We start from the raw sequence: 46,319 nt of genomic DNA, 5'->3' as shown, positions 1-46,319 counted from the left end.
AGCCTTCCTTTGAATGGGAGAATCCTCAAAAGGCTATGAAAGGGAATTTAAATGTGCTTTTGAGCCTTATTCTTACTACTATTTTGATAGGGTGCATTGCTGGAATTGTGCTGTTATTAAAAAAATTATATGTTTCTGAAATAATAATAACTTTAATAATAGGGATTTTGCTCATTTTATTAAACTTATGTGTTTATTTATTGGCAAAAAGTGCTGTAAAAAAGCTGTACAAAGGAGAATGAGGGAGGAAGAAAAAATGAGTAAAAAAGCGTTAATAGGATTAATTGTTATAGTCTTGATAATTAGTACCGTTATTGCATCCATTTTTCTTACAATGTCTCAAGAGAATAATAGTGTGCCATCGGCTTCAAACACAATAGGTGTTATAACAATTGAAGGAGTTATAGGGGAGACTACAAACATATTGGGGATTCCACAAGTTACAGGGGATCCAGTCGAGCAGATAAGAAAAGCTCAAGAGGATAACAGTGTAAAGGCAGTCGTTGTCAAGATAAACAGCCCTGGTGGTTCTGCAGCAAAATCTGTAGAAATATACACAGAGCTTAAAAGGTTAAAAGAAACAGGGAAAAAAGTGATAATTTCAATGGGGGATGCGGCTGCGTCAGGAGGATACATGGCAGCTTGTGGCGGAGACATAATAGTTGCAAATCCAGCTACAATAACTGGAAGCATTGGGGTTATAATGCAGTATACAAATTATGAAGGGCTTTACGACAAATTGGGATTAAAAGAGATAACAATAAAGAGCGGACCTTACAAAGACATGGGTTCGCCTACGAGAGATCTGACTCCAGAAGAGAAAAAGATCTTGCAGGGGATTATAGACGATACCTATGAACAGTTTGTAGAAATTGTATCTGAAGGGAGAAAAATGCCAGTAGAAAAAGTAAAAGAATTAGCAGATGGCAGGATATTTACAGGAAGACAGGCAGTTAAAGCTGGTCTTGTGGATAAATTAGGGGATTTCTATTATGCTGTAGATATCGCTGCAAAAGAGGCTGGGATTAAAGGAAAACCTGTTTTGAAGTACTACACAGCCCCCAGCCCGTGGAGTATACTTTTTGGAAGTACAGCACATAGTACTTTGCAAGAGAGAGGACTTGAAATATTAAGAGTTTTATTTATTAACAAGTGGCTTTTAAATTCAAAGTAGCTCACAAAGGAACCGGACAAAGGGACAAAGGGGACGGTTCCTTTTGTCTGATTCAAAAAGAATGCATTTCTATCCAAGAGGTAACCCTTCTATTTACTTCCTCCCATTTTATATTATTCATAAAGGCCTCTATATAACTTTTTTTATCAGTGCCGTAATCTATAAAATAGGCGTGTTCGTAGGTATCAAGGACCAGAAGGGGAATCGTCCTTGATACTGTGCCATGGTTGTGGAAGTCCTGAAGGTAGTGGTGAAGCTTTAAATCTATAGGGTCAAAGCAAAGGACAGTCCACCCTCGTGAAGCCATTCCACAGGCTATGAAGTCCTGTCGCCAGCTTTCAAAAGAGCCAAAATCAAGAGCAATCATTGAGGCTATTATGCCGTCAGGTATGCCACCTGCTCCACCTAAGTTTTCAAAATATAATTCGTGAAGTTTTACTCCATCTAAATTGTAAGTCTCTTCTAGTTTAAGTTCTCTATATTCGCTATAGCTGGCATTTGCCTTTGAACGGTCAACTGTTTTTAATTTTTCGCGTATTTCGTTTGTCTTTTCTACATATCCATTGTATAACTTGTAGTGTTCTTCAAGAGTTCTTTGGGATATTCCTCTTAAAACTAGATTATATTTTTTTGCTACAAGTTTATCCATATTATGCCTCCTTTTGAATATCTAATTTTAGCATATGAAAAGATGTATAATTAGTGCATAAAAAAATTTATATAGTGATCTATTTTAAAATGCTATTTTAATTTATCGAGTAACTTTTGGTACAATCGGACAAAAGGAACCGTCCCCAATGTCCTTTGAAATATGGTATAATGATAGTAAAGGGTAGTTCAGGAGGGATAGAAATGAATTTAAAAGAGATTTCAAAGCAGGCAGAGGAAGTCATAGAGGAGTTACTTGACATAGCGAATTTAAAGCCGGGGAGTCTTTTTGTCTTGGGTGGAAGTACAAGTGAAATATTGGGTAAGAAAGTGGGAACTGCAGGAAGTCTTGATGTGGCAAAAGCAGTAATGGACCCGATTCTGGAGGCGATACATAAAAGATGGCTTTACCTTGCGGTACAGGGTTGTGAGCACATAAACAGGGCGCTTTTGGTGGAGGAAGAAGCGCAAGAAAAGTACGGACTTGAAGTGGTAAATGTCATTCCTCATGAGCATGCTGGCGGTTCTTTGCAAACTTATGCTTACGAGCAGTATAAAAGCCCTGTAATGGTTGAAAATTTAAAAGGATTGGGTCATGCAGGGCTTGACATTGGGCTTGTGCTGATTGGCATGCATTTAAGGCCTGTTGTAGTTCCTGTGAGGTTAAGCCGAAATAAAATAGGGGAAGCACCAATTGTTGCTGCAAGGACTAGGCCTAAGATGGTAGGAGGAGAAAGGGCAAGGTATAAGAAATTGTAAAGGCACGGTAGACCGTGCCTTAAGTTATTTATTCAATTGAAGGTATCTTACTATTACAGCAGCAGCCTGGGCTCTTGTTAAAGGCTGTTGTGGTTCAAAGTATCCATCTGAACCATTCATTATTTTAAGACCTGATATTATAGCTATATATCCTATCATGTCTTGAGGTATTTTATCTTTGTCTTTAAAGTTTATTGTAAATATATCTGGAATATTAGCTATATAACCTACACCTAAACTTTTTACAAGCATCTTTGCTGCTTGCTGTCTTGTGACCATAGAATCAGGGCTTTTCTCTTTTTCTGTTATGATGTTTTTATTTATTGCTATGGCATAGTAAGTGTCATAATCATCTGAGGATTTTGGCATCGGGTCATAATAGGGAGGCTGTATTGCTCTAATGAGCATTTTTACAAAATCTTTTTGGAGTATGTCTTTATCTGGATAGAATTTGTCTTCTTTTACATCAATTATTCCGTATTGCACTAAGAGTTTTATATCCTTTTCTGCCCAGTTGCCTTCTATGTCTGTAAAAACAACCTCTGATTTTTTAACTACAAGTTTTCCACTGTAATCTACAATTTGGCCAGTTTTCGCATTTATATAGTTGTAGAAGTTTGATTGATACGCAAGTCGTATTGTTGGTGGTTTATCTGGAGATTTATAGTCATAGTCTGGAATGTACGTTAATGTAAATTCAGAGTTGTCAAACATTATCTTGTAAGCTTCCTCAAGGCCTATTATATTTTCCGGAGAAGGCAATTTTACAGAAGTCCAATGTATGGAATATGAGACTATTTCCCCTGTATAGGGACTTACATTGACGTTTATATTGTTGAAAGGACACAAAATTCCATTTGCTACTTCTACATATCTGAATGGATATGCTGGCATTTCAATCATTTTGGAGCTTTCGGGAATATTTGTTTCTTGATATGCTGTTTTGCTGAACTTTTCAGGTACTATTTTTTTAAGGTAATCTTCAGCGATTTTTCTCATCTGTTCTTTAGTGTAGGAAAGTTCTTTTCCTTGCACATTGTCTATGTCGGGACCTCCTCTGGTAAAGGAAGTTAGTTCACCTGTAACTGCATCAACAGAAGCGGTTACATAGTAGTATTTATTGTCTTTAGTTAAAGTCCAATTAAGATACCATATAGGATTTGATTTTGCAGGAGGATAATCATAGCCGCTATATAAGTTTGCGCTGCTTAGCTTGTAATCGCTTATTGAAAAAGGAAGGCTCTTTTTAATTACTTCAATTGCTTTGTCTTTTGATATGTATTTTTCTGAGGCTTCGACTGCTTTTTGCTCTTCTGGAGAGAGTTTTTGTAGAGATTCTCTTTTTATTTCACTGTCTCCAGCACCACCACCATACATTGGCACATAATAGTTTTCATTTGTTTTTATTTCTCCTGTAATAGCATCAATTGGCGCATTTTGGTATATGCCATAGACTAATATTGCTTGAGGTTCATTGCCGTATACTTGGTTGTAGACCAAGTTGTATTGAAGTTTTAAACCTATTTTTTCTTTAAAGATTTTTATTGCCTCTTCCTTAGATATTGCAGCTTTTGGGTCGGGGAAGGAATAATCTTCCCAATTTAATGAGTAAGAGGTTACTTTTAAAGTATTTTTATTTACTGTGACGTATAAAGCGTTATACGGGAAAGGTATACCATTTACTATTCTTTCAAAGGTGAAATTATAGTCATTAGAATAGTATTCATTGTAACCATAGTTATTATTGTTAATTTGTTCTTTTGTTTCTTTGAATTTTTCAGGAGCTACTTTTTGTAAGAATTCAATTGCCACTTTTTTTGCTTCATCCTGCGTGTATTTTGGGATTCTTGGCTGTTCTTGTGCAATGGGGCTCCAACTGTAATAGTTTGTAATTTCACCTGTATCGGCATCTATTGTGACGCTTATGTTGCCTTTTGAAGAAGAATTCCAATTGAGATTCCATGACTTTTTATTACCGTATTCATAGTAGTTAGAGTTAAAGTCGTAGCCGCTATCACTTATGCCTAATTTTGATTTTGCTATTTCAATGGCCTGTTTTAAACTTATCTTTGTATCAGCTTGTGCCTGTGCCATGTTTGATGGTATCATAAGTGTAAACAGGAAGGCAAGGGCAATTGCGATGGAAATAAATTTTTTCATAAAAGAAACCTCCTCCTTTAGTTTTTTCATTTTATTAGACGTAAAAAAGATAAATAAGTTCCCAGAAAAATAGAAAAATCATCTTTCTCTTAAAATATTCCATATCTTAGGGTCTTCTTGACCTAATCTCCATATAGCTATGCCGGATAGTTTATAGCTGTCTACTAGAGATAATTTTGCAGAAAAACTTTTTGAATCTTCAAACCACACTGTATGAACTTTGCCATTCAATACATAGGTATAAGTAGATTCCTGGGCAGTTTGGTCGTATATTACAGATACTCCTAAATTCTTTGCTAAGTCCACAGCTTGTTGGTATGTTAAGGTTCTTGGGTAATTTACGCCCTGTGTCCAATCATACCCATAAACTGCCATTCCAAGCCATATCTTTTGAGGTGGTATTACTGTTGTAGCGTAATTTAAGACATTTGTGACGAAGCCTATTGAAGAAATCGGACCAGGCTGTGAAAAGTGTTCGTCGTAGGCTAGGATGTATACTTCATCGGCGTATTGAGCGATAAAGGAATATTGGAAAGCTCCAGAAAATGGATGTCTAGGGTTGTCAGTTAGCTCTGCTGGAACAGAAATTGTAACAATTTTTCCTATGGCTTTTAAAGAAATGTATAAGTCTCTTATAAAAATGTTTAGATTTTCTCTGTCTTCTGGCGGAACAAATTCAAAGTCTATATTGACTCCTGGATAATTATTTGTCTCAGCTATATTTCGTATGTTTGAAATTAAATTATTTCTGAGAGCTGGTATTGAAAGTAAATCGTGTATTAGTTGAGACTTTTTAGGGTCTGAGTAGTTATGAATTATAGGATAAATAGGTAAATTGTTATCAGAGGCAATTTTTTTGACCTCACTGGAAGACATGTCAACCAAAGTTCCATCTTCTTTTACCCCGTACCAAAAAGGGATGAGGGTTGTTATATCTTTTGCATGGGCTTTCAAGTCACCAATAGTACCGGGAGCTATATCAAAATACCATTTGTTATCCATTATTACACCTCCAAAGTTATTTTTTATAAAAATTTTTTTATTTTGACTTTATACTTTCATAATATGTATAATGTTTTATAGAGTGAAATAAAGGAGGCAACGGTAAAAATGAAAAGAAGAACGGGAATTTTAGCTAGTGCACTTTCTCTTATATTTGTGGGGATTTTGTTACTTTTGCCGAACTTTAATGTGTATGTGCCTTATTTTGTTTATAAAATGGTATGGCCTACTTTTTTTATTTTGCTAGGGTTGGAGTTAATATTTAGCAATAAACTCTATGGAGAAGAAAATAGTAGCATTAATTTAGGGTTCATATTATTGGCAATTTTGATTTTAATTTTTACAAGCAAACTTTTTTATTTAGATCCTTTAAGTATCATCAATTTTTGACAGGTAAAGTAGTAAGAAAGAAAAAACTTATCTGCAAAGCTATAGAGATAGTATATTTAATAAATTAGATTGGAGGTTAAAATATGGGTAGAAAACTGTACAGGTCCAGGGAACAAAAAATGTTAGGAGGAGTTTGTGGAGGAATAGCGGAGTATTTTGACGTTGATGTGACTTTAGTAAGGCTTATTTGCCTTTTGGCGATATTTAGCGGTTTTGGATTGATTCCATATATAATTGCATGGATAATAATACCAGAAAATCCTTATCAATTAAAGGGAAAAATTATAGATGAAGAGCCTAAAACCGGAGAAACCGGAGAGCAACTAGATAACGCAGTAGAAACAGAAGATAAAACTAGCAAAACAAATGAAGTTTTAGGTTGGGTGTTAGTGATTTTGGGAGTATTGCTTTTATTAAATAGATTATTACCTTGGTTGAGTTTTAAAATTATTTGGCCGGTTTTGCTGATTATAATTGGCTTATGGATTTTATTTAAAAAAACATAGGGAGCATGTGCTCCCTAATTTGCTTTCGTTATGCCATTTTGTTGGTCTTTTTGCTGATCGTGGTTGCTATTTGCTATATTATTTTTTTCATAATTTAAAAGCTCTGATACAGTTACAAAACTATAACCTTCAGATTTGAGTTTTTTTATTATTAAAGGAAGTGCAGCTAAAGTATTAATTTTTCCTTCATGCATGAGAATTACTGAACCGTTTTTTGTGTGACTTATCACCCGATTGACTACACTTTCTACTGCTGGGTTTCGCCAGTCATCTGGATCTACATTCCATAAAACAACATGAAGTCCCAATGCATCTGATATTTCTAAAAGAGTTTTGTTAAAAGCTCCATAAGGAGGTCTAAAGAGTGTAGGTTTTATTCCTGTAGATTCAACGACAATTTTTTGTGTTTTGTAAAGTTCCTCTACCATTTGCTCTGGCTTCATTTTCGACATATTAAAGTGGCTGTAGGAATGTAGTCCAATTTCATTGCCATTTTCAAAAATATATTTTAGAAGGTCAGGATGTTTTTGAGCATTTTTGCCAATGACAAAAAATGTAGCTTTTACTTCCATGCTTTTTAATATATCAACATATTTCTCTGTATATTCTGGTATCGGTCCGTCATCAAAGGTAAGAGCGACTACTTTACCTGCACTTTTGTTGTAACCAAAAACCCTTTTATTAAAAGGGATAGGAGGCCCAAAGAGTTTTTCTATCTCAGATTTATTGAGCAATTTGAATATGAAAGTACTTATGCCATAATCTTTATCTAAATTATCAATTTGAGGAGAGATATTTTCCTCATGTGACCCATTTGTAGTATCACTTACTTTAGTGTCTTTTGTAGTATTAGGGTCTAAAAGATTTTGGTTTAAAGAAGTTTGTTTAAAATTATTTTCTTCCTGATTTTTGGTAGTATTAGGTTGTTGTTGCGGTGGGGAGGAACTTTTTTCTTTGTCAGATGGTGTGTTCCAAATTTTTGTGGTAGAATTTACTTGTACATATCTATCTTCAAATATATATTTATAGGCAAAAGCTACTGAACCAATGAGGACTAACATTAAAAACACTATTATAAGTGTATAAATTATACTTCTATTTTTTTGGCGGAGTCTTCTTGGGGCCATATAATCATCTCCTTGTTGCTTCAATTATACTATTTAAACTGTTATCAGTTATTAATAATTAATTAATTTTATGTTACAAATTTGTAACATTTAGAGGAATTAATTTTACTTTTGAGGTTTATTTTAATTATTTTTGATTTCTATTATTATATAGACGTAACAGGAATGGCAAAGTTTCAAAAAACATGACAAATTATTAGTACTTTTACCATACGTCAAAAAGATTAAGTTTTTTAATTATATAATATAAAAAGAAGATTATTAGGAGTATTATAATTCCTCCGACAAATCCAAAAGATTGTTTTGGTATTAACAATGTGGAAGACAATACTATCCCTATCAGCATTATTGTAAACCATTCTTTTTTTGAAGATGAGGTATTTCCCATGACAGGTTTGTATTTTATAAATGTGTAGAGTATTATTATCCAGTTGAAAAATTGTACAAACCCTGTAGCGCTTGTTATATATTCGTAGACGTCCTTTGGTAGTATGTAAGAAAGAATAACTGCTATGAAAAGCCCAAAACTACTTAAGGCAAGAGCATATATGGGTACATCTCTTTTTGTTTTTTTTGTTAAAAAAGTTGGAGCAAACCTGCTTTGTCCTAAAGAGTAGAGGACTTGTGTTACGGCATACATTGCGCCATTCATTGTAGTTAAAGCTGCCGTAAGTATTACAAAATTCATTATTGAAGCTATAAAGGGAATTTTGGTAAAGGACAAAAGTTTTATAAAAGGGCTTTCGTTAATGGAGATGGTGTCCCATGGTATTATCATTAGTAATAGGGTTATTGAGGAAATGTATAATATTGTAAGAAATAAGACTATATATTTACGAGCTATTGGAGTATATTTTTGAGGATTTTTCGTTTTTACAGACGACATTGCTACAACTTCTACACCGCCAAAGGGGATTAGTGACATGAGCATTGCACCTAAAAATCCTTTTATACCGTGAGGTGCAAATCCCCCATGAACATAGAGATTTTTAATTCCCATAGTAGGAGTCTTTGTAAAAAAGCCCATTATTGTAAGGATCCCTACTATGACTATAATAAATAAAGCCACTATTTTTATAGTAGAAAACCAGGATTCAATTTCTCCAAAGTTTTTCGTTCCCGTTAAATTGATAGTTATAACTAAAGCGGAATATATAAGAGAAAAAATCCATAAGGGTACTTTAGGAAACCAATATTTTGTAAATATAGCTGATGCAGTTACTTCACTGGACATGATGAAAACTCCTGCTGTCCAGTACACCCAGCCGCTCAAAAAACCTCCAATATCTCCCAAAGCTTCTTCTGCGTATACTCTAAAAGTTCCTTCTACCGGTTTATAAGTAATCATTTGTGACAGTGCATAAAAAACTTGTGACATGATAAAAGCTGATACAACGTAATTAAGTATAATAATAGGGCCGGCAGTATGAATTGCAATGCCACTGGCTAAGAAAAATCCTGCTCCCAAAATTCCTCCAACGCCAATAAGAACTAATTCGTTGACAGATAGTTCACCTTTTCCCATATTTACACCTCCGCAAATTGTTAGTATTATTATTGGCAAATTAGTGTTAGCTTATTATTGCAAATTTAATTATTCTATAGTAAAATTCGATATTATAAGTTGAAGGAGGTGCGAGATGAAATACAGGACTTTTATAAAAAAAGAAAGAGCATTTTTATATTTTTTGATATTATTGATTTGCACAGTGCTTTTAGTGAGTTTTTTTGATGTTTTTATTGATATAAACGAAAAAAGGATTCATATACTTGATACTTTGGTTGAGTGGTTTTTATATGTTTTTTTAGTAATGGTATTTTCGGGTTTTTTGCTATCTTTGGCTAATTCTTTTCACGAGTTAAATGAAGACCGGTTGATATTGAGATTTGGAATTTTAGGATTTATGCATATAAGATATAGCGATATATCTGCGATTTCAGAGTATAACGAAAAAGACATTCCTTTAGGGGGAATGCGTATTTTGAAAAATACTTGTTATATGGCTTTTGCTAAAAGAAGTCTTGTTAAGATAGAATTGAAAAAGAAAGTTCGAGTATATTATTTATTCTTTTTAAAAAGATGGGTGGACACTGCTATTTTTTCTGTAGAAAAAAGAGAGGAATTTATAAAAGAGTTAAATAAGAAAGCAGGGAAAATGCCTCAATAAGGCAATTTCCCTGCTTTAAATTACTTTCCATCCATTGATTGCAATATATTTTATGCCTAAAATACTTTTAAGTTCAATTGTTAGATTTTCTAATTCCCTTTCATATATTATTTTGTCTACGTATACATTAATTTTGTCAACACCTACAATATAGTATTTTTCTTGATTTTTTGGAATACCAATAAATACTTCTGGGGTGAGGTTAGGCTCTATACAGCAATTTTGGATATCATGATATTTAATGTATATATTGCCACCTTTTTTGAGTATATATTCTTTTGCAGCTTTAGTGATTTTCAAATAAAACACTCCATTTCGAAAGCTACTTTAATTAAATACACTTGCTTCAATTGCCTCTTTTGTGAGTTCTCCTTTTTTAAGCCATCTATACCATTTTATAGCTGAATCTATTATAATAATTATGGTAAGTAATATTATTGCAATTGAAAGTACGACAAGTAATGTGTTACCCTTTGGAAGATAGTTGGTAACTATATTTAAGTATGCAGCGTACAATGTAGTTGCAGCCACAAATATGAAAGGAATTAATGTTATCCACATATATTGTGGCTTTCCTTTTTTAATGATGACAGTAGTTCCTAAAGCTAAAGCTATTGCTCCAAGTAGCTGGTTGGAAGTTCCAAACAAAGGCCATATTGTTGAAATATTTCCGCCATATACTAAATATCCCCATGCGAAAGACATTAAAAAGCTAGTTAAGATTATTCCTGGCCACCAATTTCTATCTTTTAAAGGCCTGTATATTAATCCACCGGCTTCTTGCAATAAATACCTACCTATACGGGTACCTGCGTCTATTGTAGTAAGTATAAACAATGCTTCAAACAGTATTACAAAGTGGTAAAGATATGCGCCAAGGTGTTCTAAAAATGGAATTTTTGAAAAGATAAAGGTCATCCCTACACCAAGTGTCACTGCACCTCCTGGCCTTCCCGCTACATTTTCTCCGACTAACTGCGATAAAACTGGAAGATCTACAACTTTCATGCCCAACTTTTGGAAGACTTCAGGAGTTACGTTTATGGCAAAGTAGTCAGCAGGAATTAAGCTTGTCGCAGCGATTAAAGCCATCATTGCGACAAAACCTTCTGCCAGCATTGCTCCATAAGCTATAGGCAGTATGTCTTTTTCGTTTTTTATCATTTTAGGAGTTGTCCCTGAGGACACAAGTGAGTGGAAACCGGATAAAGCACCGCAGGCAATTGTGATAAACACATAGGGCCATACTTTTCCAGAGATTATAGGACCGCCGCCTGCGACAAATTCTGTTATAGCAGGCATTCTTATCGTAGGATTTACGATTATAACGCCTATTGCGAGAAGAAGCATTACTCCCAATTTCATATAAGTGCTTAAATAATCTCTGGGCACTAACAAAAGCCATACAGGTAAAACTGCTGCGAAAAAGCCATAGGTAGCCAATATTATCGTCATTTCTTTTTGGTTAAATGTTAAATAATGAGCTAAAGCGGTGTGTTCAATGTAAGGACCTGCAACAACGGACAATATCAAAAGGGTTACACCTATTATTGTTGCTCCTTTTACATCGTCAGGTCTAATCCATTTCATGTATATTCCCATAAAGATTGCTATAGGAATAGTGGCAGCAACTGTGAATGTTCCCCATGGGCTGTTGTATAAGGCATTTACTACAACAAGTGCAAGACCTGCCATTGCTATTACAAGTATGAAAATAACAGCTATTGCAGTTGCTACTCCTGATACTTTACCTACTTCTTTTCTGGTAATGTCTATTATTGAAGACCCATCGTGCCTTACGGATGCGAAAAGTATTACCATGTCGTGAACTGCTCCTGCCAGTACTGCGCCAATTAAAATCCATAAAGCTCCTGGTAGCCAGCCAAATTGTGCAGCGAGCACTGGTCCTACAAGAGGTCCTGCGCCGGCTATTGCGGCAAAATGGTGACCAAAAAGGACCCATTTGTTAGTTGGAACGTAGTCATAGCCATTTTCAAACTTATAGGCAGGTGTTGTTCTGTTTTCATCAAATGCAAGAACTTTGGCAGCAATGAAGGCGCCGTAAAAGCGGTATGCCAGAGCGTATACGCTTGCTGCTATGATGACTAATACCATTGCACTCATATAAAAACCTCCCATGTTAATAGATTTCAGCATAAATTTAACATATATTTTAAACGATTTCAGCCAATTTGAGATGAAAAGAAGAAATTAAACTATGAAAAGAAATATATAGTGATAAAAAGAAAAGACAGGGTTATACATCCCTGTCAAGACCCAGCAAAAGTTTCAATTCTTTTATTTGAGATTTACTCACAGGTATCTGGGTTTTTTTGTCGTCATCCATTACTACCCAGTAAGTGCCTTTAAACCACGGCAATATTTCTATTATTTTATTTAAGTTTACAATGTAACTTTTTTGAACTCTAAAAAAGGCATTTTCTTTAAGCTTTTCTTCAAGGCTTTTTATTGTCCCTTTGTATATAAAATCATCGTTTTTGGTTTTTACAATTACGTCCCCTGAATAAGCTTCTGCAAAAATTATTTCATCTAAATCGATGAGTTTTATTCTTCCATTTTTTTCAACAGCCAATTTTTCTATTTTTTTGCTTCTAATTTCTGTAGTAGAGTCTTCCTGCTCTTTTAACTGAATATCTCTATAAAAGGTTCTTATTTTTTCTAATGTCTTATATAGGCGATGCTGAGTTATTGGTTTTAAAAGATAGTCAAGTGCTCCTATTTCAAAAGCTTCTATTGCGTGTATATCATAAGCAGTTACAAAAACTACATAAGGCAATTTCCCTACAGTGGAGATGTGCTTTGCTACATCGCATCCGTTTATTCTGGGAATATTTATGTCGAGAAACACTACTTCAGGTTTTAATTCTTCTATTAATTTTAGCGCTGCAAGACCGTTGTCAGCCTCTCCTACAATTTCTATGTCTTCATACTCACTAAGAAGATATTTGAGTTCATCTCTTGCTGGTTGTTCATCATCAATAATTAACGCTTTTAACTTCGTCATATGCATCACCCTTTTTGAGATAAGCTTTGGGTATTTTAAAAGAAACTTTTGTACCAAAATTTTCTTCGCTTTCAACAACTAAAGAACATTCTTTGCAAAAGATAGTTGTTAATCTCTCGTTAACATTGTAAAGGCCTATTCCAGCACCTTTGCCAAATCCTTTTTTTAAAAGATTTTTTAATTCTTCTTTTTTGATGCCTATTCCATTGTCTTCTACACAAAAACTGATGTAATCTCTTTCGTCTTTTATTTTTATTTTAATTGTGCCGCCTTCAGTTTTGTGGAAAATTCCGTGTTTTACAGCATTTTCAACTATTGGCTGAAGGGTAAAAGAAGGCATGTAATAGGACATTACACTTTCATCAATGTCTTGTTCTATGTTTAGTTTATCTCCAAAGCGAGCTTTTTCTATATATAAGTAAGCATTGATATTATTTAACTCTTGCTCAATAGTGACATACTTTCCTACATTTTTTAAATTGTGTCTAAAATATTCACTTAAATTTATTAAAAGTTCTCTTGCTTCATCAGGCTTTGTTCTTATAAAGGATATGACTGTATTTAAAGCATTAAACAAAAAATGAGGATTGATTTGGGATTGAAGAGCATTAAGTTTTGCTTCAGTGGCCAATTTTCTTTGATATTCTGCATCAGCAATTTCTAATTGATAAGATATTAAGTGCCCTAATCCTTTAGCGAGTTCAATTTCTGTATTTGAGATGACATTATTTCTCGATTTACTTCCTCCTTTGTAGAGTTTTAATGTTCCTACCAATTTATCGTACTTAAAAAGAGGTACAACTACAGCAGAGGATAAAGGGCAATCCTGATGGGAACACCTAATTTCTTCTTTTGATTTGGCTATGCGGATTTTTCCAGTTTTTAAAACTTCTTTTGTTGCTTGTGTGAGTATTGATGTACCAGGTTTATGGTGGTCTGAAGCGATGCCGACATGAGCTAAAATTTTCTTTTTGTCGGTTAGTGTAACGGCCGATACATTTGTGGAATTGTATATTATTTCAGCTGTTTTTTGTGCTGATTCTTCATTCAATCCTTTTCTTAAGTACGGCAGAGTTTTTGATGCTATTTCAAGGGCAATTTTTGCTTGCATAGCAGAAATTTGTTCTTTTTCATCGAATACAGATTTAATTATTATCATAAATACAGCTATACCTGTAGCATTGACTATCATCATGGGCAATCCTATAATGTCTACTAATTCTAAAGCTTCTAAAAAAGGCTTGGCAGTTGCCAAAATGATTAACATTTGTACAGCTTCACCTATAAATCCCGCCACAAATGCCAATTCCCAAGGGACATGTTCCCCTTTATAATATTTTCTTATAAGTCCACCAGAAAATCCTTCTAAAATGGTGGATATACCACAAGACATTGCTGTAAAACCGCCTAAAAAAAATCTGTGAACTCCTGCTATTAATCCTGCACCTAAACCTACTAAAGGGCCTCCTATTAAACCTGCTACCATTGGACCTACCACTCTTGAGTTTGCAATAGCGTCTTTTATAGGTACACCGACGTAAGTTCCTGCAATACCTATTACCCCAAAGATGACCATAGTCAAAAGAAGGTCTTTTTTTGTAACGCGGCTGTTATAGATTATTTTTTTGAAAAATTCCGCTTTAGAAAGCACAAAAGCTAGAAGAGCTATTATGCTAAACCTTTCTGCAAGTATTATCAGAAGCTCATACATATTTATTCACTCCATTATCAAAAATTTTCTAAATTAGAAGGATAAAGTAATCAACATGTCGTATTATTAATATACATCTTAATTATATTTATTCTACAGAAATAACTTTTTTCCTGCAACACATATTTTCCATATATTGCATCTTAATATTTGGGAACAAGTTTTATTTTTTTACGTCTAAATTAAATGAAAGGGAGGTTAGAAGGTGGGACAGGAGGAGTTGTTGGAAAGGGCAAAAGCTGGAGAGGTGGAGGCTTTTGAAATTCTCACAAGTGAGCATCAAAAGTACATATACAACGTGATATTAAAAATTGTTTTTGATAAGGAAGAAGCACTAGACCTCACTCAGGAGACGTTACTCAAAGCATATTTAAATATAAAAAAATTTAAAGGGAATAGCAGTTTCAGGACATGGCTTTATAGGATTGCTATAAACTGTGCTATAGATTATTTAAGAAAAAGAAATGTGGAAAGAAGTAATTTTAGAAAGATAGAAGAATTTGAAAATGAAGTAAAAGATTTTGAAACTCCTGAAGAGGTGGTAGATAAAAAATTAACTGCAGAAATTGTAATGAAGGAAATAAACAAACTTCCTCTAGACTATAAAGTGGTTTTGATTTTAAGAGATATAGAAGGTTTAAACTATGAAGAAATATCCAAGATAATGAATTTAAACTTAGGCACTGTAAAGTCTCGCTTGTGGCGAGCAAGGAATCTGCTTAAAGAGAGAATAAAGTCTTTGCCAGAATTTTTATCATTAGACGAAAGGAGGCAAGTATGATGGATTGCAAAAAGGCACTTCAACTTATACCCCGATATATAGATGGTGAATTGGATGTATCACAAAAGGAAGAATTAGAAAAGCACATAGAAAGCTGTGAAAGTTGCAGAAAAGAATATCAACTGGAGAAAAATATAATAGAAAGTTTAAAAAATATGCCTCCTTTAGAACTACCTGAAGATTTCAATAAAAAAATACACGAAAAATTGGTTTACCAGAAAAATATTTTAGAGAAGAAAAAAGAAAGGCTAAAAAAGACGTTAACAGTAGCAGTTATTGCAGCTTCTTTCATACTTATGACAGTATTTGTAGTAAATATTTTTAAATTTGATAAATCTTCACGAATAGAATCGAGTGCTCCTTTAAACAATATCAAAATGACTCAAAGTGCTGATTTGTCTAAAAAGGAAGGAATTAATAATGAAGTTAATATGTTTTCAATCACTGGTCAAAGAGGATTGCTAGCAGGAACTTCAAGGAAAATTACAAAAAATGCAACCGTCTCCTTAGAAGTAGAAGATGTCAACGTATGTTATGATAAAGTGTTTAAATTGGTAAAAGAAGCAGAAGGCTTTATTGAAAGTTCTGATGAAACCGTATTTACCGATAATACCAAAAGGATAAATCTTGTTTTGAAGGTGCGGGAAGATAAATTTGAAAGTGTGATTTCTCAGATTAAAGAATTTGGTAAAGTAACAGCTTTAAGAATAGATAGTAAAGACGTTACAGAGCAGTATTATGATTTAAAAGCAAGGCTAAAAAACTTAGAAATAGAGGAACAAAAACTTCAAGACATTATGAATAAGGCTTCTACAGTCAAGGAAATGCTTGAAGTAGAATCCGAAATAAACAGGATAAGAAGCGAAATAGAATCAATGAAAGAACAGTTAAAAGTATGGGAAAATCTTACGAGTCTAGGAACCATAAATCTTTCAATAAAAGAGGTTTCCAAGGTTGAGCAACCTACGACTCTAGTTTCTTTTAAGGGAATCGGTAGAGATATGAAACTAGCTTTTATAAATAATGTAAATTTTTTAATATTTTTTATAAAGAAGCTGATAATAATATTGGTAATAGTTTTACCTTATGGTGCACTGGCTTTTATTGGGTATAAAGTGTATATCTATTTCAAAAAAAGAAGATGACAATTTACATCTTCTTTTTTTTGCGGTATATTAAAATACAAAGAAATAAAAATGGGAGTGATTTAATGTCTAAATTTTTAGTAATTGACGGGAGTAGCCTCATGTACAGAGCCTATTATGCATTGCCAATGCTTACTACAAGTGAAGGATTACATACAAATGCCTTATATGGCTTTACTATGATGCTTATAAAACTTATTGAAGAGGAAAAACCTGATTACATAGTTATAGCTTTTGACAAAAAAGCTCCTACTTTTAGACACAAAGAGTATCAAGACTACAAAGCTACAAGACAAGCAATGCCTGAGGAACTCGCAGAACAAGTAGACCTTTTAAAAGAAATTATAGATGGCTTTAATATAAAGACTTTAGAATTAGAAGGTTACGAAGCCGATGACATCATAGGTACTATTTCAAAGTTGGCAGAGGAAAAAGGAATGGAAGTGCTTGTAGTTACAGGAGATAGGGATGCGCTTCAATTAGTTTCAGATAAAGTGAAAGTTAAGATTTCTAAAAAGGGTATAACTCAGATGGAAGAGTTTGACGAAAAGGCTGTTTTAGAAAGATATGAAATAACTCCTTATCAATTTATTGATTTAAAAGGGCTAATGGGGGATAAATCTGATAATATCCCAGGGATACCTAATATAGGAGAAAAAACAGCGATTAAACTTTTAAAAGAATTTGGCAGTGTTGAAAATTTGCTTCAAAATCTTTCTCAACTCAAAGGTAAGATAAAGGAAAATATAGAAAATAATAAAGAATTAGCTGTAATGAGTAAAAGACTTGCAACTATAAAAAGAGACATTCCTATTGAGATAGATTTTGAGGAATATAGAGTAAAAGACTTTAATGAGGAGAAGCTTTTGGAGATTTTTAATAAATTAGAATTCTTTAGTTTGATTGATAGCATAAAGAAAAAAGATAATGTAGAGATTGTAAATAATCATAAAGTTCAAAAATGGCCAAAAATAGATATAAGAAAATTAATAACTTTATTGCAAGACAGCAGAAATATTGCTTTTTATCCTTTAATTTATGAAGGGGAAATAAAGAAAATAGCTTTTTCTTTTGGAAAGGATACTGTTTATATTGATGTTTTCCAAATAGAAGATTTAAAAGAGATTTTTCAAAAAGAAGAGTTTGAATTTACAACCCACGAAATAAAAGATTTTTTAGTCAAGCTTTCTTATAAAGGAATAGAGTGTAAAAGCAAGTACATAGATACTGCTATAATGGCTTATCTTTTAAATCCTTCTGAGTCTAACTATGATTTGGACCGTGTGCTGAAAAAATATTTAAAGGTGGATGTTCCATCTTATGAAGAGGTATTTGGCAAAGGTAGGGATAAAAAGAAGCTTGAAGAAATAAGAGAAGATGTACTTGCTGATTACATTTGCAGTAGATGTATGCATCTATTTGATTTAAGAGAAAAGTTGATGAATTTTATTGAAGAAATGGATATGAAAAAACTTTTATTGGAAATAGAAATGCCTCTTGTAGAAGTTTTAAAATCAATGGAAGTAAGTGGTTTTACATTAGATAAAGAGGTACTAAAAGAGCTTTCACAAAAAATAGATGATAGAATAGCAGAAATACTAGACAAAATTTATAAAGAAGCAGGGTATCAATTTAATGTAAATTCCCCTAAGCAATTAAGTGAATTTTTGTTTGAAAAATTAAATTTACCAGTAATAAAGAAAACAAAAACAGGATATTCTACAGATTCTGAAGTTTTAGAGCAATTAGTTCCTTATAATGATGTTGTCAGTGATATAATAGAGTATAGGCAACTTACAAAACTTAAATCTACTTATATAGATGGATTTTTGCCTCTCATGGATGAAAACAATAGAGTACATTCTAATTTTAAGCAAATGGTTACTGCTACAGGTAGAATAAGCAGTACCGAACCAAATCTACAAAATATACCTATAAGAGAAGAGTTTGGAAGACAAATTAGAAGAGCTTTTATTCCGCGGACTAAAGATGGGTATATTGTCTCAGCTGATTATTCTCAGATTGAACTGAGGGTTTTAGCACATGTTTCGGGGGATGAGAAGCTAATAGAGTCTTTTATGAATAATGAAGATATACATTTAAGGACAGCTTCGGAGGTTTTTAAAGTCCCAATGGAGAAAGTTACACCAGAAATGAGAAGAGCAGCAAAAGCCGTAAACTTTGGTATAATATATGGCATTAGCGATTACGGGCTTTCTCGAGACCTTAAAATATCAAGAAAAGAGGCAAAAGAGTATATAAATAATTATTTTGAAAGATACAAAGGAGTAAAAGAATATATTGAAAAAATAGTGCGATTTGCAAAAGAAAATGGCTATGTGACTACAATAATGAACAGAAGAAGATATATTCCTGAGATAAACTCAAAAAATTTTACTCAAAGGTCGCAGGGTGAGAGGTTAGCAATGAATGCTCCAATACAGGGAAGTGCGGCTGATATAATAAAAATGGCAATGGTTAAAGTATACAACGATTTAAAAAAATTAAAACTTAAGTCTAAGCTTATATTACAAGTTCATGACGAGCTTGTAGTGGATACTTATAAAGATGAAGTAGAAATCGTAAAAAAGATACTCAAAAATAATATGGAAAATGTAGTACAATTAAAAGTCCCTCTTGTAGTGGAAATCGGAGTAGGACCCAATTGGTTTTTAGCCAAGTGAGGTGTTAAAAATGGAAGTAATTGGGCTAACAGGTGGTATAGCATCAGGGAAAAGCACGGTTTCTAAGCTTTTAAAAAAGCTGGGGGCGGTGGTTATAGATGCAGATCTTGTTTCAAGAGAGATAATGGTTAAAGGAACAGAGGCATATAATAAAATTGTTGAATATTTTGGTGAGGAGATTTTAAGAGAAGATGGGGAGATTGACAGAAAGAAACTGGGCAACATTGTATTTGCCAATAAGAAAAAGCTCAAAAAACTTAATGAGATTACCCATCCTATAATAATAGAAAGGATAAAAGAAAAGATTGAAGAAGAAAGGCAAAAAAATCAACAAAAAGCTATTGTGCTGGACGCAGCTCTTTTAATTGAAATGAAGTTGTATAAGATGGTAGATGAAGTGTGGCTTGTGGTGGTAGATTCTAAAACGCAGATAAAGAGGGTTATGGAAAGGGATAAACTTTCTTACAGAGATGCGATAAACCGCATAAAAAGTCAAATGCCTCTGGATGAAAAGATGAAGTATGCAGATTTTATAATAAACAATAGTAAGGATTTTAAGGCTATGGAAAAGCAAGTTACTCTATTTTGGGGAAGGTTTGCAACATAAAGATATCGGAGGAATAACTTTGAAGAAGAGAGTAATAGTAATAGCATTGGTTGTAATAAGCCTTTTACTCACCGAGGAGCTAAATACCCATTATTTTTTAAAAAAAATTTATCCCCTTAAATACCACAATTATGTAGTTTATTACGCAAAAGAGTATGGCGTAGATCCCTATCTTATTTTTGCTGTAATAAAAGTAGAAAGTAATTTTAAAAGTGATGCAATTTCTAGCAAAAATGCTATAGGATTAATGCAAATTCTACCAGATACTGGAAGATGGATTGCCAATAAAGTAGGGATAAAAAACTACAGCGATGATATGCTTTTTGAGCCTAAATACAATATTCAGATGGGGACATGGTATTTGACTTATCTTCTTAAAACTTTTAATGGAAATATACAGTTAGCTGTAGCAGCTTATAACGGAGGTAGTGGAAATGTAGGTGCATGGCTTAAAGACAAGAGATTTTCCAAAGATGGGAAACAGCTACATGCTGTTCCTTATCCTGAGACAAATAGATATATAAAAAAGGTGTTAGCAGTTTATCAGATATATAAATTTATATATGAAACTAAAAGTTGATATGAATATACAAAAAAAGCTGAAAAATTGGTATAATAGTATCGTTAAAAAAGAAAATAAAAAGGGAGGACACAAATGAAACTATTAAAGCATTTAAAAGACTTAAATGAAGTAAAAATTGAAAAGGATAGAGAGTTTTTCTCAGCTACTCATGAAGAAATAAAAAATGCATGGACTACAGATGTGTATTTTTTAAGAACCCAGGATATTTTGTCATATCTTGGTGTACAAGATAAAATAGTCACAGCGGAGATATTTCCAAGAAAAAAAGGAGTTTTTGCAGGGTTACCAGAAGTAATGAGTTTACTTAAAGACAAAAATGTGGAAGTATGGTCTTTGGAAGAAGGGGACACTTTTGAAGCTAAAGATACAGTAATGAGGATAAAAGGGCCTTATAGTGAGTTTGGAATTTATGAGACGGCAATATTAGGAATTCTTGCAAGTTCTTCCGGTTGGGCAACAGCAGCAAGGGAGCTTAAAGAAGTTGCCAAAGACAAACCAATATTATGTTTTGGTGCAAGGCATGTACATCCAGCTGTGGCACCTGTGATGGAAAGGGCGGCTTTAGTAGGAGGGGCAGATGATGCCAGCTGTATTTTAGGTGCAAAATTAATGGGGAAAGACCCTAGAGGGACAGTGCCTCATGCTGCATTTTTGATTGCAGGAGATACATTAGAAGTGGCAAAAGCTTACAGAGATATAACTCCACCTGATGAGAAGATAACCATTTTAGTTGATACTTTTAAAGACGAAGTGGAAGAGGCGTTGAGGGTTGCTGAATTTTTAGGGGATAGGTTATACGGAATAAGACTTGATACTCCATCAGAAAGAGGAGGAGTTACACCTAGTTTAGTGTATGAACTAAGGCAAAGATTAAATCAAAAAGGATTTACAAATGTAAAAATTATAGTTTCTGGAGGTTTGAATCCGGAAAGAATTGCAGAACTTTCTGAAAGTGGGGCAGATGCTTTTGGAGTAGGAAGTTACATATCTGATGCTCAGCCTATTGACATGACAATGGATATAAAAGAAGTGGAAGGAGTACCTATTGCTAAAAGAGGGAGAATTCCTGGTATTATAGAAAATAAAAAGCTGAAAAAGATAAAATAGTTTTCGGAGATGATAGTTAATGAGAAAATTTATTATATTATCTTTCATTTTGATGTTTATTTTTACAGGATGTAAAACAACTCCACAAAATATGGTAAATTTCCCGCAAACCTCTGAGGATAAAACTGATATTGAAAAAGAAAAGCCTGCAGAGGGTGGCACTTTAAGAATAAATATCACTTCTTTTGATACATTAAATCCTTTTTTAAATGACAATGAACGAGTAAGACAAATGTTGAATTTGTCATTAGAAGGATTAGTTACCTTGGATAAAACTTTAAAGCCTGTTCCTCAATTAGCAGAAAATTGGGAAATAAGTGGACTTAATATAAAATTTTATTTAAAAAAGAATGTTAAATGGCAGGATGGAGTAAGTTTTACGGCTAATGATGTAAAATTTACTTTTGATTCTTTTAAAAGTAATGATGTAAAAAGCCCTTATAAGGACATTCTCATTAACTATCTCTCCTCTTATAAGACAAACGGGGATTATGAATTTGAAGTTATTCTAAATAAACCTGTTGCGAACCCAATAGCTTTGTTTACTTTTCCTATTCTAGCAGAGCATCAATATAAAGGTAAGGAAGATATTTTAAATAAAGATATTGTACCTATCGGTACAGGGCCATATAAGATATCTTCTTACAGCGTTGGCAGAGAAGTTATTTTTGAAAGAAATCCTTATTATAGAGGCGACAAACCTTATATAGATAGTATAGTATTTAAAATTGTGCCTAATGAAAATGCTATGATAACATCTTTTCAAAGCAAAGAAGCAGATTTTACTTTTTTAAATGACATAGACTGGGATAAGTATAAAGAACTTTCAAATGTAAATATTTACAAATATGTTATGCAAGATTATGTATTTATGGCTCCTAATTATCAAAATTCAGCTTTGAAAGATTCAAATGTCAGGAAAGCGATGTGTTATGGAATAGATGTTGACAAAATTTTGAAAGAAGTATATTTTAGTCATGGGTTAAAGTCATGTATTCCGGTCCGTCCTGATTCATGGCTTTATAGCAATAAAATAGTATCTCATAGTTACGATATAAAAGAGGCAAATAAAATATTAGAGGAAAGTGGTTGGAATTTAGTTAAAGGGATAAGGAGCAATGGAACTTATCAGCTCAAATTTGATTTGCTGGTAAATGCAAATAATCCATATTTGATTAAAGTTGCTCAAATTATAAAGAATAATTTAAAAGATGTAGGAATTGAAATAAACATTGTACCAAAAGATTGGGACAATTTACTGAGTTCTGTATATTCAGGTAAATTTGATTTGGCGTTAATGGAGTGGAATTTAAGTTATAATCAAGATATGTTTACAATGTTTATGACAAAAGGCAAAGACAATTTTATGGGTTATAGTAATTCTAAAGTTGATGAAATATATAGTAGAATTTTTTATGATTCAGAAGAAAATTCTTTAAAAACAGATTATCAGGCTTTGGAACAAGTTTTTTTAGAGGAACAACCCATAATTGGCCTTTTCTATATTGAAGGAGCAGTTATGGCATATGACAATGTAAAAGTTGTGGACCCTACTGGTTTTGATGTTTTTTATAATATAGAAAAATGGTATATAAAAAAGTAGTGTAAAATTATCGTAGAATTTAAAGAAAAACAAGCATACCGTAAAAACTTTGATTTAAGATATTTCAAGGGTTCTATTAATTACATCTCTAGTTAGTACAGCATTTGGAAGTACTCTTTTAGACAAAGATAATATCAAAATAATAGAAAAACACAAAGAAATTAGTGATTTAAATCTTTTAACAAAACGTGCTAAAGAGGGAGTTACGGATTTAAAATTAAAGCAACCTGCTGTATGGGTATTTAAAAATTTACAAACAAATGAGGAAAAATATGTGCAATCATTAGATACAACCCAGCTACTATCTGTTTACGAAATAAGCTCAGGAATTGTTAGAGAGTACAAAACAACATTTATACTAGATGTAAACAACGATAATTTAAAACCGGATGCTTCTATAAATCCAAGCGCAGTAGGAAGTGGTAGTAATTACAAAAGTGCTTGGGATCCTAGTCTAAGTGTGAAAGCTTATTCTACAATTTATTGGGAAACATACGATATAAATGGATATGAACACATAACCTTAACTGCCGTATCTGGAGGTTGGATAGTAGAAGATCCCACTGTGTGGTTATCAAGTAGGGAAGTGTATGTATCACAAAATGGAAGATACGAAGGATATCCTAAGCAATTAGTATCATATACAAAATATTTTTATCCAACATCTAACTATTATTACTACAATCTTTCAAGTTACGGATGGCTACCTGTAAGAACAGATATTTCGCATGGATATGGTTCTACTTCATGGGTAACACTTCATCGAGGAACCAGTAGCGAATGGGTATTGATGTTAAATAATGGATATGTAAAAGGATATTAAATAAAAGTGAAATTGTAATTAAAATATTCAAAAAACTAAAAAGAATTGAAATATATTACAATAACATAGAGGCGTTCATTTTTTATTTATGAAAGAAAGGAAGATTGTTAATGAAAAAAGAAAATATAAAGTTTAAGATAGTTTTTATACTGTTAATATATACTTATTTAATTGTAAGTAACCTATTACTTCAAAAGATGATCCGTATTTCGGAAATTACATATAACCGAATAATACTTATATGGAGCAATCTAATTTTTTATTTTGTTTTAGGGATATTATTAACCATTCCCTTTTTTTTGAGTGAAGCTAAGAAAAAAGGTAAATGGGAGATAAATTATAAATATCTATTAACTTTTATTTTACCTTTAGTTATCATAGTTTTTTCCTATTTTTACCCTGTTTCGTTAGATTTTTTCTATCTAGTATATATATCAGAGTATATCATTAATGCACTAGCTGTTGTATCAGGGTATTCGTTAATTTTTATAATTAGTAAGAAAGAATAAGAAATAAATTAGAGGTTAAATCTAAATTTCAGATTGACAAAATTTCTCTCTTTGTCATATTAATTTCTTCCCTTCATATACTGACATTATCGCAGAATACTTTTAATATGACAATATCACAGAATAATAACACTTGATTAAAAATAGGTATTGACACTGACCTAAAAAGATTATATAATTCATAGTGTGACGAAATTAAATAAAGCGTGCGGTGGTGGCGGAACTGGCAGACGCGTACGTTTGAGGGGCGTATGGGGTTTCCCGTGTGGGTTCAAGTCCCACCCTCCGCACCATAAAAGAGAAAGAGGCGTTAAGCCTTTTATTTTTTTGTCACACAAATTATTAATTTTTTATAAAATATATTAAAAAAAGATTAAAAAGTTTAAGAAAATGTAATGTAAACATTGACTTTGACTGTAGGATATGATAAGATAAGACAAAAGGACAAAATATGCAATCTTGCCGAATCCGAAAGGTACGGAGGAACCGCTTTTTGGGGTTAATCTGCAGTGAAGCTGCAGTAGGGATACCTTCTGTCCCGCACCCGACAGCTAACTCCGGAGGCAATAAAGGAAGGAGATTTGCAGTGGATCAGCGAATAGGAAAGATGATTTTTGGAATTTCTGTGTTTGGCGCGACGCTGATTGGTAGTTCTTTTTTGAACCCAGCGTTTGCAGAAGGATTGGGAGTTGGAAAGATTACGGGAAATTATGTAAATGTACGAACGCAGGGCAGTTTATCAGGAAGCATTATTACACGGCTAAATTTAAATGATACTGTGACTGTGTTAGATCAGCAAAATGGATGGTACAAGATTAAGCTTTCAGATGGAAAAGAAGGTTGGGTTTTTGGAGAGTATTTAGCATTAGTTAATGGCCAAAATGCACCGGTAACAGGAGTTGGTACTGTGACCGGTAGTAGAGTGAACGTAAGAAGTGCAGCCAGTTTATCTGCAAGCATAATAACACAACTTGCAAAAAATACTGTAGTAGATGTTTTAGGAAAGCAAAATGATTGGTACAAAGTAAGACTTTCTAACAACAAAGAAGGATGGATTTACAGTCAATATTTAGCAGTAAAAAGTGTAGATACTACTGTATCAAGAGGAAGTGTTAATAGAACACCAATAGCTGTTGGCATAGTAACAGGTAGTGTAGTAAATGTGAGAAGTGCAGGTAATATATCTGCCAATGTGATAGCACAAGTTACAAAAAATACAAAAGTGGATGTATTAGGAAATCAAAATGGATGGTACAATATAAGGCTTTCAGATGGAAGAGAAGGTTGGATATATGGCCAATATTTATCAGTAGGAACACAAACGATTGTATCAAGAGGAGACGTAGATAGAAGTGTGGTAAACAAGCTTATAGAATTTGCTAAATCTCTTTTGGGAACCAAGTATGTGTATGGAGGTTCATCTCCTGCAGGGTTTGATTGTTCCGGTTTTGTTCAATATGTTTTTAAGAATTTTGATATTAATTTACCAAGAACGGCGAAGGACCAATCTACTGTAGGAGAATATGTAAGTTATAGCAACCTTCAACCAGGAGATTTGGTATTTTTTAAAACTTTGGGAAGTAGTGTGATAAATCACTCAGGAATATATATAGGCAATGGTGAGTTTATACACAGCTCTTCAGGGGCTGGAAAAGTGATAATAAGTAATATAACTTCGGGATATTATAAAGACCATTATACTACAGCACGACGCGTTATAAGATAAGCATAAAAAAAGAGTACTCCAAGGAGTGCTCTTTTTTATATTGACTATTTTTATTCCTTGATATATCATATAATACTGTATACGCGATATAGCCTATTTTATGGAAGGAGATACCTTATGAAATTTGTAAGAGAAGATGTAAGAAATATAGCCATTATTGCTCATGTTGATCATGGAAAAACTACTTTGGTTGATGCCATGCTTAAACAAAGCGGTATTTTTAGGTCAAATGAAAAAGTTGAGGAAAGAATCTTGGATTTTAATGATTTGGAAAGAGAAAGAGGCATAACAATTCTTGCTAAAAATACCGCTATACGATATAAAGATGTGAAAATAAATATAGTTGATACACCAGGACATGCAGATTTTAGCGGTGAAGTAGAGCGAGTATTAAAAATGGTAGATGGGGTACTTTTGCTGGTGGATTCTTTTGAAGGACCTATGCCACAGACCCGTTTTGTGTTAAGTAAAGCCTTGGGACTAGATTTAAAACCTATAGTTGTTATAAATAAAATTGATAGACCTGATGCAAGGCCAGAGGAGGTTATTGACGAAGTCTTAGATTTATTTATTGAATTAGGAGCAAATGATGACCAAATCGATTTCCCTGTGGTTTACACTTCTGCAAAAGAAGGTATAGCAAAATTAAGTTTAGATGAAGAATCTCATGATTTGAGACCTCTTTTTGATACGATTTTAGATTATATTCCTGCACCAATAGGAGATATTGAGGAACCATTGCAACTTATAGTGACTACTTTAGATTATGATGATTACATTGGGAGAATTGCCATTGGAAAAGTAGTTAGAGGGAAAATAATTTCAGGGGAAGAAGCGGCCATATGTAAACGAGATGGGTCAATACAAAAAGTTCACATAAATAATCTATATCAGTTTGAAGGACTAAAAAGAGTGCAAGTAGAAGAAGCAAGCTTGGGAGATATTGTGGCAGTTTCTGGCATAAGCGATATTGAGATTGGAGAGACCATTGCAGATAAGGATAATCCTGAAGCGGTAGACTTTGTTCGAATAGAAGAGCCTACAGTTTCTATGACTTTTAGTGTAAATACCAGTCCTTTTGCTGGAACTGAGGGTAAATACGTTACTTCAAGACATTTAAGAGAAAGGCTTTTTAAAGAGTTAGAGACAAACGTCGCGTTACGAGTTGAAGAAACAGATTCTACTGATTCTTTTAAGGTGTCTGGAAGAGGAGAGCTGCATCTTTCTATTTTAATTGAGACTATGAGACGGGAAGGGTATGAATTGCAGGTTTCTAAACCTACAGTGATTTTTAAAGAAATAAATGGAGTAAAAATGGAACCTATTGAACTTTTGACAATAGATATTCCTGAAGAATATATGGGAGTTGTAATGGAAAAATTAGGACCGAGAAAAGCTGAATTGATGGATATGCACACATTAAAGCCAGGAACTATAAGGCTTAAGTTTAAAGTACCTACACGAGGCTTAATAGGGTATCGGTCTGAATTTTTAACAGATACAAAAGGAAATGGCATAATAACTTCTGTCTTTTATGATTATGAACCTTACAAAGGAGACATTCCTTCTCGTACGAGAGGCGCTCTTATAGCTTTTGAGACTGGGGTTGCGACAACTTATGGCCTTTACAATGCTCAAGAGAGAGGGACACTTTTTATAGAGCCAGGTACAAAAGTGTATGAAGGGATGGTTGTGGGAGTTAATTCAAGAAGTGGAGATATTGATGTCAATGTATGTAAGAAAAAACATGTGACAAATTTAAGGTCTGCAACGGCGGATGAAGCTTTGAGGTTATCACCTGTAAAAAAGATGTCTTTAGAAGAAGCATTAGAGTTTATAGATAATGATGAATTAGTGGAAGTTACTCCTCAAAGCATTAGAATACGAAAAAAGATTTTGGATTCTCAACAAAGATATAAAAGTGCAAAATACAACAAATAAGGGAGCCTTTTTGGCTCCTTTATTATTTATTATATAAGTCATTTAAAATTTTGTTTATATAATTTATAGTTTCTTGGTAAGGGGGAATACCTTGATATTTTTCTACTGATTGAGGACCAGCATTATATGCAGCTAATGCTAATCTTATGTCATGGTAAGTGTCTAACAAATTTTTTAGGTATCTTACTCCTCCATCTATATTTTGAGAAGGGTCAAAAGGATTGGATACATTTAATTCCTTTGCAGTTGAAGGCATAAGCTGCATAAGTCCCATCGCTCCTGCAGAAGAAACTGCGAATGGATTAAAATTAGACTCTGCTTTGATGACCGCTCTGATGAGATTTGCATCTACATTATATTTTTGACTGGCCCGTTGTATTAAATCTTCAATTTGTTGTAAATTTGTATTTTTTGATGGCGCATTATTACTCACATTTCCTGAATTGTATTGTTGATTTTCTATAGCATTGTTTAAAACTTCAGCAAAAGGTTTATCAGTGTTAAATATTTTTATATTAGCAGGGAGTCTGCTTTGAATTTCGCGAAATTTATTTTCAATTATTTGATTTACAATATTTGTCAATTCAATCCCTCCTATAATATATAATTCGACAAAATTCTTCTAAAACCTCTTTTAAAAGTGCAAATTAGTAAAAAAGTCCTATTAAAATTTTTAAAGGATTTTTTAAGGAAGTATAGTATAATATAAGTGTAAAGATTTATCGTATAAAGATTTATGGTAAGGGTTGATAAAGAAATGAAAAACGAAAGAATGCTGGAGGTTTTAATTGTTGTATTAATAATTCCTCTAGTTTCTCTTTTAGCAGGTTATTTTATTTCAAAAGATATTGTAGAACCTAACATTTCAAAAACAAATGACAGTGATAATTTTGAAGAGATGGTTGTTAAAGGAATTGACTTGTTTGAAGTTGTTTTAGGTAGCTATTCAGATTTTGAGACTGCAAAGTATCAGGATGATTTAATGAAGATGAAGGGAGTTTATTCTTTTGTTAGTAAAGATTCTGACAAATATTTGTTAATAGGTGGAATATTTTTAGATAGAGAACAAGCTGCTTTATTTTCTTCTTCCTTAAAGTCTCAAGGTATTTCCAGTGAAGTATATGTAAAAAAAGGGCCTTCTATAAAAATTGCATATGACAAGAAATTAACATCAGAAATGGATGTTTTTACAAGCAAATTACAAGATTTTCAACAAATTTTTGATTATATGTCGGCTCTTTCTTATAAAGCTTCTAATGACAAATTAGAAAAACAAGAATTAGAAGAATTAAAGAGAAAAGTGGATAGTTTTAAAAATAGTAAGGAGGATTTTGAAAAAAAAGAAGTGACAATACTAATACAAAAGACGATAGAGATTGTCGATAAAATAACAAATGATATTAAAAAAATTGAAATATCGGCTGCTTTAGAAGATGGAAATACCTTTAGTTTATTGCAAGAAAGTTTATGGCAATCTTGTGAAGAATATAATACTTTTTTAAAAACAATTGTTATGCAAAACCAATAATGGGGTGTTAAGGTATGAAATTAAAAGAGGTAAAAGAAATTTTAAATGCAGAAGTTATGGTGGGAGAAGAAAAATTAGAAGAAGAAGTATTTACTGCTTGTGGTGCAGACTTGATGAGTGATGTTTTGGCATCTCGTGACGAAAAGGCTGTGCTTTTGACAGGGCTTACTAATGTCCAAGTTATAAGGACTGCAGAAGTAGTGGGAGATATTAAATGTATAGTGTTTGTAAGAGGTAAGACTCCGGGAGAGGAAATATTGGAACTTGCTAAAAAAGCAGGACTTGTGATAATGAAGACAAAATATCCTCTTTATATTGCCTGTGGCCTTTTGTATTCTAATGGGCTTACTTGTAGAAGTGGTGAATGAAATGGTACTTTATAGTTTAGATTTTGATGTTAAAGCGAGAGATTTTGATTCTGCAGGAGAGGTTTCCAGCAATTTGAGATCAGTATTAAAACAGCTTTCCTTAAATCCAGATGTTGTAAGGAGAAGTTGCATAGCTTGTTATGAAGCAGAGATGAATATAATAATTCATTCTTATGGAGGTCACATGGAAATAGAAATTTTTGGCGATAAAATACGCATAACTGCAGAAGACACAGGTCCTGGAATAGAAGACATTGAACTTGCCATGAAAGAAGGATATTCTACTGCTCCTGAAGAGATAAGGGAAATGGGATTTGGAGCCGGCATGGGACTTCCTAATATGAAGGAAAATTCTGATTTTATGGATATAAAAAGCAGTAAAAATGGGACAACTGTGGTAATGGAAATTTTATTTAAGTAGGTGATAAAATGTCATATTTTCACTCTGTTACATTAGATAAGGATAGATGTAGAGGGTGTACTAATTGCATAAAAAGATGTCCTACGGAGGCAATAAGGGTAAGAGATGGGAAAGCAATGATTATAAATGAAAGGTGCATAGATTGTGGTGAATGTATACGTGTGTGCCCATATCATGCTAAATTGGCGGTAACTGATAGTTTGGATACGATGAAAAATTTTAAGTACAAGATTGCACTTCCTGCTCCTTCTTTATATGGACAATTTAGGGATTTAACTATTAATCAAATATTGAGTGCATTGCTGGATATAGGCTTTGATGAAGTTTTTGAAGTGGCATATGCTGCTGAAATTGTTTCTAAATTTACGCGGGAAGCATTGGCAAAAGGAAATTTAAAAAAGCCAGTTATATCTTCTGCTTGCCCCGCTGTTGTGCGATTCGTACAAATCAAATTTCCCTCTTTGATTGATAATTTATTGGATATATGTTCTCCTATGGATACTGCGGCAATATTAGCAAAAAAGGAAGCAATTAAAAAGACGGGACTGAAGCAAGAGGAAATAGGAGTTTTTTTCATTTCCCCCTGTGCTGCAAAAGTGACAAGTGTGAAAAATCCTATTGGTATAGAAAAATCCAAAATTGATGGGGTTTTTTCTATGAAAGAAATATATGGCCTAATCATTGAAAAAGCTAAGACTACTGTTGTCAGAGATTTAAGCAAAGCTTCTATGATAGGTGTTGGATGGGCAAACTCTGGTGGAGAAGCTTTTGGCACTTTTACAGAAAATAGTATTTATGTAGACGGGATACACAATGTTGGAGATGTCTTAGAAGAGATTGAATTAGGAAAATTGAACGATTTAGACTTTTTTGAAGGTCTTGCATGTATCGGTGGGTGTATTGGTGGACCTTTAGCTGTTGAAAATAATTTTGTGGCCAAAAATAGAATAAGAAAACTGACAGAAAAACTTCCTAAAAGAGAAGAGCCTTTGTTTGATGAGAAAGAGATTGATTTTGGAGAGGTGAAATGGAAAAAGAAAATAGAAAAAAGTGAAGTTATGAAGTTGGACAAAGACATTTCAAAAGCACTTGAAATGATGAAACAAATAGACACCCAATACAAAGCCTTACCAGGACTTGACTGTGGTTCTTGTGGTTCACCTACTTGTAGGGCATTGGCAGAAGATATAATGAAAGGCTATGCTACTGAGTATGATTGCATTTTTATATTAAAAGACAAAATAAAAAATTTGGCTCAAGAATTAAATGATCTGGCAGGTAAAATTCCTCCAGTTTTAAGTGAGGGAAAGGAGTGAAATGTTATGAGGATAAAAGTAGTGGAGCTTGTTGAGAAAGGATTTAGATTAGTTGCGGGTGACAACGGAATTGACAAAGAAATTGAAGGGGTGTATATATGCGACCTTTTAAGTTGGGTTATGGCCCATGCAAAAGCTAAGAGCGCCTGGATAACAATTCAAACTCATGTAAATATCGTAGCAGTAGCTTTGCTGGCCGAAATAAGTTGCATAATAATTCCTGAAGATGCGAAATTAGATGAAGAAGCTAAGAAAAAGGCTGATGAGGAAGGCATCCCTATATTAAGTTTTACAGGGACTTCTTATGAAGCAGCAATAACTTTGTACGAGATGATGAAATGATGCTTTACTATGATTTGCATATTCATACAGCTTTATCTCCTTGTGCTTCAGATGAAATGACTCCTAACAATATTATCAATATGGCTCTCATAAAAGGACTTGATGTGATAGGTATAACAGACCATAACAGTGCTAGAAATGTGAAAGCTGTGTATAATCTTGGATTAAAAAAAGGCTTAATAGTAGTGCCTGGTATAGAGGTACAGACAAGAGAAGAGGTTCACATACTTTGTTATTTTTATTCAGTAGATGAATGTGTAAAATTTAGTGAAATTATTAACAAGAATTTGATAAAAATTAAAAATCAAAAAACAATCTTTGGGAATCAATTTGTGATGGATGAAGAAGATAATGTTATAGAAGAGATAGATTACTCATTGTTAATTTCATCAAATTTGAGCATTAATGAAATTTTTGAATACATGGAGGGCAAGGGGGTAGCGGTCCCTGCCCATGTGGATCGGCCTGCCTATAGTATTGTATCAAATCTTGGATTTATCCCTAATATTAAAAATTTAACAACAATTGAGATATCAAAAGGTATTGTGACAGAAAATTTTTTACACTCATATCCTGAATATAGAAAATATAAAATTATAAGGTCGTCAGATGCCCATTATTTAGGAGATATTTCTGAAAGAGAGGAATTCTTACTGTGTAAGTCAGAATTAAAAAGTGTTGTAGACTGGCTTTGCGGTTATTGAGTTTTTGTAATTCTACTAAATTAGTTGGGATTATCAGAAAATAAAAATTTTTTTATAAAAGCTTATTAAAAATTTAATAAATATATGATATAATATTGACGAACATTGAATACAAAGTTTACTTAGAGCTTGGAACATGAAATTTTTAATTCACAAGGAGGGAAATAAATGGAGACCTTATGCCGAAAATTCGGTGAAGAGAAAGTAGAGAGGTTTAAAAAGGCTTTGGAGGAATTAAAAAATATCCCTGGCTCTTTGATTGCAATTATGAATGAGGCTCAAGAAATTTTTGGATATCTTCCTATTGAAGTTCAACTTTATATTTCAAAAGAAATGAATGTGCCTTTGACAGAAATATTTGGAATAGCTACTTTTTATTCAAGGTTTACTTTAAAGCCTTCGGGTAAATACAAGATCAATTTGTGTATGGGAACAGCTTGTTATGTAAGAGGAGCTGCAATGGTGCTGGAAAAAATAAAAGAGAAATTGGGAATTCAAGTAGGTGAAACAACTCCAGATGGGAAATTTTCTTTAGAACCTACTAGATGCCTTGGAGCTTGCGGATTGGCTCCTGTTATGATGATAAATGGTGAAGTTTTTGGAAGATTAACTCCTGATGATGTTGATGAAATATTGAGTAAATTTGAGTAAGAGTTTGATTGTTATGAAAGAATTAGCTCTTTATATATTAGATTTGTCACAAAATAGCATAAGAGCGGGAGCAAAAAATATTTATATTGAAATAAATATAGATACTTCAAAAGATATGCTTAAAGTCTCTATAGAAGATGATGGATGTGGAATGAGTGAGGAATTATTAAAAAAAGTCACAGACCCTTTTATAACCACAAGAAAGGAGAGAAAAGTAGGGCTTGGAATTCCGCTCTTTAAGGAGCTTGCCCAGCTGTGTGAAGGAAACTTTGAGATTTTTTCTGTAGAAGGAAAAGGAACAAAAATAATAGGTATTTTTAAGCTTTCAAGTATAGACCTTGTTCCAATAGGAGATATGGCTTCAACAATTGTGTCGCTGATATTATCTGCGCCGGACTTGGATATTGTATACAAATATAGCAAAGATGGCTATGAGTTTTTGCTTGATACTAAAGAACTCAGAAAAGTGCTAAAAGAAGTCAGTTTAAATGATATTAAGGTATTAAATTGGATAAGGGAATATGTGGAAGAGAATATGAAAGGTGATATGGAGGTGTAACAATGAAATCTATAGAGGAATTGGAAAGAATCAGGAAAGAAACTTTAGAGAAAATAAATTTGAGAAAAGACAGGTCAGGTATAAGAATTGCTGTTGGAATGGCTACTTGTGGTATTGCAGCAGGAGCAAGGCCTGTCATGATGGCGATATTAGATGAACTCAGTAAGAGGAATGTGACTGATGTAATTGTCACAGAGACTGGTTGTATAGGTATGTGTAAATTAGAACCTATTGTAGATGTTTATGTTCCAGGACAAGAAAAAGTCACCTACGTAAAGGTTGATGAGAAAAAGGCAAGGCAAATAGTTGTTGAACATGTTATAAATGGCCATCCAATCAGAGAATGGACTATTGAAAATTACGAATAGAGGAGGGGAAATAGCATGCTTTATAGGTCACACGTAATGGTATGCGGTGGTACCGGATGTACATCTTCAGATTCTGATAAAGTAGCAGAGCGTTTTACGGAGGAAATAAAAAAAGCTGGTTTAGATAAGGAAGTATTAGTTGTTAGGACAGGGTGTTTTGGCCTTTGCGAATTAGGACCAGTTGTTGTAGTGTATCCTGAAGGAGTTTTTTATAGCAGAGTTAAACCTGACTATGTTCCTGAAATTGTAGAAGAGCACTTGCTAAAAGGAAGACCTGTTAAGAAATATCTCTATGGGGAAAGCGTGACAGAAAGAGAAATAAAGCCATTGGAAGAAACTCCTTTCTTTAGGAAACAAAAGAGGATTGCCCTTAGAAACTGCGGTATTATCAATCCTGAAGATATAAGAGAAGCAATTGCTTTTGACGGATATAAGGCGTTAGCAAAGGTTCTTACTCAAATGACTCCTAAAGAGGTTATTGACGAGGTAAAGAAATCCGGGCTAAGGGGTAGAGGTGGTGGAGGATTCCCAACAGGTGTAAAATGGGAATTTGCTTACAACCAGAAAGAAACTCCTAAGTATGTAGTCTGCAACGCCGATGAAGGTGACCCTGGTGCTTTTATGGATAGAAGCATATTGGAAGGAGACCCTCACAGTGTTTTAGAGGCAATGGCAATAGCAGGATACGCAATTGGAGCAAACCATGGATATATTTATGTAAGGGCAGAATATCCTTTGGCAGTAAAAAGGCTTAAAATTGCTATTGAACAGGCAAGAGAATATGGTCTTTTAGGGAAAGACATATTTGGGACAGGTTTTGATTTTGACATTGAGATAAGATTAGGAGCAGGTGCTTTTGTCTGTGGAGAAGAGACTGCACTTTTAAATTCAGTAATGGGAAGAAGAGGAGAACCAAGACCAAGACCTCCATTTCCTGCTGTAAAAGGTGTATGGGATAAACCAACAATTATAAATAATGTAGAGACATTTGCTAATATTCCACCAATTATTTTAAATGGTGCTGAGTGGTTTTCAAGCATAGGTACAGAAAAATCAAAAGGGACAAAAGTTTTTGCCTTAACTGGTAAAGTAAACAACACAGGTCTTATTGAAGTTCCAATGGGAACTACTTTAAGAGAAATTATCTACGAAATAGGTGGAGGAATACCTAACGGAAAGAAATTTAAAGCTGCTCAAACTGGAGGACCTTCAGGTGGATGTATTCCTGCAGAGCATTTAGATACACCAATCGATTACGATTCTTTAATAAATGTAGGTTCTATGATGGGGTCAGGTGGACTTGTTGTAATGGACGAAGACACCTGTATGGTCAATGTTGCAAAATTTTTCCTTGAGTTTACAGTTGATGAGTCCTGTGGTAAATGTGCACCTTGTAGGATTGGCACAAGAAGGATGTTGGAAGTTTTAGATAAGATAACTTCTGGTAAAGGTGAGGAAGGAGACATTGAAAGATTAGAAGAACTTGCTAAAACCATTAAGGCTACAGCTTTATGTGGACTTGGACAGACAGCGCCAAATCCGGTTTTATCTACAATTAGATATTTTAGAGATGAATATGAGGCGCATATAAAAGAAAAAAGATGCCCAGCTGGTGTATGCCAAGCCCTCTTAAGATTTTATATTGCCCCAGATAAGTGTAAAGGCTGTGGAATTTGCGCTAAAAATTGCCCTGTCAATGCAATTTCTGGAAAGACAAAAGAGCCTTATGTAATTGACCAAGACAAATGTATCAAGTGCGGCACATGTATTGAAAAATGTCCATTTGGCGCAATATACAAAAAATAATTGAGGAAGGAGTGTAAAAGATGGACAAAGTTCGTGTTATGATAGACAGCATCACTGTAGAAGTTCCCTCCCATTACACGGTATTGGAAGCAGCAAAAGAAGCAGGCATAGATATTCCTACACTGTGTTACCTCAAGGAAATTAATCAAATTGGCGCTTGTCGTATATGTGTAGTTGAAATAGAAGGAGTTAGAAATTTACAAACCTCCTGCACTTATCCGGTATTTGATGGTATGAAAGTGTATACAAATACACCTAAAGTTAGAGAAGCGCGGAAATTAAATCTTGAGCTTATACTTTCAAATCATGATAGAAGCTGTTTGACTTGTATTAGAAATACTAACTGTGAGCTTCAATCATTGTCTAAAAAATTAGGAGTAGATGAAATAAGGTTTGAAGGTGAAAATATAAAGTATTCTATAGATAATGCTTCTCCTTCTATTGTAAGGGACCCAAATAAGTGTGTGCTTTGTAGAAGATGTGTATCAGTATGTTCAGAAGTGCAAAACGTATTTGCTATTGGAATGGTAAATAGAGGATTTAATACAATGGTAGCACCTTCTTTTGGCAGAAGTTTAAAAGATTCTCCTTGTATAAGCTGTGGACAGTGTATTGAGGTATGTCCTGTTGGAGCTATATATGAAAAAGACCACACAAAGAGAGTTTATGAGGCTTTAGCTGATGAGAAAAAATATGTAGTAGCTCAAACAGCTCCAGCTGTAAGAGTAGCATTAGGTGAAGAGTTTGGCATGCCAATAGGAAGTATTGTTACAGGAAAAATGGTAGCAGCTTTGAGAAGAATGGGTTTTGATGCGATATTTGATACGAATTTTGCAGCAGACTTGACTATAATGGAGGAAGGTTCGGAACTTCTTGAAAGGCTTAAAAATGGCGGAAAACTTCCTATGATAACTTCCTGTAGCCCTGGTTGGATAGCTTTCTGTGAAAAATATTATCCAGAATTTATAGATAATCTTTCAACTTGTAAGTCTCCTCACATGATGATGGGGGCATTAGTAAAGAGTTATTATGCAGAAAAGAAAGGGCTTAATCCTGAGGATATATATATAGTATCTATTATGCCATGTACTGCTAAAAAACTAGAGATTGAAAGGCCAGAAATGCAGCATAATGGAATAAAAGATGTAGATGCTGTCCTTACCACAAGAGAATTGGCGAGAATGATAAAAGAAATGGGCATTGACTTTGTAAATCTTCCTGATGAAGAATATGACGAACCTCTTGGAATGTCCACGGGTGCGGCAGTAATATTTGGAGCTACAGGTGGAGTTATGGAGGCAGCTTTAAGGACAGTTGCGGATATTGTAGAAGGGAAAGATTTAGACAAATTTGATTATGAAGAAGTGAGAGGGTTAGAAGGTGTTAGAGAGGCTACTATAAGAATAGATGGTAAGGACATAAAAGTTGCCATAGCAAATGGAACAGGAAATGCGAAAAAACTTCTTGACAAAGTAAAAGCTGGCGAGGTAGAGTATCACTTCATAGAGGTAATGGGCTGCCCAGGAGGATGTATAATGGGAGGCGGTCAGCCGATTCACAATCCAAATGAAATGGAAAAAGTAAAAGAATTAAGAGCGAAGGCTATTTACGAAGCAGATAAAAATTTGCCTATCAGAAAATCTCACAAAAATCCTGCAATACAAAAACTCTATGAAGAATTTTTGGGCAGTCCTTTAAGCGAAAAGTCTCATCACTTGCTCCACACTCATTATTCCAAGAAGGAGTTGTATCCTCTGGTAAAATAAATTTAATTAATAGTAAAGCTTCCAATACCTTATTGGGAGCTTTACCATTTTTTTATTTTAAAGTTAGTTATAGAAATGTATATAATTTGTGATATAATAAAAAAGAATGGTAGTTTATAAGGTCACTACAACTTAAGGAGTGAAAGAAATTGAGAAGAGGTAAAAGTCCTTGGACATTGGTATTTTTAATTGTCGTAGGACTAATTTTAGGAGGTTTTTTAGGGGACCTATTGGCGCATTTTTTTAAAGAATTAGCTTATCAGCAAATAATAGGTATGAACAATCCTCTTACTTTGGATCTGAATTTTATTAAATTTTCCTTTCTGTTATCTGTTAAGATAAACATAGGGACTGTAGTAGGATTAATTCTTGCAATATACGCTTATTACAAAATGTAGGTGATAAAATGAAAATTGTCCTCGCTTCTAAATCGCCAAGAAGAAGAGAGTTACTTTCAAATTTAGGACTTGACTTTGAAGTGATCGAAAGTAATGTGGAGGAGTTTTCAAGTGAAAAGCATCCTTCAAGATATGTTATGGATTTATCTTTTAATAAAGCCATGTCAGTTGCTAAAAAATTAAAGGAAGAAGCTATAGTGATAGGTGCTGATACTATTGTGGTAATTGAAGATAAAGTTTTAGGGAAACCAAAGGATAGAGATGAAGCCTTTATCATGCTTAAAAACTTACAAGGAAGAGTCCATACAGTATATACAGGAATTACTATCGTCAGGACTAAAGATTTTAAATGTGTAAGCGACTTTGAAGAGACAAAAGTTTGGATTAAAAAATTAGAAGATAAAGAAATTTTTAATTATATCGATACTGGCGAAGGTTATGATAAAGCTGGAGCATATGCTATACAAGGATTTGGTGCTCTTATTGTTGAAAAGATTGAAGGAGATTATTTTAATGTGGTAGGTCTTCCGATTTCAAAGCTTTTTGATATTTTAAAAAGAGAGTTTGATGTGAGGTTACTTTGAAAGGGTGAAAGGATTGGGCAAGGATGCAAAAATCATGATAAAAGACTTGCCTTATGAGGAAAGACCCAGAGAAAGACTTATAAAACATGGAGCTCAAGTATTGTCAAATGCCGAGTTGATAGCTATAATAATAGGGACAGGAAGTAAAAGAGAAAGTGCCATTAGTTTAGCACAAAGGCTTATAATGGAAGATAGAGGGCTTAAATTCATTGTAGATTCAAGTGTAGAAAAACTTGCCAGCATAAAAGGAATTGGTATAGCTAAGGCAGTAAAGCTAAAAGCTGCAGTAGAATTAGGACGTCGAATGATGTTATCTACGGGAAGTGATAGTTTTACAATAACATCGCCAGAAGATGTCATAAATTTGATGATGGATGAAATGAGGTATTTGACGAAAGAGCATTTTAAAGTGATAATGCTCAATGTAAAGAATAAAGTTATTGCGATAGAGACTATTTCTATAGGAAGTCTAAATACTTCCATTGTGCATCCAAGAGAAGTATTTAAGGCTGCAATTGAAAGGTCATCTTCCTCTATAATTTTGGTTCACAATCACCCCAGTGGAGACCCTACTCCTAGCAGAGAAGACATAGAAGTGACAAAAAGGTTGGTAGAAGGAGGAAATATACTGGGTATAAAAGTTTTAGATCATGTTATAATTGGAGATGGGAGAGGTATAAGTCTTAAAGAAAAAGGGTATTATGAGTTTGAATAAAATAGGAAGGAGTATACGCAAATGAGAGGATTTTCCAGAGATATTGGGATTGATTTAGGTACTGCTACAACTTTGGTATATGTACAAGGTAAAGGAATTGTTTTAAGAGAGCCATCCGTTGTGGCGATGAGGACAGATTCCAAGGCAATTCTTGCAGTTGGAGAAGAAGCAAAAAAAATGGTAGGTAGAACTCCTGGAAATATAATCGCTATAAGGCCTATGAGAGATGGTGTAATAGCCGATTTTGATATAACTAAGGCTATGTTGGATCACTTTATAAGTAAAGTTAATCCAAGAAAGGGATTATTTAGGCCTAGAGTTATAGTTGGTATACCTTCAGGGGTTACGGAAGTAGAGAAAAGAGCAGTTATTGAAGCAGCTTTACAAGCAGGGGCGAAAGAAGCTCATACAGTAGAAGAGCCTATGGCTGCAGCAATTGGTGCAGGTCTTCCTGTTGAAGAACCAACTGGAAGCATGGTTGTAGACATAGGGGGTGGTACCACAGATGTGGCTGTAATTTCTCTTGGAGGAATTGTTACCAGCAAGTCTTTGAGAGTTGGCGGAGATGAAATGGATGAAGCTATAATCAATTATATAAAGAGAGAATATAACCTCATGATAGGAGAAAGGACTGCAGAAGAGATAAAGATACAAATTGGTTCAGCTTTTCCAAAGCCAAAAGAGGAAACTATGGACATAAGAGGAAGAGATTTAGTGTCTGGTCTTCCTAAAACTTTAAAGATTACTTCAACTGAAATTTTGGAAGCTTTAAAAGATCCAATATCCAGCATAATTGAAGCTATAAAGATGACTCTTGAAAAGACTCCACCAGAGCTTGCAGCAGATATCATGGACAGAGGAATTATGTTAACAGGCGGTGGTGCTCTTTTGAGCGGCATAGACAAGCTCATAAGAGAGGAAACAGGAATGCCTGTACAAATAGCTGATCAGCCAACAGATTGTGTGGCACTTGGAGCAGGGAAAATTTTAGAGGAAAGTTCCCTCTTTAGGAGAGTTTTAAGTCCGGCAACTAGAGTTTGAGAGGTGTTATTGGCGTGCCACGCTTTTTTAGAAATAATAAGCAATTTATTTTGTTTTTTTTGATAGCCGTGGCGCTTATTGCCGCCATGGCTTATACTTATGGTACAGAAAGGTATGTTACTAAAGTAGAATCTATAGTTGGAACTGTTTTTACTCCCATTCAAAAAGTTTTCTATCAAATGGGAGAGGAAATTTCTGATTTCTTTTCTTCAATTAGTGAGATAGGTACTTTAAGGGCAACAAATGAAAAACTTCAAAAAGAAGTAGAAAAATTGAGAAAAGAAAATATTCAGTTACAGGAATTAATGAACGAAAATAAAAGGCTTAAAGAGGCTTTAAATTTTAAAACAGAAAATGTTGAACTAGATTTAAAACTTGCTACTATAACAGGAAAGAATTCAGGTAATTGGTTTAATATTTTTACTATTGATAAAGGCAAAAATGAGGGTATAAAACCTGGCATGGCAGTTTTAGATGAAAAAGGAAATATGGTAGGACAGATTACAGAAGTAGGAGACAATTGGGCAAAGGTATTAGCCATTATAGATAGAGATAGTTCTGTAAGTGCTGTAGCTGTGCGAACTCGTGATAATGGTGTGGTAAGAGGAGATTCAAACGGTGGACTTATCATGATATATCTTCCCTTAGATGCCGAATTGATAGAAGGTGACGTAGTAACTACTTCTGGTATGAGTAGATTCCCAAAAGGTTTGATAATAGGAAAAGTATCAAAAGTTACTCGAGATCCAGGTTCTTTGCTAAAACAAGCCGTCATAGAACCAGCTGCTGATTTTGAAAGATTGGAGTATGTGTTTGTAGTTACTAATACAACAAATACAGGGAAGTAGATTATTATGAGAAAAGTGTATAAATATTTATTGATTGTTTTGTTAATTGTTTTACAAGCAACTTTATTCAGATTTATAGATATTTTCGGTGTCAAACCAGATGCAGTTTTTATTGTAGTGCTAAGTTTTTCACTTTTAAACGGTTCTTGGGAAGCAATTTATTTAAGTCTTTTTGGTGGGCTTATTCAAGATATTCTTTTTAATAATGCTTTAGGGGTTACTACTTTTTCCTTGCTTATTGTCAGCTACATTACAGGACTTTTAAGCAAAAGTGTTTTTAAAGAAAGTTCTTTTGTGGCTTTTGTGTTTGTCTTTTTAGGAACCCTTCTTTATAACCTTGTAACGATGTTTTCAATGGTTTTGATGAAGTATGAGTTTAATTTCTTATTAGATTTTATGAATATTGCGATGATACAGGCGGTTTATAATTCTGTAATTACTGCTTTTGCCTATAGATATTTAGTTTCCTTTAACAGATATGTTAATGAAAATAAAGTAAATCTTTTTAGAAAAAGCAAATTTTGAAGGTGATATCATTGAATGAGAGCCTTAAAAAAAAGTTTTATACTTTTGGAGCCATTATCCTTGTTCTTCTTGTCGTTTTAGTTTCCCGCTTAATCTATTTACAGCTGATAAAGGGCGACTATTATAGAGAAATATCAATGCGCCAAGCAATTAGACGTATACCTATTGAGGCTCCTCGTGGAGAAATTGTTGATAGGTATGGAGTAAAATTAGCCACAAATAGACCAAGCTTTTCTGTAGATATTATAAAAGGAGAAGTGGTTGATAGTCATCTTAACGAGACTATATTAAAATTAATGAATATTTTGACGAAAAATAATGTAAAATATAAAGACGATTTGCCTATCTATTTAGATGAAAATGGAAATCCTTATTTCAATTTTAAAAATTCAGATGAAGTATCAGTAAAAGAAGAAACTTTAAAAGCTCGAGAAAAAGCCTGGAAAAAAGCTAATAACATACATGAAAATGCTACTGCTAAAGAGGCATGGGATATTTTAATAAAAAAATTTAAAATACCTAAGGATATGGATCCAATAGAAGCAAGAAAAATAATGGTTGTACGTCAATTAATGGAAGAACAAGGATATAATCAATATCAGCCAGTAGAAATAGCTGTGGATGTCGATCAAAAAACAGTTGCCGAGATTGAGGAAAAACATTTAGAATTGCCAGGAATTATGATAAATGTAAAACCTGTTAGATATTATCCTTATGAAACACTATTATCCCAAACTTTAGGATATATTGGTCGAATTACTCAAGAAGATTTAAAAAACTTGGATATGAGTAAATACAAGCTTACAGATTTGGTTGGGCATTCTGGACTTGAAGCATTGTATGAAAAGTATTTAAGAGGAAAAGATGGTGGACAACAAGTAGTAGTAGATAATTATGGAAGATTAATAAAGAATTTAGGGACAGAACCTCCTGTACCAGGTGATACTATATTTTTAACCATTGACAAAAATATTCAAGAGGCGGCAGAACAATCTCTTATCACAACTATGCAAAATATAAGAGAGGGGAAATATGGCGAGTCTTTTCCTGCTAATATTGGAGCAGCAGTGGTTGTAGATGTAAACACAGGAAAAGTTTTAGCATTAGCCAGTATCCCTGGTTATGATCCAAACATTTTTGCTACTGGCAATCCCCCTAAAGATGTAGTAAATGAACTTTTTAAATCAAGAGATGCTACAGCTGATCCAAGTCCTATTTTCAATTATGCAACTCAAGGAGCAGTACCTCCAGGATCTACCTTCAAGATGGCTGTTGCATTCGCAGCTTTAGACACTGGTGTTACAACAGTTGATGAAAAATATTTAGACCCAGGAATATATCCTTATACAGGACAGCGTAACTGGCTATGGCCACGGACACAAGGTTGGGTGAATGTTTCTGATGCAATTAAATATTCTACTGATACCTATTTTTATGAAATGGGAAGAAGAATGGGAATAGATAAAATAGTCGAATATGCCAAGAAATTTGGTTTAGACCAAAAAACAGGAATAGAGCTGTATGAAGCAAAAGGTGTTATTGCAAGTCCACAATATAAAAGAGAATATTATCTTGGGTTGATAAAATCAATGGTGAAAACAGATACAAATCCAGATGGAGTTATAACGGAAGAACAGTATCAAAAAATTGTAGAAATCATTGATAAAGGGAATTTGAGTGACTATAATACCTTTTTACAATTAGAAAAGATGGGTATAAAAGATACAAAGCTTCAAAGAAAGTTATGGGAAATGATGTATTATGCAAAACATTGGAGCTTGACAGATACTTGTAGTGCGGCAATAGGACAAGGAGATAATCAGTTTACTCCTTTAGAAATTGCTAGTTATGTGTCTACATTAATAAATGGAGGAATTAGATATAAACTTCATTTAGTTGATAAAATTGTGTCCCCAGATGGAAAAATTGTTGAGGAAACAAAGCCAGAAGTTTTAGATAGAATTCATATTCCCAAGAAATACCTCGATGCTATAAAGTTAGGTATGAAAGGAGTAACTGAAAGAGGAGGTACTGCAAGCGGTGCTTTTCGCAATTTTCCTATTCCTGTAGGGGGCAAGACAGGTACTGCAGAAGTAGTTGGAAGGGCTAATTATGCTTGGTTTGTTGGCTTTGCTCCTTATGATGATCCTCAAATAGTTGTAGTTGCGGTTATATACCAAGGAGGACATGGTTCTTACGCAGGTTATGTAGCGAGAGATATTTTTGATGCTTATTTTGGATTGAGTAAGAATAATACAGGTGAAACCTTCAATGTGATAAATTTGCCTATAAGATGATTTGTGGGTGAGGATATTTTATCCTCTTTTTTTCTTTAACAAGAAGGAAAATTACGATTTGTGGAGAATATAGATAATAACGAGTGTTTTACGGAGGTAGATTATGATAAAAGAAGCAATAAAAATTCAAGGGACAAAAGAAGGGCTGGTAATTGTATTAGAAGAGGATGTAGATATTGAAACACTAAAAGAGAAAATAGTGAATAGAATTGAGAAATCTCTTAAATTTTTTGAGGGTGCAACTCTTACTGTGAGAGTAAAAAGTTTAAACGTCAAAGAAGAGAAATTACAAGAATTAAAAGACTTTATTTTTGATAAATACGGCATTGAGGTGCGGGTAAAAAATTTTCAAGAAAAACATATAAAAAATGTGACAGATGACGAAATATTTAATGGGTTAGAAGAGGGGATAACAAAATTTCATAAAGGTACTGTTAGGTCAGGACAGGTTGTGAAATACCATGGTAATCTTGTAATAATTGGGGATGTGAATCCTGGAGGATTAGTACAAGCTGCCGGTAATATAGTTGTTATGGGGACGTTGAGGGGAATAGCTCATGCGGGATTTACTGGCAATAAGGAGGCTGTAATTGTAGCTTCTTCCTTAAGAGCAATGCAGCTTAGAATAGCTAATGTTATCTCCAGGGCTCCAGATAAAGATGATGCCAGTGATTATCCCGAAATTGCAGTTGTTAAAAAAGGTAAAATTATTGTAAAACCTCTTTACCATCTCAATGATTTATGGTAAAATATTCTAAAAAATAATATTAATGGAATGGAGTGGTACGATGAGCGAAGCAATAGTTATAACTTCTGGAAAAGGTGGAGTTGGGAAAACTACTTCTACTGCAAATATTGGTACATACCTTGCTATGAAAGGTTATAAAGTTGCTTTAGTCGATACTGATATAGGTTTAAGAAATCTTGATGTAGTGATGGGATTGGAAAATAGAATTGTGTATGATATTGTTGATGTAGTAGAGGGGCAGTGCAGATTAAAGCAAGCTTTGATAAAGGACAAAAGGTTTGATGGGCTATATCTTTTACCTGCCGCTCAAACAAGAGATAAATCTGCTGTTACTCCAGAGCAAATGCAAAAATTAATAGGAGATTTGAAAGAGGAATTTGACTATATATTAGTAGATTGTCCTGCAGGTATTGAACAAGGATTTAGAAATGCAATTGCAGGTGCTGATAGAGCAATTGTCATAACTACTCCAGAAGTTTCAGCGGTTAGAGATGCTGATAGGATTATAGGACTTTTAGAGGCTGCGGAACTTCACAATCCTAAGTTAGTTATAAACAGGATTAAGATGGATATGGTCAAAAGAGGAGATATGATGGATATTGAAGATATTATAGATATTTTAGCTATTGACCTTTTAGGTGTCATTCCTGATGATGAAAATATAATTATTTCTTCCAATAAAGGTGAACCGATTGTTATGGATGAGAGGTCATTAGCAGGACAAGCCTATAGAAATTTGGTGGAAAGACTTTTAGGGAATAATGTGCCTTTAATTAACCTTGATATAGGAAATGGATTTATGGATAGACTCAAAAAGCTTTTTAAGCTGGCTTAGCGCTTTTAGGAGGTGTGATTTGTGGATTTATTTAAATCTTTTGGAGGAAAAAACAACAGTAAAGATATAGCAAAAGAAAGGTTACAACTTTTATTGGTCCATGATAGGGCGGACGTTTCTCCTAAATTTTTGGAAATGATAAAAGAAGACATATTAAACGTTATTTCTAATTACGTGGATATTGATGAAGCAGGACTAAATGTAGAAATTACAAAAGAAAAAAGAAGTGATAATACCTATATACCTGCTCTTCATGCGAATATTCCTATAAAGAAAATGAAACAAGTGATAAGATAACTGGCCGTGGGCCAGTTTGCCAG

Annotated in this window: 46 protein-coding genes, 1 tRNA gene, 1 pseudogene and 1 riboswitch; of the genes and pseudogenes, 38 read left to right on the top strand and 10 right to left on the bottom strand. The window is 33.7% G+C overall.

The annotated features are described in order from the left end of the window. Both M663_RS14490 and sppA read left to right on the top strand, forming a co-directional pair. Positions 1-242: pseudogene (locus tag M663_RS14490) on the top strand (hypothetical protein); the annotation flags it as partial. Positions 243-256: 14 nt separating this feature from the next. Beyond that, complete coding sequence (sppA, locus tag M663_RS0102990) at positions 257-1,174, top strand: signal peptide peptidase SppA (RefSeq protein ID WP_029687880.1); 918 nt, start codon at positions 257-259, stop codon at positions 1,172-1,174. 52 nt (positions 1,175-1,226) lie between these two features. Here the strand turns inward: sppA and M663_RS0102985 are convergent, their stop codons facing one another. Continuing rightward, positions 1,227-1,823: a Fe-Mn family superoxide dismutase gene (locus tag M663_RS0102985; protein ID WP_029687879.1), complete on the bottom strand. Its 597-nt coding sequence runs from the start codon at positions 1,821-1,823 to the stop codon at positions 1,227-1,229. A 203-nt stretch (positions 1,824-2,026) separates the two neighbouring features. On the opposite strand from M663_RS0102985, the gene M663_RS0102980 reads away from it, so the two are divergent. Next, positions 2,027-2,581 carry a TIGR01440 family protein gene (locus M663_RS0102980; protein WP_029687878.1) on the top strand — a complete coding sequence of 185 codons (555 nt, stop codon included), beginning with the start codon at positions 2,027-2,029 and terminating at the stop codon, positions 2,579-2,581. Positions 2,582-2,605: 24 nt separating this feature from the next. Here the strand turns inward: M663_RS0102980 and M663_RS0102975 are convergent, their stop codons facing one another. Next, on the bottom strand, positions 2,606-4,741 hold the full coding sequence (locus tag M663_RS0102975) for an S-layer homology domain-containing protein (protein ID WP_029687877.1): 2,136 nt from the start codon (positions 4,739-4,741) through the stop codon (positions 2,606-2,608). Between the two features lie 78 nt (positions 4,742-4,819). Next, the gene (locus tag M663_RS0102970; protein WP_029687876.1) at positions 4,820-5,743 is read right to left on the bottom strand and encodes a glycosyl hydrolase family 18 protein; all 924 of its coding nucleotides are present in this window, start codon (positions 5,741-5,743) and stop codon (positions 4,820-4,822) included. A 108-nt stretch (positions 5,744-5,851) separates the two neighbouring features. Between M663_RS0102970 and M663_RS0102965 the strand changes: the two genes are divergently transcribed. Then, positions 5,852-6,133, top strand: a complete 282-nt coding sequence (locus M663_RS0102965; protein ID WP_029687875.1) for a DUF5668 domain-containing protein — start codon at positions 5,852-5,854, stop codon at positions 6,131-6,133. A gap of 83 nt (positions 6,134-6,216) precedes the next feature. Then, positions 6,217-6,639 carry a PspC domain-containing protein gene (locus M663_RS0102960; RefSeq protein WP_029687874.1) on the top strand — a complete coding sequence of 141 codons (423 nt, stop codon included), beginning with the start codon at positions 6,217-6,219 and terminating at the stop codon, positions 6,637-6,639. 14 nt (positions 6,640-6,653) lie between these two features. Here M663_RS0102960 and pdaB read toward each other — a convergent pair whose 3' ends face one another. Together pdaB and M663_RS0102950 are read right to left on the bottom strand one after the other, a co-directional pair. Further along, positions 6,654-7,766: a polysaccharide deacetylase family sporulation protein PdaB gene (gene pdaB, locus M663_RS0102955; RefSeq protein ID WP_029687873.1), complete on the bottom strand. Its 1,113-nt coding sequence runs from the start codon at positions 7,764-7,766 to the stop codon at positions 6,654-6,656. Positions 7,767-7,971: 205 nt separating this feature from the next. Continuing rightward, positions 7,972-9,291, bottom strand: a complete 1,320-nt coding sequence (locus M663_RS0102950) for an amino acid permease (RefSeq protein WP_029687872.1) — start codon at positions 9,289-9,291, stop codon at positions 7,972-7,974. 115 nt (positions 9,292-9,406) lie between these two features. Between M663_RS0102950 and M663_RS0102945 the strand changes: the two genes are divergently transcribed. Then, complete coding sequence (locus M663_RS0102945; protein ID WP_029687871.1) at positions 9,407-9,934, top strand: hypothetical protein; 528 nt, start codon at positions 9,407-9,409, stop codon at positions 9,932-9,934. A 15-nt stretch (positions 9,935-9,949) separates the two neighbouring features. Here the strand turns inward: M663_RS0102945 and M663_RS0102940 are convergent, their stop codons facing one another. The 4 genes from M663_RS0102940 to M663_RS0102925 all read right to left on the bottom strand — a co-directional run bounded on the left by M663_RS0102940 (position 9,950) and on the right by M663_RS0102925 (position 14,670). Further along, positions 9,950-10,243: a CC/Se motif family (seleno)protein gene (locus tag M663_RS0102940; protein WP_029687870.1), complete on the bottom strand. Its 294-nt coding sequence runs from the start codon at positions 10,241-10,243 to the stop codon at positions 9,950-9,952. A gap of 18 nt (positions 10,244-10,261) precedes the next feature. Continuing rightward, complete coding sequence (locus M663_RS0102935; RefSeq protein WP_029687869.1) at positions 10,262-12,058, bottom strand: carbon starvation protein A; 1,797 nt, start codon at positions 12,056-12,058, stop codon at positions 10,262-10,264. Between the two features lie 133 nt (positions 12,059-12,191). Continuing rightward, positions 12,192-12,959 (bottom strand): LytTR family DNA-binding domain-containing protein, encoded by a 768-nt coding sequence (locus tag M663_RS0102930; RefSeq protein WP_029687868.1) that lies wholly within the window; start codon positions 12,957-12,959, stop codon positions 12,192-12,194. Next, a complete protein-coding gene (locus M663_RS0102925) occupies positions 12,931-14,670 on the bottom strand; it encodes a sensor histidine kinase (protein ID WP_029687867.1) in 1,740 nt (579 codons plus the stop codon). Before M663_RS0102925 ends, M663_RS0102930 begins: the two co-directional genes overlap by 29 nt. A 205-nt stretch (positions 14,671-14,875) precedes the next feature. On the opposite strand from M663_RS0102925, the gene M663_RS0102920 reads away from it, so the two are divergent. The 11 genes from M663_RS0102920 to typA all read left to right on the top strand — a co-directional run bounded on the left by M663_RS0102920 (position 14,876) and on the right by typA (position 28,179). Further along, entirely contained in the window at positions 14,876-15,451 is a 576-nt protein-coding gene (locus tag M663_RS0102920) for a sigma-70 family RNA polymerase sigma factor (RefSeq protein ID WP_029687866.1), read from the top strand. Continuing rightward, positions 15,448-16,596: a DUF4349 domain-containing protein gene (locus M663_RS0102915; RefSeq protein ID WP_029687865.1), complete on the top strand. Its 1,149-nt coding sequence runs from the start codon at positions 15,448-15,450 to the stop codon at positions 16,594-16,596. The genes M663_RS0102920 and M663_RS0102915 overlap by 4 nt, the downstream gene beginning before the upstream one ends. Before the next feature lie 65 nt (positions 16,597-16,661). After that, positions 16,662-19,280: a DNA polymerase I gene (gene polA / locus M663_RS0102910; protein ID WP_029687864.1), complete on the top strand. Its 2,619-nt coding sequence runs from the start codon at positions 16,662-16,664 to the stop codon at positions 19,278-19,280. A 10-nt stretch (positions 19,281-19,290) separates the two neighbouring features. Continuing rightward, positions 19,291-19,887: a dephospho-CoA kinase gene (gene coaE, locus M663_RS0102905; RefSeq protein ID WP_029687863.1), complete on the top strand. Its 597-nt coding sequence runs from the start codon at positions 19,291-19,293 to the stop codon at positions 19,885-19,887. 19 nt (positions 19,888-19,906) lie between these two features. Continuing rightward, positions 19,907-20,467, top strand: coding sequence for a lytic transglycosylase domain-containing protein (locus M663_RS0102900; protein ID WP_029687862.1), 561 nt, complete (start codon positions 19,907-19,909; stop codon positions 20,465-20,467). 75 nt (positions 20,468-20,542) lie between these two features. Then, positions 20,543-21,577 carry a nicotinate phosphoribosyltransferase gene (locus M663_RS0102890; RefSeq protein ID WP_029687861.1) on the top strand — a complete coding sequence of 345 codons (1,035 nt, stop codon included), beginning with the start codon at positions 20,543-20,545 and terminating at the stop codon, positions 21,575-21,577. Positions 21,578-21,596: 19 nt separating this feature from the next. Beyond that, entirely contained in the window at positions 21,597-23,180 is a 1,584-nt protein-coding gene (locus tag M663_RS0102885) for a peptide ABC transporter substrate-binding protein (RefSeq protein ID WP_029687860.1), read from the top strand. A 274-nt stretch (positions 23,181-23,454) separates the two neighbouring features. Beyond that, positions 23,455-24,003: a hypothetical protein gene (locus tag M663_RS0102880; protein WP_029687859.1), complete on the top strand. Its 549-nt coding sequence runs from the start codon at positions 23,455-23,457 to the stop codon at positions 24,001-24,003. Positions 24,004-24,720: 717 nt separating this feature from the next. Continuing rightward, positions 24,721-24,805 (top strand) — tRNA-Leu (locus M663_RS0102870). Positions 24,806-24,962: 157 nt separating this feature from the next. Continuing rightward, a riboswitch (cyclic di-AMP (ydaO/yuaA leader) is annotated at positions 24,963-25,093 on the top strand. 5 nt (positions 25,094-25,098) lie between these two features. Continuing rightward, positions 25,099-26,238: a C40 family peptidase gene (locus tag M663_RS14485; RefSeq protein ID WP_009052630.1), complete on the top strand. Its 1,140-nt coding sequence runs from the start codon at positions 25,099-25,101 to the stop codon at positions 26,236-26,238. A 117-nt stretch (positions 26,239-26,355) separates the two neighbouring features. Next, complete coding sequence (gene typA, locus M663_RS0102860; RefSeq protein ID WP_029687857.1) at positions 26,356-28,179, top strand: translational GTPase TypA; 1,824 nt, start codon at positions 26,356-26,358, stop codon at positions 28,177-28,179. Between the two features lie 22 nt (positions 28,180-28,201). On the opposite strand, the gene M663_RS0102855 is transcribed toward typA, so the two are convergent. Continuing rightward, on the bottom strand, positions 28,202-28,762 hold the full coding sequence (locus M663_RS0102855) for a lytic transglycosylase domain-containing protein (RefSeq protein ID WP_004401676.1): 561 nt from the start codon (positions 28,760-28,762) through the stop codon (positions 28,202-28,204). A gap of 153 nt (positions 28,763-28,915) precedes the next feature. Here M663_RS0102855 and M663_RS0102850 point away from each other — a divergent pair, with 153 nt between their 5' ends. The 21 genes from M663_RS0102850 (at position 28,916) to minE (ending at position 46,296) form a co-directional block, all read left to right on the top strand. Beyond that, positions 28,916-29,707, top strand: a complete 792-nt coding sequence (locus tag M663_RS0102850) for an SPOR domain-containing protein (protein ID WP_012269446.1) — start codon at positions 28,916-28,918, stop codon at positions 29,705-29,707. Between the two features lie 14 nt (positions 29,708-29,721). Next, on the top strand, positions 29,722-30,075 hold the full coding sequence (locus M663_RS0102845) for a DRTGG domain-containing protein (RefSeq protein WP_012269445.1): 354 nt from the start codon (positions 29,722-29,724) through the stop codon (positions 30,073-30,075). Further along, entirely contained in the window at positions 30,047-30,496 is a 450-nt protein-coding gene (locus M663_RS0102840) for an ATP-binding protein (RefSeq protein ID WP_029687856.1), read from the top strand. Before M663_RS0102845 ends, M663_RS0102840 begins: the two co-directional genes overlap by 29 nt. 8 nt (positions 30,497-30,504) lie before the next feature. Then, entirely contained in the window at positions 30,505-31,812 is a 1,308-nt protein-coding gene (locus M663_RS0102835; RefSeq protein ID WP_003866937.1) for a [Fe-Fe] hydrogenase large subunit C-terminal domain-containing protein, read from the top strand. Between the two features lie 6 nt (positions 31,813-31,818). Then, positions 31,819-32,154, top strand: coding sequence for a DRTGG domain-containing protein (locus M663_RS0102830; protein WP_003866936.1), 336 nt, complete (start codon positions 31,819-31,821; stop codon positions 32,152-32,154). After that, positions 32,151-32,858, top strand: coding sequence for a PHP domain-containing protein (locus M663_RS0102825; protein ID WP_009052627.1), 708 nt, complete (start codon positions 32,151-32,153; stop codon positions 32,856-32,858). Before M663_RS0102830 ends, M663_RS0102825 begins: the two co-directional genes overlap by 4 nt. Before the next feature lie 168 nt (positions 32,859-33,026). Further along, entirely contained in the window at positions 33,027-33,509 is a 483-nt protein-coding gene (locus M663_RS0102820) for an NAD(P)H-dependent oxidoreductase subunit E (RefSeq protein WP_003866934.1), read from the top strand. 13 nt (positions 33,510-33,522) lie between these two features. After that, on the top strand, positions 33,523-34,068 hold the full coding sequence (locus M663_RS0102815) for an ATP-binding protein (protein WP_003866933.1): 546 nt from the start codon (positions 33,523-33,525) through the stop codon (positions 34,066-34,068). A 2-nt stretch (positions 34,069-34,070) separates the two neighbouring features. Beyond that, complete coding sequence (locus M663_RS0102810; RefSeq protein ID WP_003866932.1) at positions 34,071-34,436, top strand: (2Fe-2S) ferredoxin domain-containing protein; 366 nt, start codon at positions 34,071-34,073, stop codon at positions 34,434-34,436. 15 nt (positions 34,437-34,451) lie between these two features. Next, positions 34,452-36,242 (top strand): NADH-quinone oxidoreductase subunit NuoF, encoded by a 1,791-nt coding sequence (gene nuoF, locus M663_RS0102805; RefSeq protein WP_003866931.1) that lies wholly within the window; start codon positions 34,452-34,454, stop codon positions 36,240-36,242. Positions 36,243-36,262: 20 nt separating this feature from the next. After that, positions 36,263-38,008, top strand: coding sequence for an NADH-dependent [FeFe] hydrogenase, group A6 (locus M663_RS0102800; RefSeq protein ID WP_009052626.1), 1,746 nt, complete (start codon positions 36,263-36,265; stop codon positions 38,006-38,008). Positions 38,009-38,157: 149 nt separating this feature from the next. Continuing rightward, the gene (locus tag M663_RS0102795; protein ID WP_004401665.1) at positions 38,158-38,406 is read left to right on the top strand and encodes a DUF4321 domain-containing protein; all 249 of its coding nucleotides are present in this window, start codon (positions 38,158-38,160) and stop codon (positions 38,404-38,406) included. An 8-nt stretch (positions 38,407-38,414) separates the two neighbouring features. Further along, on the top strand, positions 38,415-38,990 hold the full coding sequence (locus M663_RS0102790; RefSeq protein WP_029687855.1) for a Maf family protein: 576 nt from the start codon (positions 38,415-38,417) through the stop codon (positions 38,988-38,990). A gap of 34 nt (positions 38,991-39,024) precedes the next feature. Beyond that, positions 39,025-39,705: a DNA repair protein RadC gene (radC, locus tag M663_RS0102785; protein ID WP_029687854.1), complete on the top strand. Its 681-nt coding sequence runs from the start codon at positions 39,025-39,027 to the stop codon at positions 39,703-39,705. 21 nt (positions 39,706-39,726) lie between these two features. Then, a complete protein-coding gene (locus tag M663_RS0102780; RefSeq protein ID WP_009052624.1) occupies positions 39,727-40,746 on the top strand; it encodes a rod shape-determining protein in 1,020 nt (339 codons plus the stop codon). Positions 40,747-40,760: 14 nt separating this feature from the next. Beyond that, on the top strand, positions 40,761-41,594 hold the full coding sequence (gene mreC, locus M663_RS0102775; RefSeq protein WP_029687853.1) for a rod shape-determining protein MreC: 834 nt from the start codon (positions 40,761-40,763) through the stop codon (positions 41,592-41,594). Between the two features lie 6 nt (positions 41,595-41,600). Then, positions 41,601-42,119 (top strand): rod shape-determining protein MreD, encoded by a 519-nt coding sequence (gene mreD / locus M663_RS0102770; protein ID WP_003866925.1) that lies wholly within the window; start codon positions 41,601-41,603, stop codon positions 42,117-42,119. Beyond that, a complete protein-coding gene (locus tag M663_RS0102765) occupies positions 42,116-44,416 on the top strand; it encodes a penicillin-binding protein 2 (RefSeq protein ID WP_029687852.1) in 2,301 nt (766 codons plus the stop codon). The genes mreD and M663_RS0102765 overlap by 4 nt, the downstream gene beginning before the upstream one ends. 103 nt (positions 44,417-44,519) lie before the next feature. After that, positions 44,520-45,164: a septum site-determining protein MinC gene (minC, locus tag M663_RS0102760; protein WP_014062659.1), complete on the top strand. Its 645-nt coding sequence runs from the start codon at positions 44,520-44,522 to the stop codon at positions 45,162-45,164. A 40-nt stretch (positions 45,165-45,204) separates the two neighbouring features. Next, entirely contained in the window at positions 45,205-45,999 is a 795-nt protein-coding gene (minD, locus tag M663_RS0102755) for a septum site-determining protein MinD (protein WP_003870970.1), read from the top strand. A 21-nt stretch (positions 46,000-46,020) separates the two neighbouring features. After that, positions 46,021-46,296, top strand: a complete 276-nt coding sequence (gene minE / locus M663_RS0102750) for a cell division topological specificity factor MinE (RefSeq protein ID WP_029687851.1) — start codon at positions 46,021-46,023, stop codon at positions 46,294-46,296. Positions 46,297-46,319: the final 23 nt, after the last annotated feature.

This window comes from Thermoanaerobacter sp. A7A (assembly GCF_000445185.1).
Lineage (GTDB): Bacteria > Bacillota > Thermoanaerobacteria > Thermoanaerobacterales > Thermoanaerobacteraceae > Thermoanaerobacter.
Note: the sequence above shows the minus strand (reverse complement) of the source record. Positions and strands in the feature narration are given on the sequence as shown.

Bases quoted from the DNA above. Each gene is read 5' to 3' on its own strand.
- sppA (WP_029687880.1), top strand. From the start codon at position 257: ATGAGTAAAAAAGCGTTAATAGGATTAATTGTTATAGTCTTGATAATT.
- M663_RS0102985 (WP_029687879.1), bottom strand. From the start codon at position 1,823: ATGGATAAACTTGTAGCAAAAAAATATAATCTAGTTTTAAGAGGAATA.
- M663_RS0102980 (WP_029687878.1), top strand. From the start codon at position 2,027: ATGAATTTAAAAGAGATTTCAAAGCAGGCAGAGGAAGTCATAGAGGAG.
- M663_RS0102975 (WP_029687877.1), bottom strand. From the start codon at position 4,741: ATGAAAAAATTTATTTCCATCGCAATTGCCCTTGCCTTCCTGTTTACA.
- M663_RS0102970 (WP_029687876.1), bottom strand. From the start codon at position 5,743: ATGGATAACAAATGGTATTTTGATATAGCTCCCGGTACTATTGGTGAC.
- M663_RS0102965 (WP_029687875.1), top strand. From the start codon at position 5,852: ATGAAAAGAAGAACGGGAATTTTAGCTAGTGCACTTTCTCTTATATTT.
- M663_RS0102960 (WP_029687874.1), top strand. From the start codon at position 6,217: ATGGGTAGAAAACTGTACAGGTCCAGGGAACAAAAAATGTTAGGAGGA.
- pdaB (WP_029687873.1), bottom strand. From the start codon at position 7,766: ATGGCCCCAAGAAGACTCCGCCAAAAAAATAGAAGTATAATTTATACA.
- M663_RS0102950 (WP_029687872.1), bottom strand. From the start codon at position 9,291: ATGGGAAAAGGTGAACTATCTGTCAACGAATTAGTTCTTATTGGCGTT.
- M663_RS0102945 (WP_029687871.1), top strand. From the start codon at position 9,407: ATGAAATACAGGACTTTTATAAAAAAAGAAAGAGCATTTTTATATTTT.
- M663_RS0102935 (WP_029687869.1), bottom strand. From the start codon at position 12,058: ATGAGTGCAATGGTATTAGTCATCATAGCAGCAAGCGTATACGCTCTG.
- M663_RS0102930 (WP_029687868.1), bottom strand. From the start codon at position 12,959: ATGACGAAGTTAAAAGCGTTAATTATTGATGATGAACAACCAGCAAGA.
- M663_RS0102925 (WP_029687867.1), bottom strand. From the start codon at position 14,670: ATGTATGAGCTTCTGATAATACTTGCAGAAAGGTTTAGCATAATAGCT.
- M663_RS0102915 (WP_029687865.1), top strand. From the start codon at position 15,448: ATGATGGATTGCAAAAAGGCACTTCAACTTATACCCCGATATATAGAT.
- polA (WP_029687864.1), top strand. From the start codon at position 16,662: ATGTCTAAATTTTTAGTAATTGACGGGAGTAGCCTCATGTACAGAGCC.
- coaE (WP_029687863.1), top strand. From the start codon at position 19,291: ATGGAAGTAATTGGGCTAACAGGTGGTATAGCATCAGGGAAAAGCACG.
- M663_RS0102890 (WP_029687861.1), top strand. From the start codon at position 20,543: ATGAAACTATTAAAGCATTTAAAAGACTTAAATGAAGTAAAAATTGAA.
- M663_RS0102885 (WP_029687860.1), top strand. From the start codon at position 21,597: ATGAGAAAATTTATTATATTATCTTTCATTTTGATGTTTATTTTTACA.
- typA (WP_029687857.1), top strand. From the start codon at position 26,356: ATGAAATTTGTAAGAGAAGATGTAAGAAATATAGCCATTATTGCTCAT.
- M663_RS0102850 (WP_012269446.1), top strand. From the start codon at position 28,916: ATGGTAAGGGTTGATAAAGAAATGAAAAACGAAAGAATGCTGGAGGTT.
- M663_RS0102845 (WP_012269445.1), top strand. From the start codon at position 29,722: ATGAAATTAAAAGAGGTAAAAGAAATTTTAAATGCAGAAGTTATGGTG.
- M663_RS0102840 (WP_029687856.1), top strand. From the start codon at position 30,047: ATGGGCTTACTTGTAGAAGTGGTGAATGAAATGGTACTTTATAGTTTA.
- M663_RS0102835 (WP_003866937.1), top strand. From the start codon at position 30,505: ATGTCATATTTTCACTCTGTTACATTAGATAAGGATAGATGTAGAGGG.
- M663_RS0102830 (WP_003866936.1), top strand. From the start codon at position 31,819: ATGAGGATAAAAGTAGTGGAGCTTGTTGAGAAAGGATTTAGATTAGTT.
- M663_RS0102825 (WP_009052627.1), top strand. From the start codon at position 32,151: ATGATGCTTTACTATGATTTGCATATTCATACAGCTTTATCTCCTTGT.
- M663_RS0102820 (WP_003866934.1), top strand. From the start codon at position 33,027: ATGGAGACCTTATGCCGAAAATTCGGTGAAGAGAAAGTAGAGAGGTTT.
- M663_RS0102815 (WP_003866933.1), top strand. From the start codon at position 33,523: ATGAAAGAATTAGCTCTTTATATATTAGATTTGTCACAAAATAGCATA.
- M663_RS0102810 (WP_003866932.1), top strand. From the start codon at position 34,071: ATGAAATCTATAGAGGAATTGGAAAGAATCAGGAAAGAAACTTTAGAG.
- nuoF (WP_003866931.1), top strand. From the start codon at position 34,452: ATGCTTTATAGGTCACACGTAATGGTATGCGGTGGTACCGGATGTACA.
- M663_RS0102800 (WP_009052626.1), top strand. From the start codon at position 36,263: ATGGACAAAGTTCGTGTTATGATAGACAGCATCACTGTAGAAGTTCCC.
- M663_RS0102790 (WP_029687855.1), top strand. From the start codon at position 38,415: ATGAAAATTGTCCTCGCTTCTAAATCGCCAAGAAGAAGAGAGTTACTT.
- radC (WP_029687854.1), top strand. From the start codon at position 39,025: ATGATAAAAGACTTGCCTTATGAGGAAAGACCCAGAGAAAGACTTATA.
- M663_RS0102780 (WP_009052624.1), top strand. From the start codon at position 39,727: ATGAGAGGATTTTCCAGAGATATTGGGATTGATTTAGGTACTGCTACA.
- mreD (WP_003866925.1), top strand. From the start codon at position 41,601: ATGAGAAAAGTGTATAAATATTTATTGATTGTTTTGTTAATTGTTTTA.
- minC (WP_014062659.1), top strand. From the start codon at position 44,520: ATGATAAAAGAAGCAATAAAAATTCAAGGGACAAAAGAAGGGCTGGTA.
- minD (WP_003870970.1), top strand. From the start codon at position 45,205: ATGAGCGAAGCAATAGTTATAACTTCTGGAAAAGGTGGAGTTGGGAAA.